The organism is Vibrio lamellibrachiae (assembly GCF_050337265.1).
Taxonomy (GTDB): Bacteria; Pseudomonadota; Gammaproteobacteria; order Enterobacterales; family Vibrionaceae; genus Vibrio; species Vibrio kyushuensis.
Genome location: NZ_JAKJSU010000012.1, coordinates 57672 through 115342, shown reverse-complemented (window position 1 = coordinate 115342; position 57671 = coordinate 57672). Strand labels below are relative to the sequence as shown.

Below are 57671 nucleotides of genomic sequence, written 5' to 3'. Positions count from 1 at the left end.
TATAAATAGTAGATTGGTTATGCCTGAATGCTATCTGAAATGCGAAATTATGAGTCAATTATAGGAATCAATTAACACTATCTGATGTAAGTGCAAACGAGAGTCTTATCTATGATGTGACAATATTGCGCAGTATCCGCCTAATATTACGCAATATTGCAAAAAGGTCCTCGGTTAAGCTTTGGTGACGTAACTTAATATCTCAACAATCTGTGACGGTGATTCTGCCCACGCCATTGCAGCCGCATCAACTTCTTTGAGTGGGTGTATCAATGCCTCATCATGCAGTGTGATGAATGGCTTATCTAACGCGGATAGTACGCCCGCATCAAACGCTGCATTCCACTGTTTATATTGATCACCGAAGCGAACAATTCCAATATCACATTGCTTAATCAGAGTCTTAACGCGCACTGAATTCACTTTTGATGATTGATGATCGCGCCAAAACTGTTGAGAATTGTCTCTTAGATGATCACCTGCAGCATCACTGGATTCGTGATCAGTATTGGCTGAGTAGAACTCAACGTTCAAACCAAGTTCTTTACTTCCATTGATGATTTGTTCGCGCCAATCAGTATGAATTTCGCCACTTAAATAAACGTTCCATTTCATTGCTTGTACCTCACATTTCTCTAATTATTGTCTGATTTCATCACCACATCAGCTCGGATCACCGACTGCTCTATAACCATATCACCTAATTGTTTTCGGCTATCTAAATAATGCGGTGTTTGTTTGTGTAGCTGTAATGCTTCTGTATTGCTGTATATTTCGTACAGATAAAAGGTATCTGGGGTTTCTTTATCTTGAATAATATCAAACTGATAGCAACCCTCTTCATTTCTAACTGATGCTTGCGCATTTTCCGTCATTATAGATTTATAGCGCTGTTCATTTTCAGGTTTAACTCGATTTTTAACTATGATGCAATACATATTCAAGCCTACTTCACGTTGTTAGTAATGACGATCCACTCTTTGCTACTGGATACCCACACACTCTATTGTTGTAAATCCTACATTAAATTGTATACAATTAAAACAGGGATGTAATACAAGGAATTTACAATGACAAATAGACCCGCTCCATTTTCTGGTATGAGGCATATCGCATTAGTCGTGCAGAAGTTTGAAGAGTGTGAACACTTTTACACCCATATTATGGGGATGGAAATACTTAGACGTGCAAATGATAATTTAGTGTACCTAAGCTCAGGCAGTGACAACCTATCTCTTGGGCGAGCCCAATCAAAGCGTGTAAGTTCAGGTATTAGCGTCGATCACTTTGGTTTTATCGTCGCAAGTAAACAAGACCTCCAACAATGGTTCGAATTTATGCAGGCAGAAGGCGTAACGCTATTAGATGAACCCCATGATCACAGTGATGGTGCTCGTAGTTTCCACTGCCTGGACCCCGAAGGTCATGTCGTTCAGCCTCTGTACCACCCGGCAATTTCATCAATCAGCTAATTGAAAGGGGATTATAGTCCCCTTTCAGATACGCCTAATACCCTTCGAATTTTCTATACAACTTCGCTCATACCACTTTCTACGCCTACACTTTAATTGTCATGGAGGATGTGACTTAGATCTTAATCCTTTACTTTGCCACTTAGATTTTAATTTGAGGTTTGAAGATGACTATCAACAAGTACTTTGTATTGGTTCCGCAAGATGCGAATAACGAAGCGCACAAGGAACAGAACAATCAGTCAGAAAAAGAAACTCAACGTCAGGCAATAGTGAAAGCAGCGCAGGAAGAAGGCGGATTATAATCACCGCCCTTTTATCTTTCATAATTTGGTAAGAGACCAAAATTTAAATCAGGCTTAGTTAAAAAAAGCACGCTGCTCAACTCTTGTTGTTTGACTGCGTGCTTTTTGCTGTTTTGAAGTCGAGGCTTTATTTAAGCCTTAACGTCCGTTGTTAGGGCGACAGTTATCGGGGTTGTATCAGCATTGCGCAACCTAAGCTCAGCGTGAAACTGCCTGTCCTCTTCGATGGCTGTTTTGTTAACCAAACCCACTAATCTCTGAACGGCTGTTCTCGCCATTTGGCTAATAGGGAAATGTACTGCCGAGACTTTTGGATATAAAGCCTCGCAGAGGTCGACACTGTCAAAGCTCATCAAGGAGACTTGTTCAGGAACGGCGATAGAATGTTCATGAAAATACTGAAGTGCGCCGACTGTCATCTCTTCACTACACGAGAACAGTGCCGTAAGATCAGAGTTTTGGCTAAAAATACGTTCAGCTGCGTGATAGCCACTTTGCCTCCCATAGTTTCCTTCTTCAATAAACGAATCCATGACAGGCAAGCCTGCTTTTTGCATAGTGTCGATATAGCCCTGCTTTCGTTGCACACTGTTATAACGAGAGTTTGGACCTGAAATACAACCAACCTTTTGGTGGCCTAAATCGATCAACCGCTGTACAGCCAGTGAGCTTGCAAAGTGATGATCGAAGGTAACACACCTGTCTTCTAGACCTTCTACCTCTCTGTCTAATAGTACAAATGGAGTGGGCTGCTTGGCGAGGTCTCGAAGTTCATCGTCTGATAAATAACGGCTATGTAGGACATATCCATCGCAACGAAGATCATGAAAACGGCGAATAGCCTCTCTTTCACCCTCCGCAGTATTATGCCCTTGAGCAGTAATTAGAAATTTATTGTGCATGTCCAATTCACCTTGAACTTGCTCCATCATCTCTCCAAAGAATCCACCTGTATAATAGGTAACCAGCAATCCCATCATGTTGCTCGATGATGTTGCTAAAGAGCGTGCAATGGCACTTGGGCGATAGTTTAGCTCTGCCATCGCTTGCTCAACTTTGATTTTTGTTTCTTCGCGAAACTTCCCTTCCCCATTAATAATCCGCGACACGGTCGAGCGGTTTACACCCGCAAGCTCTGCGACATCTTTAATTCTTGCCATAGTTGGGATTCATTCTCATAACATATAAATTAAACATAAAAGTGACCACCAGTACGCGAAAGGTAAATATAGGGGGTTCGCTACTGGCAGTCGTAATCATACACAGTCTATCTTGCGCATAACATCTAACACTGAGTAATCCGTGACCTCAATACCATGAAGGTCCAATCTTTGTTTTAACCTAGGATCGGTAAGAACATTCAGCTCCGCAACCCTTTGAGTACAATAGCTACTTAGTGACTCTAAATGGGCATCAACATAAGCCGGATGGCACATAACCTCAACGATATCGTAACCACTTTTTAGGCTAACTAAGTGAGTAACTAATAGCTCCAAATCTACGTTTTTATCGTAAAACTCATCAGTAAACAAATACCTGAGTGCCAAATCGCCGTTAGCATCTACACCCAATCCTCTAAGAGGGACCTGATACTGCTTAGCAACCTTCTCAACGACTGGGCCTATTTGTGGGTGTGTATGAGCGTGATGATGGCTATCAATATGACTCAGCTTAATGCCTAAGTTTAAAAAGTGTTCAACTTGAGCAACCACTTCTTCATACACGGCAAGAGGATCGTAATCTCGCTTTTCCCAAAACTCCGTTTGATTTGGAAACTGACCATTTCGTCCATGCACTTTGCCTGAATTGGTTTTGTTATTTTCCTCTGCAGGTTTAGCTTGCAAACAAGAGTGTAAAGTCAAAGGAGAACCCGTTGTGAATCTCAAGTGAAGCCCGACTTTTAAGTTAGGCAACCCCTTCGACAACATAACAGCATGCTCTTCCTTACAAGAGCCAACCATAAGCGTAGTAGAAAGCACTACCCCCTCTTTATGAGATTGAACGATTCCATTGTTCACACCTTGAGTTAAACCAAAATCATCTGCGTTAAATATGACTTTCATAGCACTCCTTAGCCCAATTCCGTTTTATTTCAGTCATCGGTAATCTACTGCATAACCGTATCATGCTTAAATTGAGGAAGGTAATCTGAGTTTTCACGCAAAATGTCGTTCAAAATCGCTTTTGCACGTGTAATATCAGGAACCAATGGATTCGTCGCAAGTGCCATAAGCGCGTGGTTCGTATCACCGTGCACTGCAGCTTCTATAGCCAATTGCTCATACGCTTTCACTTGATGCAATAAACCGCTAATTTTCGGTGACAAATCGCCCACAGCTAGAGGTTTCGCGCCCCAGCTTCCCACGACAGCACTGCACTCAATGACTGCATCATTCGGCAATGCTCTAATTGCACCATTATTTACAACGTTGACCACGTGAATACTGTTTCGATTGTTATATATTGCATCAACAAGATTCAGCGATGCATCAGAATAATACGCACCACCACGCTCCTCGAGCTGTTTTGGTTTTTCCGCTAAGTTCTCATCTTGATAGAGTTCAAATAGCGCCCGTTCGGTTTCCATCACTTGCTCAGCTCTTGTGCCTTGATCTTTAGCGCTCTCTTTTTCTTCTGCAAGCATCGCATCTGTTTGATAGAAGTAACGATGATAAGGGCATGGAATTGCGCCTAATGCAGCAAGAAATTCGGGGTCCCACGGCTCTTCAAAGATGTTATTCATACTGAAGTTTGCACCGTCACCCACTTTTTGCAGTACCTTCTCAGTGATATCTTCCCCTTGCAACCACGCTTTGTTTACCCAAACTAGATGATTTAAGCCAGAGAACTCCAGTTGAAGTTCATCAGGCTGGCAGTCCATCATTTCTGCAATCATCATTTGCATAGACACTGGAACATTACATAAGCCGATACTTTTTACTTTGCTGTATTTGGCTATGGCTTCAGTAACAAGGCCTGCAGGGTTAGTAAAATTAAGCATCCACGCGTTAGGCGCTAGTTCTTCAATATCTTTGCAAATATCCAAAATAACAGGAATAGTTCGCAATGCTTTGGCAAAACCACCCGGCCCCGTTGTCTCTTGACCAATCACATCGTATTTCAGCGGAATACGTTCATCACTCGCTCTAGCGTATAAGCCCCCTACTCGAAACTGGGTCATGACAAAATCTGCGCCTTTGATTGCTTCGCGGCGGTCAAATCCAGCCCTTACTTCAATTTCAGCATTGGCTTTCGCAATCATTCTTTTTGATAAGGCTTCAATAATTTTGAGCTTCTCTTTACCGGCTTCAATATCAACAAAATGAATCTCTTTAATAGGTAAATACTCGAGCCGCTTTAACACACCTTCAACCAACTCTGGAGTGTAACTGCTACCGCCACCAATAATGGCGAGCTTCAAAGATTTTTTTGCCATGGCTTTTACCCCTTATGTGAAATTTGCTTATGCAATGCAACCATTTCAGTCGCCATCTCTTGCGCCAAAATTGTGGTCATTAGATGGTCTTGAGCGTGTACCAACACTAGGGTCATGGATACCTTCCCTTCCCCCTGATCTTCTTCAATTAACTGAGTTTGGGTTAAGTGCGCTTTGTTTAAACACGCCTTAGCTTGACTCAATGTTTGCTCTGCTCCATCAAAGTCTTTTTCTCTAGATTGGCGTAGCGCTTGATAACACAGACTTCTTGCTTCACCTGCATTACAGATAATTTCCATTACTACTAATTCTTGATCCACGTCTCTCTCCTTAAAATTTATAGGGCTGCCCGCATCAACGCATTACTGCTATGAAAAAGAGAAACTCTTCCAATGATGATGGATAGGCAGCCAATGGCCGTTTTTACGCCGTGACGCCAGAGCCAACCGGAGCCGAAGACTCCTTACTTTCTGATGCCGTCTCTTTCTCATCTTCTAAAATCTGTTTCTCAAACATTTTGAAAAATGGCAGGTAAATAAATAGATCTAGAATCAGCAATCCAATGACCAATAGTACCGGTGAGAGTGTCCAACCTGACCCCCACGAAGCACCAATAATTGCAGGCGTTGTCCAAGGTGTTGTTGCTACGCCCATGCCGACAAATCCTAAATGGACAGCAAAGTACGCAATGGTTGCATTAATAATTGGAGCAAAGACAAAAGGTAGGAACAAGATAGGGTTCATCACTATTGGGCTACCGAAAATCACAGGTTCATTGATTTGGAATAACCCAGGTACCGCACTCATTCGTCCTATGCTTTTCAAGTGAGCTGAGCGGCTAAACGACATCAAGAGAACAAGCGCTAATGTTGCGCCAGAGCCACCGATAAATATATAGAAGTCCCAGAAAGGTTGCGTGAAGATGTTCTCGACCGGTTGGTCATTAACGAAGGCATCAATGTTTGCACTAATATTGGTTAGGAAGATTGGTGATAACAAACCAACCACGATAGCTGCACCGTGAATACCCGCAAACCATAGCAACTGACACACTAGCAGTGCACCAATAATGGCAGGAAGAGTATTTGAAGCGCTAATCAAGGGTTTAAACATTGCCATTACGGCGTCTGGAATGAGCATGTCAAACTGCAACTGCACAAAAAGACTTAGTGGATACAATGTGACAAAGATAGCCAATACCGGAAGTAAAACTTCAAATGAACGTGCTATCGCTGGTGGAACCTGCTCAGGCATGCGAATCGTAATATTGTGCTTTTTCATAAAGCGATACAGCTCTACAGAGAAAAATGCACACATTACTGCAGTGAAAATACCCGTCCCCCCCATATGAGACATAGCTAATGCCCCATCTTTTGCAGGGGCTGCAACCAATAAGAAACTCATTAATGACAACACAGCGCTTGTGATCCCATCCATCTTATAGGCTTTAGCTAAACTGTATGCCACACCAAGGGAAACAAATATCGTCATAATGCCCATAGACATATTGAACGGCATCATGATCACATCGAAGTTCTGTGTTGCGAAGTCTAGCCAAATTCGACCAAATGTATTTTGGGTGTCTTCTCCAAAAGGAGGGAAGGCAAATATTAATATAAAGCTCCCTACTATAATAAATGGCATTGCCACAATAAACCCATCACGCATTGCTCTTACGTGTGGCTGATTTCCTACCTTAGCGGCTAATGGCGCGATATGTTTTTCAACAAAACCTATTATCGCATCGTAAAGCTTCATAGCTTACATCCTTATATTTATTTAAGACGAACGAGTCCGCACTATATTTATTAATATAATGTTACTGTGCACGTGTTATTTATTTTTAATTTAGTTAATTAAACTCAGCGCCTGATTTAATACTTCATCACCTTTCATCATTCCATAATCCTGGGCGGATATAGCTGCAATATTTTTCCCATGTTCAGCCGCTGTTTTACTCAATTCATCTAGCTGAAATCTAACTTGTGGCCCAAGCAGACATACATCGTAATCTGCAATCACCTCTTCAAAAGCATTGACCGCCATCGCCTCTATTTCGCACTCTATTCCACGTTTCTCGGCAGCTTGCTCCATTTTCTTAACTAACATACTTGTAGACATCCCTGCACTACAACATAATAAAATCTTCTTCATTTTTTGCTCCCTATTGATCACTTATCAGCTTATACAAACTGTATCAAAATAAACCAACGCACAAAAGCGCAACCGGTTGCGTTAAGCGTGAACAATCTCCCATTTCTGGAATCGAATGATGTAAAACCTTACAACTAAAATCTATCTATTCATTTAAATGATCTAGCTCAATATAATTTTATGGTGGAGTTTGGAAATATAAATGAGGTATTAATTATCTATTACAGAGTGGACCTAGTTCTTTAGGATGAACTAGGTGTTATATTCTTCCTCAATATTCGCTATTTATTCAATAGTCCTAACGTTTTTAATTTTCGATATATTGTGTTTCGGCTAACACCCAGTAAACGAGATGTTTTACTGACGTTCCCTTGGGTCGATTGAAATGTTTCAACGAGAGTATGATCAAGTGTGGCCTTAAGATCTTTTGTCACAACCTCATCGTTTTTATATTTACTATCAACCTGTAGCCTCTGCTCCATTTGACCCATCAAATGAGTTGGCAAGTGCTCGATTGATAGAGTGTCTTCATCACTCGCGAGTAAAGTGGTCACTTTAAGTAGATTATCGAGTTCTCTGATATTGCCTGTCCAATGGTGTTTCAAAAGCATCTTCATAAGCGGCTCTGATATCGTTTGAGGGGCTTGCGTGTACTTTTTATGTATAGACATGATCAATGCCTTTTTGTCCTGCCTGTGGCGCAATGCTGGCAGTGCTAGGGTTAAACCATTAATCCGATAATAGAGATCATGGCGAAAATCACCTTGTTCGACCAATTGCTCCATATTCTTATGAGTAGCGGCTATAACCCGAATATCGACATGATGACTTTGTGTTGAACCGACAGGCACAACCACTTTCTCTTGAAGTACGTGCAGCAAACGACATTGAGCATCTAGGGGCATGTCAGCAATTTCATCTAAAAATAATATTCCTTTATCCGCTTGTCTGATTTTTCCTACAAAGCCTTTACTATTTGCACCAGTAAACGCACCTGAAACATGGCCAAACAGTTCGGATTCAATTAGATCTTTTGGTAAAGCACCACAATTTACCGTAACAAGCGGCCCTCGACTGCGAGAACTACGTTTATGTAAAGATTTAACAAACTCACTTTTCCCGACGCCTGTTTCACCTAAAATCAATAAGCTAATATCCTTATCGATCACTTTAGTTGCCTGTTGCCAAGCTTGCTCAATGTGAGTATCACCATGATGTAAATCGCAAGATGCAGAGACCGTTCGCGTGCGCCGTTTAGAACTATTCAAACGTTGTTTTTCAAACACTAAGCCAGGGATTGGATGAGGAGAATCAAGCAAACTATCAAGCGAGTGCCCGATGACCGATTGCTGTGCTAAAAGCTGTAAAGCGACTTGATTATTAGCCACTACCTGTCCATTTTCATCTGCAATGATGATGCCTTGCCAGCCACTATTAAGCAGTGATTTCTCACACGCGAGATCAATTTTGATCGACCCCTTCGGAATATGACTGAGTAAATAGTTTTCGACTAACTGAACCATGTTTTGAACCAGTACCTGAGTCGATACATCATGCTCTTGTTGTTCACTTGTAATGTCTAAAACGCCAATCATATTACCGGTGTGATCAAACAGTGGGCTTGCTGAACAGCTAATAAACTGATGCTGTTTAATAAAATGCTGATCTCCAATTACAGAAATCGGCTTTGATTCGACAATGGCTGTTCCAATTGCATTGGTCCCTTTTAGGCGCTCTTGCCAGCACGCTCCACTTCCTAGAGCGATTGCCGTTAGCTTTTCTTTAAACCTTTGCTGGCCCCAACTCGCAATAATTACCCCTTCAGTATCCGTCAGTATCAGTCGGCTATCAGTACGGGCAAACATTTGATTAAACAGTGGTAAGGCACGCTTCTCTACCACTTCGATAATAGTTTTTGTTTCTCGGCGGCGCTCTTTCAACAAAATAGATGATAAACGCGTATCTTCTGGTAAACGACGTTGTTTTAAACCCGCGTCGCTGCTTCGGCTCCAAGAGGAGCTAAGCCAGCTCGGCATTTCGTTAATTTGAAGTCGCATACCCATCTATCCTTTTTTGCCTTAAATTGAGCATTCAACTCAAATTTTCTGTTTACCCAAATAATCAATCACATCTAGGCACATCGTTTTCGCCATAAATACATGAGTATTTAAACGTTCATAAGCATCTAAAATTCTTAACGATCTTAAAAAACTGTTCAGTATTACAACAACCAAGGTGTTCCAATACTGAACAGTTGAACAAGACCACTGTTAAGTATTTTCTTTCCAGCCAGTAACCTTATTTACGATTACTTTTTTGCAATCATAGTTTTACATTTATTTAACATCAAATATTTCATCGTTGGCGTGTGATTTGCGTTTACCTAAGGGAACAGAAAACTCGTTACTCACGTGTTTTAAACACAAACCATGAACAACTTAGCGTTTAAAAGAAGGATCGAATTATGATTTACGCACAGCCTGGAAGCCAAGGATCAGTCGTCAACTTTAACTCTCACTACAACAACTATATTGGTGGTGAGTGGGTTGCCCCTGTTGAAGGGCAGTATTTTGACAATAGCTCTCCTGTCAATGGTGAAAACTTTTGTAAAGTCGCTCGCTCAGGTGAAAAAGACATCAATCTCGCTTTAGACGCGGCACACGCTGCTCGCGCTACTTGGGCTGCAACAAGTGTTACCGAACGTTCGAATATACTGCTTAAAATTGCGGATCGAATTGAAGAGAACTTGGAAGAACTCGCAGTTGCTGAAACATGGGAAAATGGGAAACCAGTACGAGAAACACTGGCGGCTGATTTACCACTTATCGTTGATCATTTTCGTTATTTTGCTGGGTGTATTCGCGCCCAAGAAGGCAGTGCTGCTGAGCTTGATGTCAACACAGCCAGCTATCACTTTCCTGAACCTATCGGCGTGGTTGGACAAATCATTCCGTGGAACTTCCCAATGCTAATGGCTGCTTGGAAGCTTGCACCCGCGCTTGCAGCAGGCTGTTGTGTGGTACTCAAACCTGCCGAGCAAACGCCTATTTCTATTTTGGTCCTTATGGAAAAAATTGGTGACTTAATTCCAGCTGGCGTCATTAACGTAGTTAACGGCTTTGGTAGTGAAGCAGGTCAGGCGCTTGCAACCAGTAATCGTATTGCCAAACTCGCGTTTACGGGCTCTACAGCAATCGGTCACCACATTCTTAAATGTGCCGCTGAAAGCTTAATTCCATCAACTGTTGAATTAGGTGGTAAATCTCCAAACATCTACTTCTCTGACATTTTTGATCATGAGGATAGCTACCTAGATAAGTGTATTGAAGGGATTCTATTGGGTTTCTTCAACCAAGGTGAGGTGTGTACTTGTCCTTCACGTGTTCTCATCCATGAGTCTGTCTATGACAAGTTCATTGCTAAGGTCGTTGATCGCGCTCAAACGATTAAGCAAGGTAACCCACTAGACACTGATACTCAAGTGGGGGCTCAAGCTTCAAAAGAGCAATTTGATAAGATTCTAAGCTACCTAGAGATCGGTAAACAGGAAGGGGCACAAGTTCTTGTAGGTGGTGAGGTGGCTAAGCAGCAAGACGACCTAGGCAATGGCTACTACATTCAGCCAACGTTACTTAAAGGCAACAACAAGATGCGAGTGTTCCAAGAAGAGATTTTTGGTCCTGTTATCGCCATTACGACGTTCAAAGATGAAGCTGAAGCACTGGAGATTGCTAATGACACTGAATATGGCCTTGGTGCGGGTGTATGGACTCGAGACGCCAACCTAGCGTACAGAGTGGGTCGTAACATCGAAGCTGGGCGTATCTGGGTGAACTGTTACCATGCCTACCCTGCTCACGCGGCATTTGGTGGCTATAAAAAATCTGGCATCGGACGTGAAACACATAAGATGATGCTGGACCACTACCAAAATACTAAGAACCTGCTTATTAGCTATGATACGAACCCATTAGGTTTCTTCTAGCCTTAAGATAACAAAAACGATCGAAGGTTTTTTTTCCCAAAAAACAAAAATCCCCACTATTTCTAGTGGGGATTTTTTTAATCTATTTTCACGATATTAGCGTGATTATGATTCGCTGCTTGGAGTGCGACGACCATGACCACGTTCGCCACGGTGATTGCCACGATTGTCGCCACCACGGTTGCGGTCAAAACGACGTTCGCCATCACGGTTGCCACCTTCACGGTTTCCATCACGAGCACCGTCACGGTTGCCACGGTAACCGCCACCATTGCTGTTACCGCCAGCGCTTGCGCCATCACGGCTACCACGTTGACCACGGTGACCTTCACCACCACGACCACGGTTGCCTTCACCGCCACGTCCACCTTCACGGTTTCCACGGTAACCATTGCCGCCGCCGTTTCCACGACGTTCGCCACCACGACCGCCACGAGACTCACGGAAGTCATCAAAGTCACACACTACTGCGCCAACTTCTTTTTGACGAATGCGTAGTTTGCTTAGCTTACCAGTCGTTTCAGAGTTCATTGCTTTTGGAAGCTGAACGTAAGTTTGGCCTTGAGCTAGTTTGATAGCACCAATAGAGCCTTTAACTAGACCTAGTTCGTTCGCTAGTGCGCCAACGATGTCTTTAACTTGAACGCCTTGGTCACGACCTACTTGAAGTTGGTATGTATCCCAATCTTGAGTGTTGAAGCTACGACCGCCTTCACGACCACCTTCACGAGGGTTGTCACGACGCTCTTTACGACGTTGCTTATCACGCTCAACAGCAGCGATCATTGGGTCAGCACCAACGTAGAATAATGGACGCTTACCTTGTTGACGCTTTAGAAGGATTGCCGCTAGCGTTGCTGCGTCAATTTCTAGAGTCTCTTGAAGTTTCTCTACAAGCTCAGCAAATTTCTCTACTGCTTTATGTTCTTTCTCTTCAGCTAGCTCAGCACCAAGCTTAACTAGACGAGCTTCAGCAACTTTATCACGCTCAGGCAGTTGAATTTCTGACATGGTTGATTTAGTTACACGTTCAATAGTGCGTAGCATGCGGATTTGGTTAGGGCGAACTAATAGAATCGCTTTACCTTTACGTCCAGCACGACCAGTACGACCGATACGGTGAATGTATGATTCAACATCGAATGGGATGTCGTAGTTAAATACGTGTGTAATACGCGGAACATCAAGACCACGAGCAACAACGTCAGTCGCTACTAGAATGTCGATAACACCTTGCTTGATGTTGTCTACAGTGCGCTCACGCTGTGATTGTGGGATGTCACCGTGTAGTGCAGCAGCTTTAAAGCCACGTGCTAGCAACCAATCAGCTAGACGCTCAGTATCTTGACGAGTACGAACGAATACGATTGATGCATCAGTTTCTTCAGTTTCAAGTAGACGAGACATTGCTTCGTCTTTCTCGATACCTTTCACAACCCAGTATTGTTGCTCTACTTTGTCAACCGTGTGGTTTTTACCAGCAACGTCAACGTGCTCTGGATTACGTAGGAAACGTTGTACAATGTTTCTTAGCATTGGAGGCATAGTTGCAGAGAACAGTACGCGTTGTGCTGTTTCTGGAGACTTTTCCATGATCCAAGTTACATCATCAACAAAACCCATGTTCAGCATTTCATCTGCTTCATCAAGAACAAAAGTTTGAACTTCGTCTAGGTGTAGACGGTCACGGTTGATAAGGTCTTGAACACGGCCTGGAGTACCAACAACAATGTGCGTACCATTTTTAAGAGCACGCATTTGATCAACGATAGATGCACCACCGTAGATTTCTAATACTTTAAGGCCCTTGATGTTTTTACCAAGGTTCTTCACTTCTGCTGCTACTTGAATCGCTAGCTCACGTGTTGGTGCAAGAATGATTGCTTGTGGCTTGCGTTGGTCAAGGTTTAACTTGCTTAGCAGAGGAAGAGAGAATGCAGCTGTTTTACCAGTACCTGTTTGCGCTTTACCTAGCAAATCTCTACCGTCTAAAAGGTGAGGAATTGCTGCAGCTTGAATAGGAGTTGGTGAGACAAAACCCATTCCGTCTAGCGCAGAAAGGGTAGCTTCGCTCAGTTTTAAATCAGTGAATTTTACTTGAACTTCTTGGTCTTTTACTTGATCTTGGTCTTGCATGTGGATCCCACTATATTAATTATTAAAAGGTCCCACGAGCTCTACCAATTCCAAATCCAATCCAGTTTTGAGCTGATTCCATTCAGATGCAGATAAGCTTTAAAATGCATCAAGCCGCTAGGGACGACAACTTAAGGGACGCGGATTATTCACTAAACTCACAAAAAAATCCAGAAAAAATTGAAATACATCACAATTTTCTCTCATTTTAGGTCGCCACGGTCACATAAGCGTCACTTTATTGCTTTAACGTCTTTTAATTAACCAATTTGGGTTCGCCCCACGAGTCATGAAAGCAACTCTTTCTTATAGCCATACTCTCATTCAATGATTATAGTGTGCCCAATCAAACTCCTAAGAAGTGAAAAAATGCTCCAAGATAACCCACTACTCGCTCAACTAAAGCAGCAGATTCAAGAGAACCTTCCAAAAAAAGAAGGCACAATCAAATCAACAGACAAAGGCTACGGCTTTTTAGAAGTTGATAACAAGACTCGCTTTTTTATCCCACCGCCGTATATGAAGAAATGTTTACACGGTGACAAAGTAGTTGCGATTATCCGCACAGAAAAAGAGAAAGAAGTTGCTGAACCTCAAGAGCTCGTTGAGCAAGGGTTAACTCGCTTCATTGGTCGAGTAAAGCTGTATAAAGGCAAACTGAATGTAACGCCTGATCACCCACAGTTGAAAAAGCAGTCGTTTAAAGCGAAAGTTAAGAAAGGTCTTAATCCAGAACATTTTGCGGAAGGCGACTGGGTTGTGGCTCATCTGATCCGTCACCCTCTTGCTGGAGAGAATGGCTTTTTTGTTGAAATTTCCAAAAAAATCACCGATGCCGACGACAAGATCGCTCCTTGGTGGGTAACGCTGGCTAAAAATGACTTACCTAATAGTGAGCCTGCTGGTATTGAGAATTGGGAACTTAAAGACGATGCCGATCTAGAACGTATCGACATGACTCACGTTCCTTTCGTCACTATTGATGGCGCGTCAACCAAAGATATGGATGATGCACTTTTTGCTAAAAAGAAAGAAAATGGCGATTTTGAACTCACCATTGCTATTGCTGATCCTACGGCTTACATCACACCTGATGACGAAATGGACAAAGTCGCGCGTGAGCGTGGTTTCACTATCTATATGCCTGGTCGTAACATTCCAATGCTACCACGCGATCTTGCCGATGAACTTTGTTCTCTGATTGAAAATGAGCAGCGCCCTGCTCTTTGCTGTACTGTTACTGTTAATAAAGATGGCGTTATTGGCGAAGATATTAAGTTTTATGCCGCTAATATTAAATCTCATGCTCGTTTGGTCTACGATCACGTATCTGATTGGCTTGAGACCGGTCATAGCGATGCTTGGCAACCAAGTGATGAAATTGCAACGATCGTTCGCGACCTGTTTGAGTTTTCACAAGCTCGTGCAAATTGGCGTGCAACAAATGCCGTTGTATTCCCGGACCGACCAGACTACCGCTTTGAACTTAGCGAAACTAACGATGTAGTGGCAATTCATGCAGATTTACGTCGTAGTGCAAACCGTCTTGTTGAAGAGTCGATGATTACTGCAAATATTTGTGCGGGTAAAACGCTGCAAGCAAGCTTTAACACTGGTGTATTTAATACCCATGCCGGTTTTAAACCTGAAAAAGTAGCCGATGTGGTTAAACTCGTTAACCCTGAAGGTGATCTTCCATATTCAATCGAAAGTGTTGAAACTTTGGAAGGCTTCGCGGCTCTGCGCCGTTGGTTAGCCGAGCAAGACACGAGTTACTTAGATAACCGGATTCGCAAATCTCAAGCTTACAGTGAGATGGGTAACCAGCCCCTACCACACTACGCAATGGGGCTCGACATATACGCAACGTGGACCTCTCCAATCCGTAAATATGGCGATATGATTAACCACCGTATGCTTAAAGCGCACGTACTTGGTAAAGAGCCTGTTCAAACACCAGATGAGACAGTTGGCGAAGAGATGGCACTTCACCGTAAGTATCATAAGATGGCTGAGCGCAATGTTGCTGACTGGCTATACGCTCGAACATTGATTGATGAGCCAAAGAAGGAAACCAAGTTCATTGGTGAGATCTTTGATATTAATCGAGCTGGTATGCGTATCCGTTTACTAGAAAATGGGGCGGCTGCGTTTATTCCTGGTTCGCTTATCGTTGATAATAAAGATCGCATTGAATGCAATTCTGAAAATGGCACATTATCTGTAGATAAAAACCTTGTGTACCGATTAGGTGACACGCTAGAGGTGGTTCTCGCGGAAGTTAACTTAGAAAATCGCAATATCGTTGCTAGGCCTACTCAAGACTTTCCTTTAGAGGTTGTTGAAACAGAAACTAAAGAAGAGTGCAAAGAAGAAAAGTAGTTCAACGAATCTTCTACATCCTCTACTTTAGAGCAACCATATAGACCAAAGGCGCTTTAATAGCGCCTTTTTTATTACTCAATTTTATGTGTTGGCGCTACTGCCAAATATAGGACTTAGGATCCTTCTCTACTTCACGTGTCAGTGCTGTTAAATCCGAACTTTTAAATAGATACGGATACGGAATCCACAATTCACCATCTTCATTCGGAATCGTTAGCTCCCACGTTTCGTTTCCTGAATTCCACAATATCCGAGCTACGCAACTGGAATAATCGCAGTGACTTGAATCTAACAAGTAGTGCTGCATAATAAATTGAACCCCATTACCCATGGGTTCATAGCCGGATTTACCTAACTCAACAGGTAGACTTCGATTTCGATTTTGACAAACAGCTTGGGCACGAGTCTCTATCTGTTTTTGTAATAGATTGATTAAGCTCATTCAACCTCCCTAACCTCTTTTTATTATTTTAGCTCATAGCCATCAACTTTCGCCAATACCATAGTAGACATAAGTTAAATTTCCATCTTGGCTGACTTTCACAAAACTGTCATCAATTCGACATAAGATACTTTAATTATCGAATTTGCTACGGAGTCCACTATGTTTCGAGTTGCGCTTGCCACTCTTTTATCGTTCACACTATTACCCAGTCATATTCTTGCCGATGAGGTACATATTTCAGGTTCAACATCCGTTGCTCGTGTAATGGATGTTCTTGCAGAAGAGTATAACGCTCAACACCCTGATAGCTTTATTGCGGTTCAAGGCGTTGGTTCAACCGCAGGACTTACTCTTCTTGAAAAAGGGGTTGTTGAAATAGGAATGAGTTCTCGTTATCTAACTGAACGTGAACAAGATGAACATCTCACTGTTACCCCCATTGCGTTCGATGGTCTAGCCGTGGTGGTTAACAATGCGAATGGCGTTTCAAACATTAGCCGTGACCAACTGTACGATATCTACAAAGGTAAAATTACCAACTGGAAAGAGATAGGTGGTGCAGATCAAAAGATAGCTGTTGTTACTCGTGAAGTATCATCAGGCAGCCGCTACAGCTTTGAGAGCTTGCTTGGGCTGACCAGAATAGTGAACAATCGCCTAGTGTCTGACATTAGCACTGATAACATTGTCGTGAACAGCAATAGCATGGTTAAAACGATTGTTAACCATAATAAGCAAGCGATCGGATTTATCTCAAAAGGCTCAGTCGACAAATCTATTCGTGCACTAACATTTGAAGGCGTAGAAGCCACTAGTAACAATATCTCTTCTGGGAAGTATTCATTATACCGCCCATTCTTGATGGTCTATCACCAAGAAACGCTAACTGACGATGCACAAGGTTTTCTTACTTACATCAACAGCCAGAGCGCTAAAAATCTAATTAGAGAATATGGTTACACACCTATCAAATAATTAGAACGTAGATATAAAAAAGCAAAAAGGAGAGCATTAGCTCTCCTTTTTTTAATTCTATTGGGTGTCAGATTAGAAGTGAACCTGTATCACTGAAGTAACCACACAACCCGGTCGGCGGATCCCTTCAATTTCCACTCTAACTTCTCGCTCAATCTCTAGACCCTTTTTAATTGGAGTCACTTTAGCAAGTCGACTTACTGCTCGTACATTATTTCCTGATTTAACCGGATAAGGGAAACGTACCTGATTTAAGCCTAGGTTTACCACTAGCTTAGCGGTTGGGAAAAGTGAGTTACTTTCATCAACGCTATCGGTTAATCGAGGTAGCAGTGCAAGAGTCAGAAAACCATGTGCGATAGTCGTCTTAAATGGAGACTCTTCTTGAGCACGCTGTGGATCAGTATGAATCCACTGCATATCTTCAGTAACTTGACCAAATTGATCAATTCTTTGCTGATCAACAAGAAGCCAGTTACCGGTATGGATGACTTCACCAATTTTTTGCTGAAGCTCTTCATAAACGTCTTTTGCTTCTGGCATTAAGACATCTTGTTTTAATACAGAAGCGTCTTCTGTTGAAGCATCTTCATTAACTGCTGGATGATGAAAGTCTTTAAACCTTGCAAAAAGCTGGCTGCTATTAGTCTTCGTCAACAGGTCTTCCCAGTACGTACGCACTGTAGGAGACATCCATTGCTTCAACTCTGCATGGTGCTTCGACATAGACTCACCACGATGCTTAAAAAGATTCGCGACTTTCATAAAAACCTCAAAGATTAATCAAGATACTCAACAACGTTGTATATTTTGAAGCACTTCACACTTACGTGCAAATACTTTTGGGCGTACATCTGTATGCCAACAACCACTAAATTATATAAAATCATAAACTTACAAATAAAACATTATTTTATTGAGCTCTTAAATACCTGTTTCATATCGCTCAAAATGACATAGATAAGTATGAGCTACATCACCATCAGAAAATAGGTATTGACGATAAGTTGACCAAACAAACTAATCTAGTGCAATTTATGCTTTACAACATTCATGCCAATACCTATTATAAGCGCCGTACGGAGAGATGGCTGAGTGGTCGAAAGCACCGGTCTTGAAAACCGGCAAGGGTTTGTAGCCCTTCTAGGGTTCAAATCCCTATCTCTCCGCCACATTCAGGAAAGCCCGCTAAGAAATTAGCGGGCTTTTTCGTTTCGGGATATATAGTGAATTCATCCCAACCCATACTTTCTACTGCATAACGTATGACAATAAAGCTAGATTCAATAACTACTATCAATCAAAAGACTTAGGTTATTGAACCTTTCGCTGGTTAATTACCCGCTACTTTCTTGATTAATTCCCCGATAAATATTAGTAAACAAATTGATTCAATGACTTACGAACTAAACAATGTCTAGTGCTTAAACCTTTCTAATTCTATTTGTCTCATATTCGCTACTTACACTGCTATCAACTTTCGTTCATAGCACATTTACGTTCTTCCTCGTAACTTGAATAAACGTTAACTGATCAAGTTCAAGGGACCGTTTAATGACACGTATTTATCGAATTGCTTCATCCATCATCTTACTTCCCGTCGCTTTTAATGTAGTCGCTGCGGAAGATGAAAATACTCAGGCTAAGAAACCCCAAACGGTCCAAGATGTACTTGAGCAGCCAAGCGTACTCACACCTGAGGGAGCGTTCCAAATGGAGACTTCGTTAAGTTACACACAGAACTCTTCCAATAAAGTTTCGGTCGTGGGCTATACAATTCTTCCTACGTTAATTGTAGGCCGAATTGAAGTCAGTGATTCGGACAGAACAACAATCACAGCAGGGTTAAGTGGGCGGTATGGTATTTCGAACCACACAGAGCTAGAAGTTCGTATGCCGTATGTTTACAGAAGCGACCAAATATCTACTCGGCCGATTCAAGATGGTGCGGCCGACGAAACCATTAATACCAATTTAGACGGAGGTGGGCTTGGTGACATAGAAGTGGCTCTGCGCCATCAGTTTAACGTCGATTCTACCCCCTATTGGGTCGGAGGTATCCGTGTAAAAACAGACACAGGGAAATCACCCTACGATGTCGAAATAGACTCCGACACTAACAGCTATAGTGAAGTACCTACTGGTTCCGGGTTTTGGAGTATCGAGCCAAGTATTTCAATGATCTACCCGTCAGATCCAGCCGTTCTATTCGCTAACTTTGGTTACACTTATAACTTTAAAGACGAAGTCTCTATTGGAGACAGTCAAGTTGAAGTTGATCTAGGGGACACTCTTTCACTCGCCGCTGGGCTTGGGTTTGCGGTCAATCAAGATCTGTCATTCTCACTAGGGATTAGCCATAAGACGATTTTGAAGAGTAAGATTAATGGGATTGAAGATGATTCAGCAAAACTACTACAACTAGATTCAATCAACTTTGGCGTAAACATTGCGCTATCACCCTCAACATCCTTCAACATCAACGCACAAGCAGGGCTCACAGAGGATACTCCTGACTTCCAACTAACAATGAGAGTCCCTTTCAGCTTCTAAATACTTAACACTTTTTACTTTAATCGATCACTGCTTTGATTATTGCCCGTTATTTATAACGACAGCAGCAATACTTAATAATCAAATAGACAAAAGCCCTGTTTACAATCTAACAGGGCTTTTAGTGTGTTCTACCTAACTCCAAGTGTCGTTTCCCTTGGTTTTCACGCTTCGTACGAGAGTCAGAGTTACGTAGTACTATTCTCTCACTCAATTTTGTATCAATGAACTCATTAATAAGGCATCTTTTAAACGAACATTGTTCTGTGCATTTTTAATCAAATGACTGACTTGAGCGTCCACATCAACAATGGTATTCATACCTATGACGCTGTTATTCAGTGAATTCTGTACAATGTTTGTCAATGCGCCTACGTCTGTTTGCGCTAAAAGTGAACTGCTACTCTGTATTGAACTGCTTTCTTGCGCAAGTGGACTAGAAATCGTATTAGCTACATAGCTTGGTGTTATATCACCAGATGAATTTCCCTCTCCAACTTGCGTGACATTAACAACTCCAATATTAGCCTTCAAAGAGTTGCTAGTGGGTAATGCTTTAATGTGTCCATTTTCAATAACTAGGTTGGCTATTTGGGTATTAAACATCTGTTGACCATTTACGGCTGTGGTTATGCTAAGCCCTATATTCACAACATAATTATCTTTGAGCTGAAAACCTCCTCGATAGCTTGATAATTGCTGGTATGTTAGTGGTGTAGCCTTGATCATCGGGTTACTCAACGGCTCTGCGCATGCTAGTGATGCGACAAATAGGCAACCCACGCCAAGCAATCTAAACCCTTTATCCATGACCTTACCCTTTATCTATGTTTCAGTATTCGCCAGCTTCAGGCAATGTAATTGAAAACGTGCTTAGTGAGTCCCTTACAATACCCTCTCCTACTGGTGATGAATGTCTGACAGCGTAACTGTCATCGTGAATAAATGTCGATTTTCCTATTTCTGCTTTATTCCTAATAAGTAATACAATGCCTTGATAATAATTAGAAAACTCCTCATGAGTCATTAACAATGTACCTCGTGAAGGATCACCAATAATCACCGATTTTTGGTTTATTCCTTTAAGAACAACGAAGTGCATATACCCATCGAAATTAACCAAGGTAATACCAGGGACACCAATATTTTTAAGTTTAGACAATTCCAGCTGGAATCCATCAGAGCTGAACCCTTGCGTAGCTAAATACTGTTTCATATCTAGCAATGAGAAGCCTTGCTCGTGAATAAGTTCCTTATCACCATTTTCATACATCAACTTGAATATATCTTCCTCTGATGAAGGAGTTTGATAATGAAATTCTAATAAAGAAGCTAAAGCCGCTGAGCCACAACTAAAATCGTATTGCTGTCGTAATACCTCACCAAAAGTAATTTCCTGATAACTTTTAACCGGTACATTAAAGTGCCCTCGACTTGGAAAGAAGTCTAAGGCAAAAGGGGGAGCTGAATATATCAGCGCCACCCCTATAATTAACTGACAGATTTTCATATTACTCCAACGATAGATTAACTATTGTTGCGTTTTGAATAAGTACATTATTGCCGCTATTTTGAATCACATTGGTTATTCCAGAACTATCTAATAACGCTCCGGATGCAATAATATTGCTACCCGTGGTACTGTAGTCAGCACTATTTCCTGAACTTATTCCATGAATATCTGAAGATGCCACAACACTGTCAATATCAACGTAATATTGTCCTCCACGCGAATCACTTAATTCAGTACTCGACAGTGTTGCATCGGTTAATAAAAGTTCGTCTGCTGTGGCGGGTAGCAATGTTATCGTGCAAATGACGAAAAGTGCTAAACGCATGATCGAAACTCCCTGTTTAATCAGTAAATACAGAAGCGTTAACAGCAACAGATTGTTGTACTAATGAGTTACCACCTGAGTTTTGCGCAACCGTTGTAATACCTGCCGCACTACCAAAGCCATTCATGGTATTCATATTATCCACACTTACCTGGCCATGATTACCACCAGCGCCATAAACCACCGTTGCACCAGCTACAGAACCCAATGTCGTAGCATTTGCGATAACGGTATCTGACTCAATAGTAATCTCATAACTCTCATTATTTGAGAGTCTGTTATTACTATTATTCCAAGTACTATCGTTGTCATTTTCGGTGTTAGTCAGAACGTTGCCACTGTCGTCAACATTACCGCTGTCATTTGTACTGTTATCTGTTGCTGTTAAGGTATTTCCACTATCCTCTACATCAAGATTACCACTGTCATTGGTACTGTTGTCTGTCGCCGTTAATGTATTGCCGCTATCCTCTACATCAAGGTTACCGCTATCATTTGTACTGTTATCTGTCGCCGTTAGAGTGTTACCGCTATCATCAAGATTACCGTTGCCACTGTCATTAACACTGTTATTTTGGTTACTGTTAAGATTGTTTCCGCTCAAAATATCATCGCTGCCATTTGAATCATTCGAGTCTGCAAATACCCCTCCTGATGCCAATAACACTGAAATAGCAATAGCCAACCCTGTTTTAGATAGATTCATAATGTTTGCTCCATTAATTTTTCATTCATACCATTTGAATTACATCATTCTGTCACCCATTTACTTGGGCAAAATGATTATAACCATTTAAATAATTACGAACGTTTCAATAATGAGAACAGTTATTCAACCCAACAAAGTTAACATATACACATCAATAATATTTAATTTTAATCCATACAAAACAACAAATTAAACAAAGATAAAACATCATTAACTAGTGTTTTATTAAAGTTAGTATAGATAAGTAATTATCCTAGTATTACTGGCAATTAGTCACTAAACATTAACTATATAGTTTAATCGCATATTTGATAATTAGGTAAACTATTGAGAAACACCACTAAACAAAGAGATAGCAACAACATCAATATTAAAGCACTGCTTATGGATCACAATTAATAATAACATTCATGTAGATATTCAATTTCACTCTAATGAATTGGCATTAGATTTTTTATTCGCAGGAAAATCACAAATAGGATTAGTAAAACCATCAACTAAAATACATAAGTTTTCACATCAAAATAAGGCATATTATTATGAGCACGATTCGTATTACACATCTAGCAGAGATCAACAGTCTAGAGTATCAACTGCTCGAAATGAAATTGACCCAAACCCCGAATACCTCACTTAGACATTGTAGCGCTGAGCAATTTTCTAATGCCGAGAACCTGAGTCAAACTGATTTGGCTATCATCGATTATCAATACATGAAAAAACTCATTGAGGGTGATACCTTACCCAATTTCGACTTATTGCAAATTCAGTTTCTTGTTCTTAACGTACCAGATCAGGTCAATGACACCCAATTTTTACATTTTAATATGCTCAGTGGATTGCTAACTCGCTCTTGCCGTATTGAACACCTAGCAAAAAGCATCGAATACATTTTATCTGGCGGTTTGTGGTTTCCTCGACACTTTTTAGAACTGTTGATTTTTAACAGTCGAAATCCAAATAGTAACACTCAAGTCAGCTTTGATTCGCTGACACTACGAGAGCGTCAGGTGCTTAATCTTTTAACTAGAGATATTTCTAATCTGAACATTGCCGAACAGCTTTTCCTATCAGAGTACACCGTTAAGACTCACGTATATAATTTGTTCAAGAAACTGAATGTTCATACAAGAAGTGAGGCTAAAAAGGTTGCTCGCCAAATACAATTAAATGGTCATGACTCAAAATCAAACAACGACCGTTGATAGCTGGTGGTGATGAAGGGAATTGACCATGCAGAAGATGAATAGATCGGTTAACTCAATATGAATGGAGATTTAAGCACTCATTAATACGTATTGTTCATAATAGTCGTTACGTTCACCAAGAGAATTCATTATGAGCAAGTTATTCATGGCGACGACACTGCTATTCATTACCTTATTTGGTCTGTATACAACGTCGATTTGGCCTGTGTCTATCAATAGTACTTTCCTAGAACATCAAGTGACTCAACTCACTGGCATGCTCACTCTTGGCTACTTATCCATTGTTATGCTGTTATCCATCAAGCCAAAATGGTTAATCAGCCGATTTTTTAAAGTCGGTGATATGTACAAAGCGCATAAGGAGCTCGGTATAGCGAGCTGCTTTTCTTTGGTTTTACACTGGTTATTGGCAAACGATGTCACCTTATCAAGCTGGCTATTTGACGGGTGGATGCAGGATTTTGGTGAGGATCTAGGTGAAGTTGTTTTATATCTACTCTTACCTTTTGTGGCACTAAGTCTTAGTCGGCTGTTTAAGCTACGATGGTTCAAGAAGGTGCATCATGTGGGGGGTATCATTTTCGTAGTCGCCGCGACTCACTCTATCTTGTTGCTTGAGAGTGGCTCAAATCAGTTCCTATTTTCGAGTAGCGTTTTGGTATTTAGCTTAATCGGTATTGTATGTGCGTATATAACCCTATCAAAACATACAAAGCCGCTAGTAAGGGCGTTACGCCAAAAAGGGGAAGAAATGATTAAACACTTAGCTAATGCTGATTGGAAGGTATTTCACTTACTCCGCTTGTTCCCAACAAAGATCAAGTAAGGTTAAGCCAAGTCAGCTATTTACTTCCAACCTGATTAACTCGCTCACGTTTACTGTTGGTTAATAGACCCAAAAACTCCTGATTGGATATCGATTTGGAAAAAAGCTCACCTTGTAGCCGATTGCAACCAAAGTGAATAACTTGCTCTTTCTGTTCAGATGTTTGAACCCCCTCAGCAAGAACGCTTTTATTTAGCTCTGTTGCTAAGGCTATAATCGATCTCACCATCGTTCGGCTTTGATTATCAAATGGTAATCCTTGAATTAAAGAAGAGTGGATTTTTATGGCTTCAAAAGGTAATTCTGTTAATTGATGGAGCGACATGTAGCCTTTGCCAAAAGCATCAATAGACAAGGAAACGTTCAGGTCTGATAACTTTTCAAACACTTTGTTGCCCAAGCTGCCTAATTCATACAGGCATTTTTCTGTTATTTCAAACCTTAAACACCTTGGAGGGAACTGCGTTTGTTCCAGTACTTTTTCAACAGTAGTAATGAAACTTTTGTCTTCAATTTGCTTAGCAGAAAGATTGATACAAAGAACAAATTCACTATCAACAATGCCCTCTTTATGCCATTGACTAACCACACGACAAGACTCTTCAAGTGTCCACTTTCCACAAGGTATCGTATAACCTATGTCATCAAGAAAAGGCAAAAATGACTCAGCATAGAGATCGCCAATCGCTGGAAGGTTCCATTTGGGAAATGTTTCAACCGCAACAACTTGGCCTTGATCGTTCACAATCGGTTGGAACTCCAATAGCAACTCTTCATCGAGATTTTGGCTAATTTTATCCTTCACCTGATGTCGGCACGCAAGTAGCTCTTCAAGCTGATTATCATAATAGTGAACACTATTACTTGGCTCACGCTTAGCTTTGTACATTGCGATATCAGCTTGTTTAAGTGCTTCCTCTGTTGAGATAGGCTGATCGGAAACAACAGTAATCCCAATACTTACCGATATGTATACCAAGCCTTCATCAAGCTGAAAGGGTTCTTGCATTAATCCAAACAGTTTCTGTGTTACCACCTCGGTACTTTCCATTGAGTTCATTGACTCCATTAAAATGGCAAACTCGTCCCCAGCTAATCTCGCAACGCAATCTTGTTTACGAACACTCGCTTTAAATCGACCAGTAATTTGCCGTAATAGTTCGTCTCCAGCGGAGTGACCTAACGTATCATTAACCTGTTTAAATTTGTCCATATCAATAAAGAATACGGCCATTGTGTTCATACTTCGCTTAGAACGCTCTAACGCCTCACTAACTCTAGACAAAAACGAACTGCGATTGAGTAAGCCTGTCAATGCGTCGTATTGAGCCAGATAACTTAGTCGGTCTTTGATTTTTTTTCGCTCTAATGCGTAACGAATGCTTTTGTGCAAAATGTAACTATCAAACTTGCCTTTGACGATATAATCTTGTGCACCACTTTTCAGTGCCTCTAATGCCGTCCCTTCATCATCCAATGAGCTCACTACAACAACAGCAATCGCAGGATCATGCTTGAGCACCGCATATACCGCCTCCAAACCACTAGCATCAGGAAGAGATAAATCGAGCAAAACCACATCAAACGGTTCTTCTGTTAATTTACTTAACGCACCAGATAACGTCTCAACTTGTTTAAGGTCAACATCCGACGCATTCTCTCGATAAAGATATTCATACAATAGCCGCGAATCGCCCGGGTTATCTTCTACCTGCAGTGTCCTAATGCGTTGATTAGCACTTGGCATATTGCTCTCCATTGTATGCCCCTGACGGTAACTGGACCGCTGAAAACCAAAAACAATCAATCGCTTTCACAAACTCAGTAAATTTTGAAAAATCGACCGGCTTAGTTATATAGCAATTGGCGTAATGGCTATAAGCACGGTTAATATCTTGAGGTAAGTCGGAAGATGAAAGAACAGCGACAGGAATGCTCCTTAAACGCTCATCAGATTTAATATAGTCGAGGAGTTCCCAGCCACTGACTTTAGGTAAATTGAGGTCCAGCAATATGAAATCAGGGTATGTGCCCTCTCCAAACTGTCCGTATTCATCCGTATGAGTAAGGTAATGAAGCGCTATCTCACCATCTTCAAGATGAATCACTTCTACATTATTTACCATGTTTTGGTTACTCATTGCTTCAAGTGTTAATCGAGCATCGCCAAGATTATCTTCAACTAGCAATATTTTGATATATTTCTGCATCTGAATTCTCCTTTTCTATTGCAAGCAATGATTTTTTTTCAATGGTGAAATGAAAGGTACTTCCTTGTCCAAAAATGGAATCAACCCATATTTTCCCACCTAACTTTTCTGCAATACTATGGCAGATAGACAGACCCATTCCATTCCCTTCATACTCAGTACGGCTATGTAATCGCTGAAACACTTTGAAGATTCTAGCTTGAAATTCTTCTTTAATGCCTATTCCGTTATCCGTCACTGATACATGCCAATGGTCTGAATTAGATAACACTTTTACAGTGATTATTGCGGGGCTGTCCTTTTGAAACTTCAATCCATTCGCGATTAAATTTTGGAGCAATAACATGAGTAGAGATTCATCAGTAACTACCTCTATCTCATTAATCTCTTCAGAAAAATGAATTTCACCTGAAGACTGCGCCAGTAAAAAGGTGAGATTCCTCTCAATACATTCAAGCGTTTGTCCTATATTGACAGCCGATAGATCCAGCTCTTTTCTGTTTACTCTAGAGTACTCAAGCAAATCCTTAATGAGCTTTTGCATTCGAACCGCACCCTCAACAGCAAAGCCAATAAATTCCTTGCCATCTTGGTCTAGCTTATCAGCATATCGCTGTTCGATTAATTGAGTATAGCTCGCAACCATTCTTAATGGTTCTTGTAGGTCATGCGAAGCAACATAAGCAAACTGAGCAAGATCTCGATTACTTCGTTCAAGTTCGACCATTTTGATCTGTAGTGTTTCTTCCGCGTCTTTTCTCTGAGCAACTTCAAGCTCAAGCTCCGCAGTTCGAGTTTCCACCATACTTTCTAATTCAACATTAAAATTATGAACACTTTTAGACATTGAGTTAAAAGAGCGGAAAAGAGATCCAATCTCATCATTAGCTTTAGAAGATATGCCTATATCGTAATTACCCTCTTCCATTCTTTTCGTTGCATTTTTAAGCTCGATTAACGGTTTGGTCACAATGATTCGAGAGATAAAGTAAGCTGAGCCAATTAAAATTAGATTCATTAAAATAAAAATAGAGAACAGTGTGGTTTGACTCTTTTGTGATGATTTTAATTCGGCTAGAAAAGCGTGATTTAAATTGTACATATTACCAATCAAATCAGTGTGTAATGAATTGATATGTTGTTCTTTTATTCGCCATTGATTAAACGTATTTTCTATCAATAACTCATTTCCACCCATGACACTTGAAATGAACCGGTCAGACAAGGCTACCAAATTTCCTCGATGACTAAGGTAGGTATCAATATCATAGTTAATCAGGTATGAGTGACTAAAGGTTTTTAGCTTATCTAAGGTTCCAAGGATATTGACTCTTTCTTTCTTTATTGACTTGATGATTTCAGCGTCTTTAGAAACATAAAACTCAAATAACAACGAACGTAAATTATTCTCCCTCTGACTTAAGGTAAAACTAAGCAACTCTATATTGCTAACAGCATTAGTTTTCTCTTCGATGGACTGTTTAATCACCGACAAGTCATATAGCAAATACGAAAACTGAAGAACCGCGAGAGCCCCCATTAGAACAAGGGGCGCGGTTAATTTAACACTGACACTGTGATTTTTATTTTTCATATCGGCACTGCGCTATAAAATAGTCACAGCTTTAGGATTCACTGACTTAATAAACTTGGTATCAATCAGAGCCCTAAAATTCGGTAATTCATTGGATAATTTTCTTTGTTTTATAATCCACTGAGCCTCCTGCTCTAGGACAGTAACCAATACGTTATTCAATTTCACAGCTCTTTGATAGTCACCCCACGTGCCTTCAATACTTTCTCTAGAGTGGAGGTTTAAAACTGAAATAACCAGCTCCTTCGCCTCTTCAGGTGATTCCAGCAAATATTGCTCGGCGCGTATTAGCGCTCTAACAACAGCGGCAACTTGAGTATTCTTCGCGGCAACAATTTCATCTCGCCCGACCAACACTGAAAATTCGGTATAGGCGTTAGAGTAGAAGCTGGTAGAGTTTTCAGAACCAATAGTCGTTTTAAGTTTGTATAAGTGAGGATTCCAAATCGCTGCCGCATCAGCATTATTGTTTGCGAGCGTATCTTGAAGATTTTCAGGCCTAACATCGATCATTTCGACCGAATCAATTGGGATGCCTTCACTGGCTAGATACATAGTTAAGAAAAAATCAGCGTTAGTATTCTGAGGAACGGCTATGGTTTTTCCGATTAAGTCACTGGGTTCTTCAATACCTGAAGACTTCAGCGCTAACATAGCCGTATTTTTATTTGAAAAATGTAGAGATGAGATAACTTTTAAACTCTCACCCGCAAGGGTTTGTAGTACCACTGGCGTTTCATAAGTAGTGGCTAAATCTGCATTACCTTCGACCGCATCTTGAAGTGCATCACGACCCGATGTGAACGAACGAAAAGTGACATTCAAACCTTCATCTTCAAAATAGCCTTTCTCTTTAGCAATATAGAGCAATGAGAAAACAGGTTGAGATGCTTCTGCAATGACAAAGTCTGTTAATTCTTCTTGTTCTACGTTATTCATCATAAAATAAACGACAAGTAGTAGAACAGCGATCGGTAAGCCTATCCATTTTTTTACTGACATTATTATCACCATTATTATAATTTGTGGTGTTACTAATAATTAATTCTACGCATTACTTTTACATGCATTAACGAAGTATGATACAGAACACTTATTATGCAAGGTCACTATAAATATACCGGAACAATGTCAGAAATCGTATTGAGCTTTATCCTTTTAGATAATAAATATATAATTCAGATACTTATTAAAGTATGACTATTACACTCATAGTTAACATATTTAATATCCACTCAATAAGTTATTAATATTATTATACTTTAACTAATTCTATCGACTTTTCCTTACAGGACTCTCTCTCAACGACGGATAAGAAATCCTCCCCCCATAACGAGTTATCTTTTGACGAACATATTCCTAGCCGTTCAGCTATTTTTTCAGCCGCCAATACACCATAGTATCTCGATGGTTGGCTAACAGTGGTTAATGGTGGATTAAAGGCACTGGATACTTCATGATCATCGAAACCGACCACTGATACTTGCTCTGGTACGTGAATCCCTGCTTTTCTTAACGCATTAATTGCGCCAAATGCCATTTGATCGTTTGCAGTAAAAATCGCACTAAACTCGATCCCTTGTGACAAAAGCGTTTCAACTGCTTTCTCACCACTGCTCACTTCGAAATTACCGCCAACAATGAGCTCTTGCACAGGGGCTAAGCCGGCTTTTTCTAGCGCTTCCATATACCCTAACATTCTCTGTTTGGCATCAGGATGGAACATTATCCCAGAAATATGGGCAATTTTTTTATGACCCAAACGCAATAAGTGATTGGTCGCTAAGTACCCCCCGACAAAATTATTCGTACAAATACTAGAGACTTGTTCATTTTCAACGTCATAACTGCCAACGGTGACTAAAGGAAGATCCAATGCTAAATCTTTCAGCTGCATGTTGGTTAAGCTTCCCCCGATAACAACTACGCCATCAACGCCTTGCTTTAAGAGAACTCTAAAGCGAGAAAGCTCCGTTTCATTGATCCACTTCCCTATTGTGACTATGGGGATAAGATTAAATTCCGCCAGTTTCTCTTCAAGTCCCGACAAAATTGCGTTGGAATGCGGACACAACGCATAAGGAACAATGACACCGATTAAATGGCTGCGATCACCCTGTGTGACGATGCTTTTCGTTCGTGGATGATAGTTAAACTGTGCCATCGATTCTTGTATCCGTTTTTGCTTATCACGACTGACATAACCTCTGCGATGAAGGTAGCGAGATAGAGTCGAAACAGATACGGATGCACTGATGGCGATATCATTCAATGTGGGCTTTTTCTGGCTCATGATCGACCTATCTGCATGTGATTCTAAAAATGAACATATCTCGAAAGTACACGCTCTTCCAGACTCTAGAATTGAGCGCTAGCATGGTAAGTTTTCTCACGTTCTTATTACAGGTGATAAAAATTTTTTGCGCACTTTTGAAAGGAATATCAAAAAAGCTCAGGCCAACGTGATACAAACGTTGGCCTGATTCATTAAGACGTTATCGACTTATAACTATTGTCACTTATAACGTTACTGACAGCTGCCAACCAAAGTCCACGATGCATCACTTCCTGGAGTCGAGCTTGTGTACCAGTTTGCTTGGTATTTATTCCCTTGGTACTGCATCTCTTCACCTTCCAGTAGATGGGTGTTTGGGCCACCTTCATAATCAGCATGTAACCAATTTGGGTATTCAGTCACACCATTACAGCCTTCAGAAGGAGGAGGAGTGATATCACCGCCATCTGATGGCGTCATTTCAAACCAATTCAAATTCCAACCGCCCGTTTTTACAGACAGTGCGATGGTTTGAGTTCCAGCTTGAGGGATAGATACCGAATGAGTGATGTCCTGCCAATTTTGCCATCCACCCGTGCCACTAACACTGATCTCACCAAAGACCACATCACCACCCGCTTGCTCGATTTGAATCACACCCGCTTGTGCATGGTCAGAAGCAACACGGTAAGTCACATCATAGTCACCAGCTTGAGGGGCATTTACTTCAAACGTTATCCAATCACCATCATCAGTCCAGCCGAGGTTCTGACCACCTCCGACATCTGTTGTATCCTCAAATTCAAGCCCACTAGAGTGACAAAAGCTAGATACATCCACACGGGCCGGTAGCGTATTGGTTTGACAAGGCCCCGTAAGGTCCGAATCGCCGCCGTTATCACCACCATTGTCACCACCACCGCTAGTCGGCCAATTTGAGATGATATCTTTCACAAATGAACCTGACTCTGTGTAACTACCCCAAGAAGCTCCCGGAGTAAACATTGAAGAACCTTCTGCTTTGTTATTTAATGCCCAGTTTGCGTGGCTAATATTGTTCTGTTTAAATAGCTCCATCCAAGCATTCGTTTCGCCGTAATTTACCGCACCATCACCATTGGCATTAACCGTTCCCCACTCCGTGGCCATTAAAGCAATACCGTTGTTTAATGCTACTTGAACCTTATCCCTCAACGATTGCCCATGAGTGCCAGCATAGAAGTGAATGGTATACGCGATATTCGGGCGGTTAATCGGGTCATATGAAGCTGAATCCACATCTTGTGACCAAGATGGTGTACCCACGACAATGACACCCGTCGGATCAATAGAGCGTATCTTATCAATGATAAACTCGGCATACGGTTTAATGTCGTTGCTCCAGCTTACTTGCAATGGCTCGTTGTAAATCTCATAGATTACGTTGTCATGATGACCATATTTTGTTGCTACATGAGTAAAAAATGCTTCTGCTTTTGACCAATCTTCGTGAGCGTGATGACTGTGAAAGTCCACTATCACATACATATCTTCGGCTATAGCAGCTTCAATAACAGTTTCAAGGCGTGAAATATTTCCGTTCCAATCGTCCTCTACTCCCCCTTGCGCACTAGAACCAATTGCCGCTCGTATTAACGTCGCGCCTAATTCCGTTTTTGCCTTTCGAACATCATTAGCAGTGTAAAAGTTTTCCCCGCCCCAACCTGTATTACTCCAAAAAAGGCTCGGCCCAGCAAAGCTTTTAGCTTCACCACCAGCTAATACTTGATTACCTGAAACAGTCAATGGCGCAACCGCCATTGCAAACTGTGTAGAGGCAGCTAGAAGCGTTAGTGAAAAGAGCGAGTTCTTAATGAATCGCTGTGATTTTGTTTTTTTAATCATGCTGTTATATCCCTATAATATTCATGTCATTGGAAACTAGAACAAAATTAACAGCATGAATTTGGCGTCAGCAATCGATTTAGTTATCAATATGCTGCATACCTGTTACCTTCGTGATGTACACTCCGGGTATCGTTCAACGTAAGACCAAATCGATGAACTTTTTATTGGTGTAAAGTTGAAGACGATCACATCGCCAATTCTTCACTATTTTGCAGAAAAATGTGGTGCCATAAGCAAGTTTCATGAGATTTAGATGTTGATCAAACGTATATAAGTTGGACAAATTACAAGAATGAGAACAATGATCGATTTTTATAGTGAATGAACACATAATCTAACGTTTACTATGCATCAGCTAGATAGGATAACGAGATGACAAAAGAATATATCCCGCCGAAGGTTTGGCAAGAAGATACGAACGGTGGCAACAAGTGGGCAAATATCAATAGTCCAACCTCTGGGGCTAGAGTGGAGAAAGCATTACCCGTGGGAGAGCACTCTCTTCAATTACACTCTCTTGGTACGCCCAACGGGCAGAAGGTCACAATAATGCTTGAAGAGTTGCTTGCATTGGGTGTTAAAGAAGCTGAATACGATGCCTATCTAATCAACATTGGAGAATCAGATCAATTCACTTCAGGATTCGTCGGTATTAACCCAAACTCTAAAATTCCCGCTTTAGTCGACAAGTCAGGTGAGCAGGACGTTAATGTCTTCGAGTCAGCATCGATTCTGGTCCACCTTGCCGAGAAGTTTGGACACTTCTTACCTAAAAGCGGTGCAGAACGATCTCAAACGTTTAACTGGCTATTTTGGGTTCAAGGATCAGCGCCGTTTTTAGGTGGTGGTTTTGGGCATTTTTACTCATACGCCGATGAAAAACAGGAATACCCTATCAACCGTTTTGCTATGGAAGCAAAACGTCAACTAGACGTTCTTGATAAGCAACTGGCTAACAATACCTATGTAGCGGGTGAAGAGTATTCCATTGCTGATATGGCTATATGGCCTTGGTATGGGAATTTGGTTCTTGGGAACCTCTATGACGCCGCTGAGTTCTTACAAGTTGAAACTTATACTCACGTATTACGTTGGGCAAAAATGCTTGAAAGCAGAGAGGGCGTTCAACGGGGACGAATTATAAACCGTTCATGGGGTGAAGAGTGGGAACAGGTAGTAGAGCGTCACAGCGCCGACGATGTTGATCAAGTACTAAAACTTAAGCCATAGGCTGTATCGCGACCGATTCAGTTGTCGGGGACACTCTCGTCCCCAATAACATTTAAGTCCAAATGACAAACCAAGTTAGATTTACCTTGGTTTGTCTGGTTTAACCTGCGACAATCTAGCCCGTTCTTTCAATACCAAACGGTTTACTATGAAACTTTTAGTTCGCAACCTAGCGCGCACAACAACAGAACATGAACTTCGTGTTTTATTTCAAGCTCACGGCGACGTAGGCGAATGTACTCTTGTATTAGATCAGGAAACGGGTCAATCAAAAGGGTTTGCATTTGTTGAAATGTCCAATGATGCTGAAGCTAAAGCCGCTATCTCTGGTCTTAATTTATCAGAAGTTGCCAAAAGTAAGATTCGCGTAAAAAGAGCCAATAACTAAGAGATACTTCTCTTAGCAATATTCTCTTTTTCGAAAAAAAGCCAGCCTAACTAGTGTGTCTGTTAGGGCTGGCTTTTTACTTTCTATCTTGTAGTGACGGTTTGTTAATTAACCAATATGTACTTAACTTATTGGCCTTAGATCCATTTCTTAGTTTAAGATCCGCTTCTTGGCTTTAGATCTAAGACATGCAATAGACGCTCAGGTGTCCCTTCCCAAATCATTGGACGACCTTTCGGGTTTTCTGCATTCCACCAACCAGTAAAGCGCTTGGTGTTGTATTGGTAGAAGTTAGGGCCAGATAAAACAGGCACTGTGATCTGATTCTCAGCAATATGCGCTTGGATCTGATGAGCAATGCTTCTCTGTTCCGTGCTGTCTGCCGTTTCATAAAAGCCATCTAGCAGTGAGTCTAACTCATCGCTTTGCCAGTGGTGCATAGCAAACCTTGGCATTCCCTCAGAAGCTTGTAGTCGTGAATGATAGCCACTGTCCCAATAACGGTGTGGGGTAGCCCCGTGGAAGTAATTGGTATAAGCCACATCATACTCAGCATTGGCCATCGCTTGGTTGTACACCGAAAAGTCAGGCGTTCTAGCTCTTACTTTAATTCCTATCTCATTAAGCTGCTCAACTGCTAGCATCACGGTATTGTTAAAGTCAGTCCAACCTTGAGGGGACTGAATCGCCAGTTCAAATGGTACACCTGACTGACTTTCAACAAAGCCATCGCCATTGGTATCTTTATAACCAGATTCCTTAAGCAACTTGCGCGCAACGTCTGGTGAATACGTCATATAAGGTTGGTACTGCTTATGTGTCTCTTCATTGGACCACGCTTCAAAGGCGTAGCCTAAGCCCGATGCAAAGTCATTTACCACTCCATTACCGTAATTAGCCACATCAATTAGTACCTGCCTATTGAGTGCCATTGAGAATGCTCTACGGAAATTAACATCATTCATCACTTCATGCTTAACCGTGTCTTTCGACTTGTAATTAAACATAAACGCTTGCGTACCTGCAGGTGGGTACCAGTAACCGTGCTCGCTAGATGCTTTTAAATAAGTTTGGTCGATATCTGGTACAAACGACCCTGCCCAGTCAATTCTTGAATTCATCAACTCACCAAGAACCTGATCATTGTGATTCATCTGAGGTACTCTCAAGCAATCTACATCTAAGTTTTTGCTATCCCAGTAATGTGGATTCTGACATTGAACAAACAGCGTAGCCGTAAATTGGGGGAGTTCAGTAAAAGGCCCTGTTCCAATAGGATTTGGATTTAAGAATGTCAATGGATCACTCTCACTCATCCACTGATGTTTCGGAACAACAGGCACTTGCACAAGTTCATACGGCGCATTTGTGTTGACTTCATTTAAATGAAAGCGAATTTGATGGTCATTTATCTTTTCGATGGACTTAATATTGCTGCTTACACCTCGGTCATCGAATGCTGGATATTTTCCAATCAGCTCAAAGGTATAGAGAACATCATCAGCACTAAATACTTCACCGTCAGACCACAGAACGTCTTCTCTTAAATCAAACCTGACACTCAATAAGTCTTCACTTAATTCATAATTGGTTGCCAATCGAAATTCTGGCACATTCCCTTTTAGTTCATTAAAGATAACGAGCGGTTCAAAGATAAAATCTCTTGCTGTATGCATGCGCGAAACCGAAAATGGATTAAAATTTCGAATCAGTGACGCATTGTGATTTGGAATAATTGTTAACTGAGATTTGTCTGATAAGTCCGCCGCATTAGTCATCGGAGAAAGTGCTAATACGGTGGAAAACGTACCGAGTAACCAAGTTTTATTCATAAGTCATATCCTTGTGTTTATTTACAGGCAACGTAGCGACAAACACATCTATATACAAGTAACTAAAAAACCTAATATCCACAAAATATCTGCAACTGATAACGCTGTAAGTTACATTGGTACAACATACTGTTTTTATTACTAATAACTCCTTGATATATTGAGGTGTCACTCGAAAAAACACACTACTTTCTAGTAACTTTACTACACCGCCGTATATGTGTAACAAACTGTGATATTTTCCATTTTGCGAGCGGGGATAAACTGCGATTCTATTTCGCATTTTAGACATTTATTACCGCTAATATCCCTTATTGAACTACACATCATTATTTACTGACTGACCAGAAATTATCAAAAATAAAAAACGTTGTTTCATAGCTAGAGCATCAAAATAATTGATCGATAAAAATTAGATGCTCAGTGAATAATATGAGTAATTTCGCCAATTATAATTAATAATGTGTTAAATTATGTCTTCACTTTATGTGATTCATCATTATGAGAACAAACGGTTGTGTTTTTTTGACAACCTAATAAAAAGAGAAAGGAACCTCTATGAATATGAAACTGGCAACGCTGTTGTTATTAGCTACTTCTGCTGCTTCGACTACTGCAAATGCTGACGAGTGTGGTTCGGTCACGATCGCCGATATGAACTGGTCTTCAGCAAGCCTAATCGCAAACATTGATAAATTCATTCTTGAGCACGGTTACGATTGTGATGCCGATTTAATCCCTGGCGACACAATGCCTACCGGCACTTCCATGATCGAAAAAGGCCAACCAGATATCGCTCCGGAGTTCTGGAGTAATTCAATGAAAGATGCGCTTGATAAAGGTGTTGAAGAAGGTCGTCTACGCTACGCAGGCAAATCACTTGTTAACGGTGGTGAAGAAGGTTTCTGGGTACCTAACTATTTAGTTGAGCAGTACCCTGAAATGGCAACAATTGAAGGTGTTATCAAACACGCAAAACTGTTTAAGCACCCTGAAAGCAAAGATGTTTCTGCATTCTACAGCTGCCCAGCTGGCTGGAACTGTCAAATCAGTGCTAACAATCTTTTCAACGCAATGAACCTTGAAGATGCTGGCTTTGAAATTGTTGACCCAGGCTCAAGTGCTGGTCTTTCTGGTTCTATCGCAAAGGCTTATGAGCGTGAGCAAGCATGGTTTGGTTACTACTGGGCACCAACTGCGGTACTTGGTAAATACAACATGACTAAAGTTGACTTTGGCAGTGGTGTAGACTTGGAAGAGTTCGTTAACTGTACAACTCATGAAGAGTGTGAGTCACCAAAGGCAACAATGTACCCACCATCACCTGTACATACTATGACAACAGAAGCATTTGCAGTTCGTGCTCCTGAAGCTTATGCCTACTTAGGCTCTCGTGGCTTCACAAACGCGAAAATGAATGAACTTCTAGCATGGATGGAAGACAACCAAGCTGATGGCGAAGAAGGTTCATTCCATTTCCTAAGCGAATATCCTGAAATTTGGCACGAATGGGTTTCAGCTGACATCGCGAAGAAAGTTGAACAAGCACTATAATTAGTCAGTGCGAAGAAAAGTTTAAGATGATTACGTTAACAAGTACTGCAACGTTAAAAGTGTACTACTTGTAGTAACGACGTAGGACACGTCGTATTAAGTTGAAAACCAAGGCAAGTGTTTAGGTTCTGTTGACCTTGCTTGCCTTGGAATTAAAAGGACAAAAAAATGGCTGACAGTAATTGGCTGAACAGTTTCCCAGAAATGGATCGCTCTGATCTTCGACTCATCCGTAAAACCCTTGATGGCGCCTACCGAGACTTCTCTCGTGAATACGGTGACATGATCGAATCTTTCTTCGATCCTCTACTCTCTTTTTTAGTCTGGTTTGAAAAGCTACTTTTATCTACACCTTGGCTTATCGTACTTGTACTCACAACCGGACTCGTTTACGCCGCAAGCCGCTCATGGAAGCTGGCTCTCGGTGGATTACTTTCATTCATAATGATCGGCTATTTCGGCATGTGGGATGACACTATGCGAACGCTTAGTATCATTACTGTCTGTACCCTACTCGCCATATTCTTGGGTATCCCTATAGGAATCTCGATGGCCCGCTCGAACAGAGTGCAGTCCATTGTCACGCCAATGCTTGATGTGATGCAAACCATGCCCGCTTTCGTATACCTCATTCCTGTGGTTATGCTTCTAGGTATTGGTAAAATCCCAGGCCTTATCGCCGTTGTCATCTATGCAATTCCACCAGTAATTCGATTGACCAACCTAGGTATTCGATTAGTGGATAAAGAAGTCCTTGAAGCCGCGACAGCATTTGGTGCCAACAGTAAGCAGCGTTTATTCGGTGTTCAACTTCCGCTAGCAATGCCAACCATTATGGCGGGTATTAACCAGACGATAATGATGGCTCTATCTATGGTTGTTATTGCTTCAATGATTGGTGTTAAAGGTTTGGGCCAGCCCGTTCTTAAATCAATCACTAACCAGTATTTCACACTAGGTCTTCTCAATGGTTTCGCCATTGTTGCTCTTGCTATCCTATTTGACCGAGCATCTCAAGCGTACGCAAAACGTACTCAAGCACACCTTGGAGATCTGAAACATGACTAAACCACTTATTGAAATCCGTGGCTTATACAAAGTTTTCGGGCCTAAGCCGCATAGTGTGATTGATCGCGTTAAAGCAGGTGTTAGTAAAGATCAAATACTAGAAGAAACAGGCCATACGGTTGGTTTAAAAGATATCAATCTAAGCATCAACAAAGGTGAAATCTTTGTGATTATGGGCCTTTCCGGCTCAGGTAAATCAACACTTATCCGCCACTTTAACCGATTGATTGACCCTACACTTGGTCAGATTGATGTTGAAGGCACTGATGTCATGACCTTAGCTCAGAAAGATCTTGAAGAGTTCCGTCGTCACAAGATGTCGATGGTTTTCCAACGCTTTGGCCTTATGCCTCACCGTAAAGTTCTCGATAACGTTGCCTATGGTCTTGAGATTCAAGGGATACCAAAAGAGCAACGCATAGCGAAAGCCAATGAGTGGATCGAAACCGTAGGGTTAAAAGGCTATGGCGATCAATACCCTTCTCAACTTTCTGGTGGTCAGCAGCAACGTGTTGGTCTCGCTCGCGCTCTGAGTACTGATGCAGAAATTCTCTTAATGGATGAAGCTTTCTCAGCACTTGATCCTTTGATCCGTAGTGAAATGCAAGATCAGTTAATCGATCTACAGCAAAAGCTACATAAAACCATCATATTCATCACGCATGATCTTGATGAAGCACTTCGATTGGGCGATCGTATCGCTATCCTAAAAGATGGTGAACTAGTTCAACAAGGTACGCCTGACGATATTCTATTGAATCCTGCTGATGAATATGTGGAAGCGTTTGTTAAAGACGTAAACCGTGCGCGAGCGTTAACGGTTGAAACGGTAATGCAGCCACCAGCGTATCGTATTACTGCAGAAACGATTGAAGAAGCGCTGACTCTAATGAAGAAGAGTAAACATGACTATGCTTACCATGTTACCGAGGATGGTTATCAAGGCGTGCTTACTCAAGAAGGTTTACAAGACGCGTCTGATGACGATTCAGTGAGCGAGTTCTGTGAAGACATCTATGAAGAAGTCCCTTCGGTTTCTCCTGATGATGCGATTGAAGCCGTTCTTCCCGACACTATGGCGTACGATTATTCACTGCCAGTGGTTGATGAAGACGGTAACCTTAAAGGTGAACTTGAACGAAGTGCGGTCGCTGAGATCTTTGTCGACAATACAGCCGATCTCGATGAGAAGGCTGAGGAAGTCGAAAAAAAAACTGAAAGCAAAATAAAGGAAGCGGTGTAACCCACCTTGTTTAAATGCTGAAGCTACTAACTGATAACACGCTATCTCATAAGGTAGCGTGTTATTTTAGGCTTGTACTGTTTCAAAAACTCAATGTCATTGAGGTACGCAAAGTGATGGCCATCCGATATGTTTTTTTGAAAATGAACGTTACCGTTATTCGCTTGCTCTGTCATATAATTCACTAGCGATTTAATCCGCTCTATCATCACATCCACTACTTTTTCCCTGCCACTCATTTCTAGTCCGTAACTGTCGCAAAACAGCTTGGCCCGTATAAGCTGATCATCAAATGTCCCAAGGCTATCAACTGAATCGGTTTTGAATGGTGCCCAGCAGTATATCGAAAAAGCCACGTCCCAAACTCTTGGGGCTGGATGCGCAGTATCAAAATCAAATACGCCCGTAACTTCATCGCAGCTTAAAGCCACGTTATACGGAGTAAAGTCACCGTGACAAATCACCTCTACAGGTGACTTTATAGGTAACATCCAAGGCAAGTCATCGATATTATTCTGGTCAACAAAACTGAGTGAAGCGTCATGTAGTTTCTTTAATAGCTGAGCCGCCGTCTGTAGCGCGACAGTCGAAGCTATAGGTCCCATTAAAGGGTAATTATAGGTATCCCCTTCAACGTAACTCAGAACTTCACTTTCACTCGTCACTTTTATTACCGTCGGGCACTCTGTTAGCCCTTGGGAGTGAAAGTGTTCAAGCAGACGATGGATAGTTGTAGTCCAAGGGTTAAAATGTCTAATAACGGTTTCCCTATCACGAAACACGCTATTTTCTCGGCCACCTTTTAACAGTTCCATAGAGACTCCATCTCAAATCAAGTTTAGGACTTATTTATGAGCAATGAATAACGGTTCGTCAGAAAAATAACGTGTGTTCACTAACTCGTAAAGGTTGTTACGAATCCAAGTGTGAGTCGGATCCTTATGCATTTTGGGGTGCCAATATAGGTAGATATTCACCTTAAACGATAGATCACAATCGATTGGATAAATATCGTTACCAACCGAATAAAGCTCAGGAAGAAAGGCGATCAAATCTTGGTGCTTAACTGCATCGACGATACCACTGAAACTATGAGCTTGAAAGGCGACCTTACGTTCCATTCCAATTTGACTAAATTGTTCTGTCGCGAGAATCTCACCCTGCCCATTCCCCGATAAACTAGCAAAAAAGCATTGAGCAATCTCTTCAGCAGTGTGATGTTTTTTCTCCAATACTGGATTTTCGATGCTATCAAAAAGACGGTATTTTATTTCGCCGAGCTTTCGGCTATACAGATAATCGGGGGCATCAGGTAAGTTCCCAATAGCAAGATCAATATTCCCCTCTTCAATGTCGATATAGATATGTTCACTTCGAGGTTTAACTGATAATAAAACCCTAGGATCTTGCGCCTGTGCCCAATTAAGCAGTGCTTTTGTTGCAATACCATAAACATCATTCACTGAGAGCGTAAACTTAATGTTCTTTTCTTCGGGCTTAACTTCAGTCAAATCATGCAAAAAATCAATCGATTCAACAATCTTTTCTAAAGCGGGTAGCATCTGTTCGGCAATGGGGGTTAACAACATTTTGTTGCCTTGCCTGACCAATATATCGTTATCAAACACTGTACGTATCTTAGACAAATACTGACTCATAGCAGATTGGCTAATATCGAGTTTTTCAGCTGCACGCGTCACATGCTTCTCTTGAAGTAACGCATAAAGTGGTATTAGCAAACTCATGTCATTACGCATACAGTTTTGCAGCCTTTTCTCATTCATAGTTAGCCCCTTGATTGACATTTTTAATAGTAACATTTAGTAATGGTTATTCAATCCAGTGATTTTCTTCAAAAATATATTTGCCTTTATCAATGTTTTTAATTTGATTTAGCTCAAGACGCAAACGTTTGCACCACGTAAATAATGGGTTATTAGAATTGCTAATAACCGGTCATTAGCTAGCCACCATTCCTAAATACACGCCATACATTAAGATCTCCGAAACTTTATTGATCCAATAAATATTACTTCAGGAGTACACATACTATGAATCAACACACTGACACGAACACTAAGGGACTTGCCAAATGGCTAGTGTTGTTTGTGCTCTGTGCCGCTCAAGTAGGGACAAGCGGTGATAACTCAATCATCGGAATTGCAGCAGCAGAATTAGTTAATACCTTTGGCGCATCAATGAGTGATGTCCAAATGGCAAACGCGACTTATTCACTGATGACTGGCGCATTTATGATCGCTGGTGGTTTAATGGGTATGGTTTTTGGTTGGGTGAGATGTTTTCGCCTTGGTCTAATACTACTTATAACCGCTGAAATTGTGGGTGCTTTTGCTCCAACTATTGAAGTCTTTATTTGGGGAGCTCGAGTCTTAGCCGGTATTGGTGCTAGCCTGAGTATTCCAGCCGTTCTTGGTATTATCGCTGGAACCTACAAAGGCAAAGATCAAGCCATTGCTTTTGGTGGTGTCGCAGCCGCGTCAGGGATTGCTTCCGCAGTCATGCCGGTTCTTGCTGCTCTTCTTATCGATAATTTTGGCCTAAGCGCTGCAATGCTCGCAATCGCGGTCTATTTTGTTGGTGTACTTGCTGCTTCATTCAAACTAAAAGAACTGGCTAAGCCTGAGCGCACTCCACGTATTGATGGAATCGGTATCCTGCTTTGTGCTATTGGTTTGGTCCTATTTATTGTTGGTGCGCTTAAGGTGCCTGAACTGGGTGTTTGGCAACCAATTACTGATGCCAACATCCTAGGTATCAGCCCTGCTCCGCTTATGATTATCCTTGGTATTGTTGTACTTTGTGGCTTCTATGTATGGGAAGGCAAAGTAGAAGATACCTACGGTAACTGCCTACTTCCTCGTGCAATTATTACCAATAAACAGGTCATCGCAGGCCTCATGATTGGCGGTGCATTCTGGATTGGTTTTGCTTCTCCTGCTGTTATCATCATTCCACACATGCAAATTGCTGGTAGTGCTAGTGCCCTTTCAGCTTCAGTCATTGGCATTGCTCTAGCTGTGGGAACCGTTATTACCTCAATTATCGTTCCTGCAAAGTTCAGCTCGTTAAAAGTACGAACTGCGAGTTACTTGGGCTTAGGATTAGCTTCTGTTGCCGCTTTACTGTTTGCTCTTTCATTTAGCACTACAGGTATCAACATGGCCATTGCTGCGCTCGCGGCAACTGTACTTGGTGTCGGCTGTGGCTTAATGGCAACACAATGTTCAATCATTGTTACTGATGCACTAGACGAAGCAAACGCACAGCAATCAGGTGGTATCCAAGCTGCAGCTCGAAACGTAGGCTACGCTATCGGTATCGCTTTCATGGGTGTTGTAATGCTGTTGACCATGTCAAGCAGCTTCAAATCAAGTGTAGAGAATTCAGCAACGATCAGTGCAACAACCAAACAAGAAATTGCTCAGTTACCTAGTATTGGTTTCTTAGGTGATACCGCATTCTTGGCATCGATGTCAGAAACATCGGTATTAAAGCAAGATATTGAAGAGCTCACTAAGGTAAACCAAGAGACTCGTTTAACCGCTAGCCAATCGGGTATGTACTCGGTCGCGTTTAGCTTTATTTTACTAGCATGGTTTATTCGCTATCTTCCTCATCGCTCTCTCATGGTTGCTAAATCAGAACCTCGTAAAGAAGATGAATTAGAGCAAGCAAAAGCGTAAAACAACACCACAATTATACCTCATAAAATCAACCCACTAAGTCTTCTTGGTGGGTTTTTTACGCCTCTAATTAAGGCCATTATTATCAGTAATAGTGGCCATTAGCTAGGCGCTATTTCGGTTGTTTTCATTGGTTAATAAAATATGTCCATACTAACCAAGTAATAGAGAGAACATCATGAAGCTATATACCGCTAAGAAAGTATTCACAGCCGATAAAGATTTCACTGTTTCTAATGCATTCGTTGTAGACGCAGATCAAATTGTTAAAGTCGGTGAGTTCGAGCACTTAAAAGAAGAATTCCCTACAGCCGAAGTGATTGCTGACTATCAAGACCAATGCATCTACCCTGGGTTCATCGAACCCCACATGCACTTTATTACTTCAGCCGTTATGTTTAGCGCAGTAACACCACTTGGCTACAACGACTGGCCAATGGGCGAGACATTGTACAAAGGCGTTCGTACCTCGCATGAATACCGTGATGCTTTAGTAGAGCTCATCGAAAACCAAAAAGAGTCTGAATTGATCATAGCGTGGGGCCACTATCAACCTCTACATGGATCGCTTGATAAAGAGTACTTGGACTCAATTTGCCCGGATACTCCTTTAGTTATTTGGGGCGCCTCTTGTCACAAAATGAACTTAAACAGCGCTGCTATCAAAGCGTTTAACGTTCAAGATATCCCTGCTGACACATTCGGTATGTACGTTGATGAAAATGGCCAAGCGACCGGCGTCGTTGCAGAGCAAGCCATGATGATTCTGGCTACTCAACACCTTCTTCCAAAAAAGGTAACACCTCAAGGTATCTTCAAGTCATTAAGCGACATTCTAATGATGGGTCGAACCAAAGGGGTTACAACAGCAATGGATCTGGGTCTTGGTTTAACGGGCGTTGACCGTGAGTTAGCGATGCTACAAGCGGCCGATGGTATCCCAGGAATGCCTCGCTGTCGTAAAGGTTACATGTGGCATTGGCAAAGTATCTACATGCACAGCGACAAATGTTTAGACAAGTCATTTGATTTTATCAATAGCCACTACGTCGACAACAATGGCATTTCTCTTACATTCCCGCTTAAATCGGTGAAGTTTTTCGCAGACGGTGCAATGTCTGACTACGAAGTGATCAGCAAGCACACATTTACCGATGGAAGTAGCAACAATGGTTGGATGCATACGTTTGCTGACCGTTCAATGGACACCATTCGTGAAGATATGCAGCTTTATTGGGACCACGATTACAACATCTGTATCCACACCCAAGGCGACTTAGCACACGATACAATCTTAGATACTATGTACGAGCTGCATGAGAATAAGCCAGGCCGCGACGGACAGATGTTCATTCAACACTTTGGTCTGACTGATGATAACTTCTTCAAACGTGTTATCGACGGCCCTGTAAAACCGTCAGCGAGTATCACGCCATACTACAGCTACCAATTTAACTCTTCTTGGAAAAAAGAGAACGTATTGACTGAACCGTTCTACGAGATGCTGCAGCGTGGACGCTCTGCAATCGATGCTGGAATGATGATCAGTGCAAATACAGACGTTCCACTAATGCCAACAAACCCAATGTTAGCGTCTTACATTCTGATGACTCGCGCAGATATCGACGGTGAACTTGTTCTTGAACAAGAAGCGGTTTCTCGAGAAGAGGGATTACGCTCAATCACATCAGTTGCTGCTCAGCAGCACTTACTAGGTGACAACATTGGTTCACTTGAAGTAGGCAAGCTAGCTGACTTTACAGTTCTAGATTTTGATTGGCTAGAAGGCGACCTTGAAGAGTTAAAAGTGCTAGACGCTACAGCTGTATTTATCGGTGGTGAGCCAGCGTAATAATTTATATTAAAGCACGGATAGAGTTTCACTTATATGGATATAGGACTGTATATAGCCTTGTCAGCAAGGCTATATAAAACGTAGATATACAAATAATATCAAACCTAAATAGATTCAAATTATAAATAATCGTAAAGAAAAAGCAGTGGTTGCCTTTATTAATGATTATTTACCGTTGATTCTATCTTCTATATTAAAGAGAAAACCATGAACAAAGTAATCATCCCTTTAGCATTAACAATGATGGCCCCTTATGCACTTGCTGAAGAAGCGACTGACGCACCAGATCCAGGCGATCACACAAAAGTAAGCACGATGGTTGGCGCAACTTACGGTGTCGCAAGCCTTAGTGAAGAAAATGACAACTTCTTCCGCCTTAACGCTCAGATCTCAGGTGCAAAAAACAATGGCAACCTTTTTCTTGGGCAATTGCAATTCGATGGTCGTGAAGATCAACAATTTGATGATAGCTTTGATCTCACCCAAGTCCGTGCTCGCTACTTTGAAGTGAAGCGAACAGGCTATGAAAGTGTCTCAGTTGCCGGTGTGTCACTTGACTATATTGAGTCTAGCTTTGTTGATACAAACCCAACAGACCGACTTCTAGCCGTTGGTGGGATAGTTCGTGTCGCGACTCCTTTTGCCAACTGGCTAGCATTTCCAATTCTTGCTGGTGTCTATGCACAAAATGATAAAGCATTTTCTGACGCTGGTGTTGTAGATAAAAACGCTTGGGGTGTTCAGGTTAATATGATGAACTCAGTTTACTTACACGAAAACGGGACACACCTACAATTTAACCCCCAATATTCTATGGTTGATATGGGCGGGATGCTAGGCACTGTCAATTCATTGCAGCTGGATACTGCATTACAGTTTCCTATGACAGATAACCGTAAGCACTGGGGGAAGATCACTTACATTGAACGATTCAGCGATGCTACTCAATCATTTGGGCATGTAGATACTGGTCGTGAGTTACTATTTAGCTACAACTACTACTTATAATAAACATTCTTAAAAGAACACACAATATACAGTCACCCTTCCCCAGGGACTATTAAGTCGTGACTAAGAGCTAATGAAATACTTTCAGCATGGAAGAGAGTATTTCAACAAATGAAGCTTACTTATGAGTGAAACAAATAACGTACAATTTGAACGAACATCTAATAATTTAATTAACGAAAACATTGAAACTAAAATCAATAAAAAACCAGAATCATTTATTAGTAAGTGGACTGTGTTAATTATATTAATATTAGCTCAAACGATTGTTGTTTTTGATAACGGCACACTAATGATAGCGGCAGACTCCCTTACGGATACTTTGTCAATGTCTCTGTCAGAGTTACAGCAAGCCAATACTATCTACCCTATGGTCGGTGCAATTTTCATGATAGCGGGGGGAATGCTAGGAATGATCATTGGTTGGCGCTTACAACTTCAGCTTGGAATCGCATTATTAGTATTCAGTTCTATCGCAGCCGCTCTTGCACCTAATGCGAGCGTGTTCATATTCGGAGCAAGAGTGCTTGCTGGCTTAGGCGGCGGAATGATGGTCCCCGCGATTTTTGGTTATTGTACCGCGCACTACAAGGGTAAAGATCAAGCTCTCGCTTTTGGATTTCTCGCTGGCAGCGTCGGGCTAACAGGTATGCTAGCTCCTCTCTTTCTTGGCTACATCATTGATTCATTTAGCTATAGAGCCTCTTACTATTTAGTTGCAATATACTGTCTACTCGTCCTTATTTTCTCATTTACTCTAACGAATAAAAAAACCAACAACACCAACCTAAAGTTCGATTTTGGTGGCATGCTTCTTATCGGCACAGGTCTGCTTCTAATCATTGTTAGTGCTTTATATATCTCCAAGTGGGGGCTTATCTCACCTCTAACTCAATTCTCCATCGGCGGTTACGCACCAACAATCCCTATCTTTCTTTTAGGCGCTTTATTTGTCGTTCTCTTTATCAAATGGGAAGAGCGCATGGAACAGCACGAGCGAGATGTTATCTTTCCTAGAGCGTTGCGTCATAACAAACAAGTTTTGATAGGTATGTTTTACTGTGCAATGACTTACCTGCTCTATCCAACTATGATTTTTATTACGATTACCTACTTGCAACTTACAGGCATTTTTACCGCCACCGAATCGGGTCTCATTATTGGGCTAAATGCGTTTGGCATGGTTACAACGTCGATACTGACTCCAAGTAAGCTGTCACACTTTTCATCTAGAAAGCTTATTCTTCTGGCGAGTAGCTTCTGTGCGGTAGGCGTCACACTCATGTGGCTTGCTTACAACAACCAAGAGACAAGCTTCCTTATCTACGTTGCTCAATTTGTGTTTGGTTTAGGCTGCGGTATTTATGCTTCCCATGCACCCTACATTATTACGTCTTCTGTCAGTCAAAAGAACGCTGAGCAGTCGTCAGGGCTACAAACAACCTCACGTAACTTTGGGAAAGCATTAGGCGTCGCCATACTCGGTACTATTCTGGCGGTCAGTTATTCAAATTCATTCAAATCATACGCAGAGCAATCTCACGAGCTTTCATCAGATACTCATTCGTTGATTCGCAGTCAAATGGTTATTCCATTCTCAAGCGACATTGAACTAGCCAATATGATGACTTCTGCTCAAATCAGTAAAAACGAGCAAACTGTTATTTTGGATTTAGTCGAAGTAAGTCGATTGGAAGGACTGCGGTGTGCGTTTGGTGGGTTTTTCTTGTTACTTCTAATCAGTGTCACAGTGAGTCGAGGGCTTCGTAAGAATATACCTGACTCAAATAAGAGTTAACTAAGCTCAGTGAGCACCTAGGAAAAAACTCTCCGCTAAGTGTTTTCTGACTTGATTAAATTGATTGAATAGGTGCGTTTAATTTTCGTTAAACCATTCTATTCAATCGTTAATTCTAAACCGCAACGATTCGACAATATCGCTACTCAATGACTAAGCTACCATCATCTTTAAATTGCCAGAAATCAGCGTAAGCAACTTCCCACAAATACCCATCAGGATCAGAAAAGTAACCGCTATAGCCACCCCAGAAGACATCCTGAGCGGGTTTCTCTAATTTTGCCCCCGCTTCAACCGCTGTTTGTAGAATTTCGTCAACTTCTTCTTTGCGTCGAGTATTGTGCGCCAGTGTGATCCCAGAAAAACTCTCCGCGCTGCGAGCAGCAAATTTGTCTGATACATCTTTTGCTAGCTCTTGTAGTGGATACAGCGCTAAGCAAACGCCTTGACTCTTAAAAAAGACAATACCCTCTTCTGGTGATTTAGAGCTTTCAAATCCCAAAGCAGTATAGAACTGATATGAACGCGCCAAATCTTGCACGCCTAATGTGATAATGCTAACTCTTGGTTCCATCTAATCATCCTTAATATAAACACTGACAGGCGCTTAATCGAAGCGAAGCCCTTAATCGTAAGCCCTATTTATAACACTTATTTATAGAACACAGCACCGCTATTCACATCCAAATAAATCTTGTCGGCCTGCTTCATACCACCACAGTAGACAAAATAAACGTCTCTATCACTGTAGCGAATAGAGCGAACCCAACCGCCTAGCTCTTCAAAATCAACCGGGCTGCAAGTCTCTGCCTTCAACAGCTCATCGGTTGTTTTCAAAAACTTCACTTCATGAACTTTAAAATCGTCAGATTTATCGATATAAGTCATTAATGTATCATGACGCTCTTCTTTCGTGATCACTGGTGGATCTTCAACTAGCGCTTCCATAGGGATCCATTCCGCGATCTCTTCTCCCCCCTCTTCATAGACGTAGTAAACCGAAATCCGCCCCCAACCGTCACGCTCTTCCAAAATAGTGACATCGTCACCTCTATATAAAACACTCTCGATATAAGCGGCGTGATCTGGTCGCTCCCTAACACCTAGCTTCGGTGTGTTTACGTAGAAGTCCGTCACTTTTGGCGGTATTACGATTGGTTTATCAACTGTCGGCTCGGGAGCTTCTTCCTCTTCCTCTGTCATTGGAGGCGCAGAATTAGCCTCTTGCATCGGTAGCCAGTAGAACAGGTAAAAACCTGCACCTGCACCGCCGAGCCCAGCCACTAATAAGAGGATCATTATTATCTTTTTCATCAATCAAACTGACCTAATTAGAGAGTTCACTATTTTTTCAATCGCTCATAAACTTTATATCACTAATTTGCTTCCTATAATCAATATAGGTTCAACAATTATTAAGCGTGTATGCGTCATCATTTGGTATTCATCATTATAGCGGCGGTTTTGCTAATCTCTTTACCCACAAAGGTAAAAAGCCAGCATTGCGTTGAAGCACGATGGAACCAAGCTCTAAAAGAACAAACAGAAATTGAACATTGGTACAACCAAAGAGCACGCCGATTTAACCTCCTTTATGAGGAATACCAACAACAAATATTACTCAACAAAGAGTTTAGTTTAAATGAGCTTGTACAATTTTGGCGACCGGACACAACTGACTTTCACCAAAAGATGACACAACAAATAGCCTTGTCACTTCGGTATGCAACGCTAGTCGAATATGAGAGAGAGGCATTAAATGTCGGGATACCTAGCGTAAAAACGATACAAGAAAATTGGAAAAACTTTATCAATCACTGTCAAGATATGGATCTCAATGTAAATGCGCTTTCTAGCTATCAATACTATGTTTCTAATGATGAATTACTCCGAGAAATCGAGCTATTAAGCGCCAAGCTTAGTTATATGCAAAAGCAGTATGCCGACGAAGCACAAGCACTGTCAAAGGCTCGTGATGTAGCGAATGAGAAGTATCAACCTGAAGAGATGAACTAGAAATTCCGACACCCCATGCACTACTCGAATGCATTCATGTGACAGAGCTTTGAACCTAAGCTCTGTCTTGCTAATTGACTAACTTAGATTCAGATCATCGCATTTCGCTGCACAAATGAAATCATTTTTATGTAAACCACGTATAGAATGACTCCACCAAGTTACGGTCACTTTTCCCCACTCAAGTAAAATTGCAGGGTGATGACCTTCCACCTCAGCCAATTCTGAAATTCTATTTGAAAATGCCCAAGCCAGTTTATAGTTCTTAAAAGAGTAGGACTTAACGAGCTGTGGAATCGTATCGTGTTGCTTTAATTTCCAATCGACTAATTGACGAAGTAGTTCTTGTTGTTCTGCTTCTGTTAATGCGATTGATTCAAGGCCACAAGCTTCACATTGCATGTTATTTAACATTTGAGACTTCCTTTGGTTCAAATAACGGAGGAAATAGGTCGAGGTTCATAGCGGAGTGAACTTCGCTAGTCAGGTCATGTTGACTTAAATGATAGAGTTGTTTTAGGTCTTTTAAAACATAGTAAATTGGCTGCATGATGTCTATTCGATAAGGAGTTCTCAACACTTTACTAATATCAAAATCAACTCTTTTGGGCTTATTATCATCCAATGCATACTTCGTTTCCCCAGGGGATGACAAAATTCCACCACCGTAAATCTTAGTTTCCCCTTGCTCAATGACCAACCCAAATTCTACCGTAAACCAATAAAGCCTTGCTAAATAGACTCGCTGTTTATGATTCGCATGTTTGCCCAATTGACCGTATGCATGAGTAAAGTGTGCAAAGTCTGAATTAGTTAGCATGGCACAATGACCAAAGACTTCGTGGAAAAAGTCGGGTTCTTGCAGGTAATCAAACTCCTCTCTTGTTCTTAAAAAAGTCGCTACTGGAAATTGCTTGTTGGCCAGTAATTCAAAAAATCGGTCAAAACTAATAAGTGCAGCGACTGGCGCTAATTGCCATCCTGTTTGCTGTATCAAGACTTGGTTAATGTCGCTAAGTTGGGGAACATGATCAACTGGAAGGTTTAATAGAGATAATCCCTCTATATACGCATTGCATGCACGGCTTTCGACCAAAGGAAGCTGTCTCGAATAGAGTTCACTCCAGATTTCATCTTCGGTTTTGTCCCATTCAACATATCCATTGTTGTTTACTGGCTTAGACTGATATTTAGTCATCAAACATCCCTTGATTGCCCTATTACTTTAAGCCTATTTGCGATTCTAAGGCCATGCCAATAAACCGAGACAAATCCAACAGAATGCAATGTAACAATTTATTTACATCGTCAAGTTTTGTTTTATTATTCAGTCTCATGCTAACACCAACATTTGACACATTGCCGATCGCCATCAACACTTAACTTAGTCAATATTGGACGCAAAATAACGAGAATCGAATGTCAAACAACGCCCCTATCTGGACACCAAGCCAGCAGCGGATTGAAGAGTCAAATCTTCACCAGTTTATCCAGCACATTAACATGCAGGGTGAAGCCATTGAAGACTATGCGTCGCTACACGATTGGTCAGTTAATGACACCAAACAGTTTTGGCTAGAGATATGGCAATTTTGCGATGTCATCGGTTACAAAGGGGAATGTATTTTTGGCGAAGGTATCGCTAAATGGGGCGACTTCTACCCTGCTAGAGACACTATTTGGTTCCCACAAGCGCAGCTCAACTATGCTGAAAACCTACTCTCATTTGCATTTCAACAACCAAACGAAGTCGCCATTTGGTTCGCTAATGAACAAGAGTCGGTGAAGCAGTTATCGTGGCAGGAATTGTGTGATCAAGTATCCATTGTGCAGCAGTGGCTAAAACAGAATGGGGTTGAAAAAGGAGATGTGGTCGCCGGGTACTTACCCTATATTCCAGAAGCTGTCATCGCAATGCTCGCGACAACAAGCCTAGGTGCTATATGGACATCAACGTCGCCCGATTTTGGCAGTGATAGCGTGATTGAACGCTTTGGTCAGGTAAAGCCAAAAGTACTGTTTTGCTGCGATGGCTACCAGTTCAATGGAAAAACCTACTCCCTGCATGATAAGAACAATGACATTGTAAAGGCATTAAGTAGTATTGAGAGTGTTTGTGGCATCGACTACGCACGTACACAAGATAATCACTATGAATACCACCATCACTATTCTGATTGGGATTCGGTCATAGCGAACTACCTGCCAAGAGGCCTGCGTTATCAGCGCGTCGCTTTTAATGACCCGCTCTTTATTCTTTACTCTTCAGGAACAACGGGCAAACCAAAATGCATCGTTCATTCTGTTGGTGGTACGGTACTTAACCACCAAAAAGAGCATCAATTGCACTGTGATATTCAGCCTCTTGACCGAGTATTTTATTATACGACCTGTGGGTGGATGATGTGGAATTGGCATGTCTCTACTCTTGCCAGTGGCGCAACGCTAGTCATATACGATGGTAGCCCGATGTTCCCTGCCGCTGACTCGTTATGGAAACTTGCTGAAGAGGCAAAAGTGTCACTATTTGGAACATCAGCTAAATACCTACAAGCGTTAGAAAAAAGTACATTGGTCCCTCACGAGAAGTTTGATCTTGATGCATTAAAAACACTCTGCTCAACAGGCTCGGTTTTGTACCCAACCCAATTTGATTTCGTATACCGAAGCATTAAGGCAGATCTTCATTTGGCCTCTATTTCTGGCGGAACTGATATTTGTGGCTGCTTTGTACTTGGGAGCCCTATCACCCCTGTCTATCGTGGTGAGTGCCAAGTTAAAGGCTTAGGGCTCGATGTTGCAGTATTTAACTCGCAAGGCGAATCAATAACCCAGCAACGAGGTGAGCTTGTGTGTTGTAACAGCTTTCCGAACCAACCTGCTGGTTTTTGGCAGGACGGAGGCCAAAAATATCATGCAGCCTACTGGGATCGTTATCCCAATACATGGCACCACGGTGACGACGTGAGTCTTAGCGGCAGTCAAGGCATGACATTCTATGGTCGAAGCGATGCAACCTTGAATCCGGGTGGTGTACGCATTGGCACAGGCGAGATCTATCAGCAGGTAAATCAGCTCGATTACATACAAGATTCATTAGCAGTAGGACAATCGATAGAGGATGACGAGCGCATTTTGTTGTTTGTCCAAATGACGAACAACCAAACGCTTAATGATGCGTTATGCAATGATATTAAGCAGCTATTGAAATTAAAGTGCTCGCCTCGACATGTTCCTTGGGCGATATTTGCCATTTCAGACATACCGAGAACAAAATCTGGAAAACTAGTAGAATTGGCCGTCAAACAGGTAGTCAATGGGCAAGAGGTGTTGAATAGAGAAGCGATCGCTAACCCAGAACGACTTGATGACATCGCACAGCTAATTCGCTCCTAGCTTTAAGCCAGTTCATCGCATAATTGCTTTGCAACGTCACCACTGTCTCTAGAGGGATATGGAAAAGTCTGGTTAACTTTTCTTACCAACACCCATCAATACTGAACGCTTACCATGTTTAGTATCCATTTCAAACGCGATGGAAACACTGACAGAATCAAAACCAACGCTGGTTAACACTTGCTCTACTTTGGTTTGACTTAGACCAAAGTCAGCATTTTCCTCAGCGAGCCAATCCCAATGGACGAAAATACCATCGTTGTCCAAAATAGAGTAAATGACATTGGCTGTTTCTGCAAAGCTAGGTAAAAAACCACAAACTGATGAAGCAACAACAACATCAAACTGGTTTCTAAAAGCAGGATGTTGTGCAACAAGCCCACGAGTTAGCTCATCAACAACAGGCTCTACGTTTGGTAGCTCTTTCATATCGAGCTGCTCAATCATCGCTTCAGACGAATCCAGTGCAACGATATCTTTCGCTGTAGACACCATTTTTTGGCTCAGAAGGCCGGTTCCACATCCAAAATCAAGAACATGCTTGCCTTTCAAGCTAGTCTGCTGTGTTAGCTGTTCAAATACGTGAGATGCAAACTCAGACGTTGCTTGTTCCGTTTCCCAAGTTTTCGCGTATTCGTCCCATTCGTTCGCCATCATGATCTCCCTGTAAAATCTTTCATTTGGCAATAGGCTCAAGAGTAAACCAAAATGAAGCGCGAAGGTATCTCTTCGACAGACAAATTAACAATATTTGTATATGATTCATGGACTCGATCCAGATTGTACAACAAATGAACTTATCTCAAATTGAAGCTTTTTGCCGAGTTGCTGATACAGGCTCTGTCTCTGAAGCCGCGCGACAACTTGAATGTAACCGAACGAAATTAAGCATGGCCATCAAGGCCCTTGAGAAAGAGCTCGCTACTGAGCTTTTTGTTCGTAGTGGCAACAATGTTGAATTATCAGAAGCAGGTAAGGCTATATATAAAGACTGTGAGAACTTAATCGTGACCGCTTCTCGCATCAAGCAAACGTGTTTGCATGCCTCTGGGGAGTTTAATGCTGAGGTCTGGATCGCTCGAGACGACTCTCTTCCTGACGATATTTGGCAAGATCTCGCCCACACCATGAACAAACGTTTTCCAGCGACCTCTTTTAATATTGTCCTAGCGTCGAGTGGTGACTTATCCAATCTTGTTGAAACTCAGCAAGTTGACTTCGCTTTTGGCGTTGATTATGAGCGCACCGATGACCCACGAATTACCTATCAGCCTTTGGGTAAAATACGAATGATGTCGGTCTGTAAAAGTGATCATTCACTCAGTAAGCTTGGCCGAGTCTCTGACGAAGTATTACGAAATTCAATGCAAGCGATCATGGTTTACCTTAATGAGAAAGATAATCCAGAACTACAACCGTTCTCTCTTCGTCATATCGGCTTCTCTAGCTTTGACTATATGCTCGCCACAATTCTAACGGAAAATGCTTGGGGCGTGCTTCCTGAGCCCCTCATTCGACACCACCTAAGGCAGCAAAAGCTCTCTGTCATCAAGCATACGTATGGTTTAACCCAAGAAGATTATTGTATGTTTACTGCAGCAGGCATGTCTGAACACCCAGGGATGGTGTGGCTTGCGGATAAGCTCAGCGATTACCTATTTGATTTTTGATTACATTTAATAGATGCATCATTTGGTGACAAATCAGCCAGCGTCAATTTTACTGACAGATAAATATAACACTAACCCATTGAAATATAACAATTAAGAACCATCCCTCACCTTTCACGAAAGTTAACAAATTATTAACCGTTGCTATATTTCCCTCTCAGGCCAAGAATGAAGAGGTGTTTATGACGAGTAATATTTATGTGCGCCAGAACAAACCAGAATGAAAAACAAGTGCTTAGCTTCTCAGCCCTATTAGCATTGGCATTTGCTTTAGGTGGACTAACGCTTGGTTGGTTTGTCGGTTCCTTGGTCATCATGTTCGATGGTGTCTATTCTCTCGTCAGTCTACTGTTAACTTTATTGTCACTCGCCGCTTCTCGTTACATTCAATCACCGTCAAAAGCTACTTTTCCTCTAGGAAAAGCGATACTTGAACCCGTGGTAATTTCTATAAAAGCCATCACAATTCTAATTATTGTTGGTTACTCTGTCTATTCAGCCGGCTTAGCGATGCTTAGTGGTGGCCGAGAGGTCGATACATCAATTGCAACAGCATTTGGGGTTATTAATGTTCTGGGTTGTGGATACGCTTGGTGGTACATCGCCAATAAAAGTAAACGCTTCTCTTCCGGGCTAATAAAAGCAGAATCAAAGCAGTGGCAAATGGATACTCTACTCAGCGTCGCCGTGACTTTAGGCTTTGTTACTGCATGGTTAATCACGCTTACTGAGTTATCTCACTATGCTGTTTATGCTGACCCTATGATGATGCTGCTGATGTCGTTCTATTTCATTAAAGTGCCATTTGATATGCTAAAAGACGCAATGAAAGAGCTGTTAACCATGGCGCCAAACCAAGACATTTGCTCAACCGTTGATGACGATGTGTGCGCGGTCGATAAAGAGATGAAACAGGATTTAGATATAGAACTAGCTGCCGTTACAAAAGTGGGCAACGAACTGCGAGTTAGTGTTGATGTTCATTCACATAGCGATCAAATCAACACTAACGAGCTTGAAAAAACGCGTCATGCACTAACCAAGCGTTTATCAAAATTACCACTAGACCTTCAGTTAACAATGAACCTTGCCAGCTAATAGTGATATTCGATATTCACCCCGTCGAATTACATTCGCTAATGTTCTCGTGTATACCACCAGCATATTAACGAGCCAGCTGTCACCATTGCTACACCTTGCCAAAAAGTAGACGTAAGGCTCACATTCAAAATATAAGAAGCGATTAGGGTCGACATTACGGGGGTGAAATAAGACAAAGATGCTAAAAGCACCATGTTGCCTTTTAATATCGCAAAGTTCCATAGTGCGTACCCACCACCAATTACCATACCCGCAAGCAGTAAATTAAATGACGCTGGAACGGTAAATTCCATACCCTGCTCATCACTAACAAAGTATTGAATCCATAGCGTCACGGCCGTTAGTATAAAAAATATTACAATGGCATTTTGGCCGTTCGCCAATCGCTTAGTGACATTGCAATAAATAGCCCAAATAAAAGCACCGATAAATGCCATGCTATACGTTGCTGGATTGGTTGCCACATTACTCATGAGTTGTGCAACGGTGAAATCCCCATCACCGATCACGGCCCAAACCACACCAAAAAGAGCAATAAAAATTCCGGGATACACCAAACCATGAGTTTTTTTCTTACTCACGACGACGGCCAACAACACTGTTAAGGCGGGCCAAAGGTAGTTAATCACCGCCATTTCTAACGCTTGATGTCGGTCATTTGCCATTCCCAAAGCCAAAGCAAGGCAGATTTCGTAGCTGACAAATAGAACCGATCCTATCAAAACATAACGAGGTGAAAACCGCCCCAACTTAGGCACACCCATAACGAGAACGAGAAATAGCGAAGCAACGGTGTAAAGAAGCGCAGCACCGCCTATAGGTCCAAAATCTTCTGCAACAGTACGAGCAAGCCCAATGAGGCAGCTCCATAGGAAAATCGCAGCTATTCCACACATTGTATATCTATGATTATTCAACAAGTTTTAGTCTTCTAGCACATTTAGTTGACTGCAGAATAACACAACCATTTGATTAACCTAGATTAAAAATAACATCATCGTTTGAGTGTTCTATACTAATTAATGTCGCAGGTTTTCTAGTTTTTCCGGGTCAACATAATGATAATTAAAGGTAAGATTTCAGAGCGTTACGATAATCAAAACTATGGGTATATAACCCCAGATTTGAGTTCGTTGCGTATCAAGTTTTACTTTGATGATATTAAAGGCGACCCCTCTCTATTACTCGTTCATGATCGTGTCGTATTCAAGTTATCAAAAGATAAAGCAGGCCAAAGTATAGCGACGAAAATTGAACGGCTTAGGCACTTACACCCACTTCTCATCGTTGCTGTCTGGTTCTTCGCAAGCTTAACGGGTTGTGTGTGGTACTTTGGCTACCCTATTGATGTCTTAAACTATTACACCTTTATTAATCTTCTGGTCATTTTCATCGTTTGGCTTGATAAGCGTGCA

At 41.6% G+C, this 57671-nt stretch carries 53 protein-coding genes and 1 tRNA gene (1 of these 54 only partly in view); 23 read left to right on the top strand and 31 right to left on the bottom strand.

The window, feature by feature from the left end; all coding sequences use genetic code 11:
* Nucleotides 1-174: 174 nt before the first annotated feature.
* Complete coding sequence (locus tag L4C54_RS19600) at nt 175-615, bottom strand: YtoQ family protein (protein ID WP_428809465.1); 441 nt, start codon at nt 613-615, stop codon at nt 175-177.
* Nucleotides 616-635: 20 nt separating this feature from the next.
* A complete protein-coding gene (locus tag L4C54_RS19595; protein ID WP_428800610.1) occupies nt 636-938 on the bottom strand; it encodes a putative quinol monooxygenase in 303 nt (100 codons plus the stop codon).
* A 132-nt stretch (nt 939-1070) separates the two neighbouring features.
* On the opposite strand from L4C54_RS19595, the gene L4C54_RS19590 reads away from it, so the two are divergent.
* Nucleotides 1071-1472, top strand: coding sequence for a VOC family protein (locus L4C54_RS19590; RefSeq protein WP_428809464.1), 402 nt, complete (start codon nt 1071-1073; stop codon nt 1470-1472).
* A gap of 167 nt (nt 1473-1639) precedes the next feature.
* On the top strand, nt 1640-1777 hold the full coding sequence (locus L4C54_RS19585) for a hypothetical protein (protein ID WP_428800612.1): 138 nt from the start codon (nt 1640-1642) through the stop codon (nt 1775-1777).
* A 131-nt stretch (nt 1778-1908) separates the two neighbouring features.
* Here L4C54_RS19585 and L4C54_RS19580 read toward each other — a convergent pair whose 3' ends face one another.
* The 7 genes from L4C54_RS19580 to L4C54_RS19550 all read right to left on the bottom strand — a co-directional run bounded on the left by L4C54_RS19580 (nt 1909) and on the right by L4C54_RS19550 (nt 9424).
* A complete protein-coding gene (locus L4C54_RS19580) occupies nt 1909-2937 on the bottom strand; it encodes a LacI family DNA-binding transcriptional regulator (protein WP_428809463.1) in 1029 nt (342 codons plus the stop codon).
* A gap of 96 nt (nt 2938-3033) precedes the next feature.
* Nucleotides 3034-3840 carry a chitin disaccharide deacetylase gene (gene chbG / locus L4C54_RS19575; protein WP_428809462.1) on the bottom strand — a complete coding sequence of 269 codons (807 nt, stop codon included), beginning with the start codon at nt 3838-3840 and terminating at the stop codon, nt 3034-3036.
* Between the two features lie 44 nt (nt 3841-3884).
* A complete protein-coding gene (locus tag L4C54_RS19570) occupies nt 3885-5213 on the bottom strand; it encodes a 6-phospho-beta-glucosidase (protein ID WP_428809461.1) in 1329 nt (442 codons plus the stop codon).
* Nucleotides 5214-5218: 5 nt separating this feature from the next.
* Entirely contained in the window at nt 5219-5533 is a 315-nt protein-coding gene (locus tag L4C54_RS19565; RefSeq protein ID WP_428809460.1) for a PTS lactose/cellobiose transporter subunit IIA, read from the bottom strand.
* 103 nt (nt 5534-5636) lie between these two features.
* The gene (locus L4C54_RS19560; protein ID WP_428800617.1) at nt 5637-6971 is read right to left on the bottom strand and encodes a PTS sugar transporter subunit IIC; all 1335 of its coding nucleotides are present in this window, start codon (nt 6969-6971) and stop codon (nt 5637-5639) included.
* Between the two features lie 90 nt (nt 6972-7061).
* Nucleotides 7062-7367: a PTS sugar transporter subunit IIB gene (locus tag L4C54_RS19555; protein ID WP_428809459.1), complete on the bottom strand. Its 306-nt coding sequence runs from the start codon at nt 7365-7367 to the stop codon at nt 7062-7064.
* A 281-nt stretch (nt 7368-7648) separates the two neighbouring features.
* Nucleotides 7649-9424 carry a sigma-54-dependent Fis family transcriptional regulator gene (locus L4C54_RS19550; protein ID WP_428809458.1) on the bottom strand — a complete coding sequence of 592 codons (1776 nt, stop codon included), beginning with the start codon at nt 9422-9424 and terminating at the stop codon, nt 7649-7651.
* 407 nt (nt 9425-9831) lie between these two features.
* Between L4C54_RS19550 and exaC the strand changes: the two genes are divergently transcribed.
* Complete coding sequence (gene exaC / locus L4C54_RS19545) at nt 9832-11352, top strand: acetaldehyde dehydrogenase ExaC (RefSeq protein WP_428809457.1); 1521 nt, start codon at nt 9832-9834, stop codon at nt 11350-11352.
* Between the two features lie 105 nt (nt 11353-11457).
* On the opposite strand, the gene L4C54_RS19540 is transcribed toward exaC, so the two are convergent.
* Nucleotides 11458-13488: a DEAD/DEAH box helicase gene (locus tag L4C54_RS19540; protein WP_428809456.1), complete on the bottom strand. Its 2031-nt coding sequence runs from the start codon at nt 13486-13488 to the stop codon at nt 11458-11460.
* A gap of 369 nt (nt 13489-13857) precedes the next feature.
* On the opposite strand from L4C54_RS19540, the gene rnb reads away from it, so the two are divergent.
* On the top strand, nt 13858-15870 hold the full coding sequence (gene rnb, locus L4C54_RS19535; RefSeq protein WP_428809455.1) for an exoribonuclease II: 2013 nt from the start codon (nt 13858-13860) through the stop codon (nt 15868-15870).
* Nucleotides 15871-15967: 97 nt separating this feature from the next.
* Here rnb and L4C54_RS19530 read toward each other — a convergent pair whose 3' ends face one another.
* Nucleotides 15968-16315, bottom strand: coding sequence for a DUF3024 domain-containing protein (locus L4C54_RS19530; RefSeq protein WP_428809454.1), 348 nt, complete (start codon nt 16313-16315; stop codon nt 15968-15970).
* Between the two features lie 162 nt (nt 16316-16477).
* Here L4C54_RS19530 and L4C54_RS19525 point away from each other — a divergent pair, with 162 nt between their 5' ends.
* Nucleotides 16478-17293, top strand: a complete 816-nt coding sequence (locus tag L4C54_RS19525) for a phosphate ABC transporter substrate-binding protein (RefSeq protein ID WP_428800624.1) — start codon at nt 16478-16480, stop codon at nt 17291-17293.
* Between the two features lie 72 nt (nt 17294-17365).
* Here L4C54_RS19525 and L4C54_RS19520 read toward each other — a convergent pair whose 3' ends face one another.
* Nucleotides 17366-18058, bottom strand: coding sequence for a MaoC family dehydratase (locus L4C54_RS19520; RefSeq protein ID WP_428800625.1), 693 nt, complete (start codon nt 18056-18058; stop codon nt 17366-17368).
* 316 nt (nt 18059-18374) lie between these two features.
* On the opposite strand from L4C54_RS19520, the gene L4C54_RS19515 reads away from it, so the two are divergent.
* Nucleotides 18375-18465: transfer RNA gene (locus tag L4C54_RS19515), tRNA-Ser, on the top strand.
* Between the two features lie 382 nt (nt 18466-18847).
* Nucleotides 18848-19846 carry a transporter gene (locus tag L4C54_RS19510; protein WP_428809453.1) on the top strand — a complete coding sequence of 333 codons (999 nt, stop codon included), beginning with the start codon at nt 18848-18850 and terminating at the stop codon, nt 19844-19846.
* A 210-nt stretch (nt 19847-20056) separates the two neighbouring features.
* Here L4C54_RS19510 and L4C54_RS19505 read toward each other — a convergent pair whose 3' ends face one another.
* From L4C54_RS19505 to L4C54_RS19490, 4 genes are read right to left on the bottom strand one after another with little or no spacing between them, the layout of a single operon-like run.
* Nucleotides 20057-20656 carry a hypothetical protein gene (locus tag L4C54_RS19505; RefSeq protein WP_428809452.1) on the bottom strand — a complete coding sequence of 200 codons (600 nt, stop codon included), beginning with the start codon at nt 20654-20656 and terminating at the stop codon, nt 20057-20059.
* Between the two features lie 22 nt (nt 20657-20678).
* Nucleotides 20679-21356 carry a C39 family peptidase gene (locus L4C54_RS19500; RefSeq protein ID WP_428809451.1) on the bottom strand — a complete coding sequence of 226 codons (678 nt, stop codon included), beginning with the start codon at nt 21354-21356 and terminating at the stop codon, nt 20679-20681.
* Between the two features lies 1 nt (nt 21357).
* On the bottom strand, nt 21358-21684 hold the full coding sequence (locus L4C54_RS19495) for a carbon storage regulator (protein WP_428800629.1): 327 nt from the start codon (nt 21682-21684) through the stop codon (nt 21358-21360).
* Nucleotides 21685-21700: 16 nt separating this feature from the next.
* Nucleotides 21701-22390 carry a hypothetical protein gene (locus L4C54_RS19490; protein WP_428800630.1) on the bottom strand — a complete coding sequence of 230 codons (690 nt, stop codon included), beginning with the start codon at nt 22388-22390 and terminating at the stop codon, nt 21701-21703.
* A gap of 542 nt (nt 22391-22932) precedes the next feature.
* Here L4C54_RS19490 and L4C54_RS19485 point away from each other — a divergent pair.
* The gene (locus L4C54_RS19485; RefSeq protein ID WP_428809450.1) at nt 22933-23598 is read left to right on the top strand and encodes a helix-turn-helix transcriptional regulator; all 666 of its coding nucleotides are present in this window, start codon (nt 22933-22935) and stop codon (nt 23596-23598) included.
* Between the two features lie 133 nt (nt 23599-23731).
* A complete protein-coding gene (locus L4C54_RS19480) occupies nt 23732-24427 on the top strand; it encodes a ferric reductase-like transmembrane domain-containing protein (protein ID WP_428809449.1) in 696 nt (231 codons plus the stop codon).
* A gap of 16 nt (nt 24428-24443) precedes the next feature.
* Here the strand turns inward: L4C54_RS19480 and L4C54_RS19475 are convergent, their stop codons facing one another.
* From L4C54_RS19475 to L4C54_RS19450, 6 genes are all read right to left on the bottom strand, one after another.
* Entirely contained in the window at nt 24444-26174 is a 1731-nt protein-coding gene (locus L4C54_RS19475) for a putative bifunctional diguanylate cyclase/phosphodiesterase (protein WP_428809448.1), read from the bottom strand.
* A complete protein-coding gene (locus tag L4C54_RS19470) occupies nt 26161-26637 on the bottom strand; it encodes a response regulator (RefSeq protein WP_428809447.1) in 477 nt (158 codons plus the stop codon). The genes L4C54_RS19475 and L4C54_RS19470 overlap by 14 nt, the downstream gene beginning before the upstream one ends.
* A complete protein-coding gene (locus tag L4C54_RS19465) occupies nt 26606-28231 on the bottom strand; it encodes a sensor histidine kinase (RefSeq protein WP_428809446.1) in 1626 nt (541 codons plus the stop codon). The genes L4C54_RS19470 and L4C54_RS19465 overlap by 32 nt, the downstream gene beginning before the upstream one ends.
* Nucleotides 28232-28243: 12 nt before the next feature.
* On the bottom strand, nt 28244-29233 hold the full coding sequence (locus tag L4C54_RS19460) for an ABC transporter substrate-binding protein (protein ID WP_428800636.1): 990 nt from the start codon (nt 29231-29233) through the stop codon (nt 28244-28246).
* Nucleotides 29234-29486: 253 nt separating this feature from the next.
* Nucleotides 29487-30524 (bottom strand): LacI family DNA-binding transcriptional regulator, encoded by a 1038-nt coding sequence (locus L4C54_RS19455; protein WP_428809445.1) that lies wholly within the window; start codon nt 30522-30524, stop codon nt 29487-29489.
* A gap of 234 nt (nt 30525-30758) precedes the next feature.
* Entirely contained in the window at nt 30759-32390 is a 1632-nt protein-coding gene (locus L4C54_RS19450) for a cellulase family glycosylhydrolase (protein WP_428809444.1), read from the bottom strand.
* A 375-nt stretch (nt 32391-32765) separates the two neighbouring features.
* On the opposite strand from L4C54_RS19450, the gene yghU reads away from it, so the two are divergent.
* Nucleotides 32766-33623 carry a glutathione-dependent disulfide-bond oxidoreductase gene (gene yghU, locus L4C54_RS19445; RefSeq protein WP_428809443.1) on the top strand — a complete coding sequence of 286 codons (858 nt, stop codon included), beginning with the start codon at nt 32766-32768 and terminating at the stop codon, nt 33621-33623.
* A gap of 148 nt (nt 33624-33771) precedes the next feature.
* A complete protein-coding gene (locus L4C54_RS19440; RefSeq protein WP_428800640.1) occupies nt 33772-34011 on the top strand; it encodes an RNA recognition motif domain-containing protein in 240 nt (79 codons plus the stop codon).
* 155 nt (nt 34012-34166) lie between these two features.
* Here the strand turns inward: L4C54_RS19440 and L4C54_RS19435 are convergent, their stop codons facing one another.
* Nucleotides 34167-35843, bottom strand: a complete 1677-nt coding sequence (locus L4C54_RS19435; RefSeq protein ID WP_428809442.1) for an ABC transporter substrate-binding protein — start codon at nt 35841-35843, stop codon at nt 34167-34169.
* Between the two features lie 564 nt (nt 35844-36407).
* Between L4C54_RS19435 and L4C54_RS19430 the strand changes: the two genes are divergently transcribed.
* From L4C54_RS19430 to L4C54_RS19420, 3 genes are all read left to right on the top strand, one after another.
* Complete coding sequence (locus tag L4C54_RS19430) at nt 36408-37397, top strand: ABC transporter substrate-binding protein (RefSeq protein ID WP_428809525.1); 990 nt, start codon at nt 36408-36410, stop codon at nt 37395-37397.
* Between the two features lie 168 nt (nt 37398-37565).
* Nucleotides 37566-38465: an ABC transporter permease gene (locus L4C54_RS19425; RefSeq protein WP_428800642.1), complete on the top strand. Its 900-nt coding sequence runs from the start codon at nt 37566-37568 to the stop codon at nt 38463-38465.
* Nucleotides 38458-39708, top strand: coding sequence for a quaternary amine ABC transporter ATP-binding protein (locus L4C54_RS19420; protein ID WP_428809441.1), 1251 nt, complete (start codon nt 38458-38460; stop codon nt 39706-39708). Before L4C54_RS19425 ends, L4C54_RS19420 begins: the two co-directional genes overlap by 8 nt.
* A 41-nt stretch (nt 39709-39749) precedes the next feature.
* Here the strand turns inward: L4C54_RS19420 and L4C54_RS19415 are convergent, their stop codons facing one another.
* Both L4C54_RS19415 and L4C54_RS19410 read right to left on the bottom strand, forming a co-directional pair.
* Entirely contained in the window at nt 39750-40523 is a 774-nt protein-coding gene (locus L4C54_RS19415) for an aminoglycoside phosphotransferase family protein (RefSeq protein ID WP_428809440.1), read from the bottom strand.
* A gap of 30 nt (nt 40524-40553) precedes the next feature.
* Nucleotides 40554-41492, bottom strand: a complete 939-nt coding sequence (locus tag L4C54_RS19410) for a LysR family transcriptional regulator (protein WP_428809439.1) — start codon at nt 41490-41492, stop codon at nt 40554-40556.
* Nucleotides 41493-41759: 267 nt separating this feature from the next.
* Here L4C54_RS19410 and L4C54_RS19405 point away from each other — a divergent pair, with 267 nt between their 5' ends.
* From L4C54_RS19405 to L4C54_RS19390, 4 genes are all read left to right on the top strand, one after another.
* Nucleotides 41760-43412 (top strand): MFS transporter, encoded by a 1653-nt coding sequence (locus L4C54_RS19405; RefSeq protein ID WP_428809438.1) that lies wholly within the window; start codon nt 41760-41762, stop codon nt 43410-43412.
* A gap of 178 nt (nt 43413-43590) precedes the next feature.
* Nucleotides 43591-45264 carry an amidohydrolase gene (locus L4C54_RS19400; protein WP_428809437.1) on the top strand — a complete coding sequence of 558 codons (1674 nt, stop codon included), beginning with the start codon at nt 43591-43593 and terminating at the stop codon, nt 45262-45264.
* Nucleotides 45265-45474: 210 nt separating this feature from the next.
* Nucleotides 45475-46275 carry a hypothetical protein gene (locus tag L4C54_RS19395; protein WP_428809436.1) on the top strand — a complete coding sequence of 267 codons (801 nt, stop codon included), beginning with the start codon at nt 45475-45477 and terminating at the stop codon, nt 46273-46275.
* Nucleotides 46276-46399: 124 nt separating this feature from the next.
* Nucleotides 46400-48073 carry an MFS transporter gene (locus L4C54_RS19390; protein ID WP_428809435.1) on the top strand — a complete coding sequence of 558 codons (1674 nt, stop codon included), beginning with the start codon at nt 46400-46402 and terminating at the stop codon, nt 48071-48073.
* A gap of 142 nt (nt 48074-48215) precedes the next feature.
* Here the strand turns inward: L4C54_RS19390 and L4C54_RS19385 are convergent, their stop codons facing one another.
* Together L4C54_RS19385 and L4C54_RS19380 are read right to left on the bottom strand one after the other, a co-directional pair.
* Complete coding sequence (locus L4C54_RS19385) at nt 48216-48647, bottom strand: VOC family protein (protein ID WP_428809434.1); 432 nt, start codon at nt 48645-48647, stop codon at nt 48216-48218.
* A 77-nt stretch (nt 48648-48724) separates the two neighbouring features.
* Complete coding sequence (locus L4C54_RS19380; protein WP_428809433.1) at nt 48725-49387, bottom strand: SH3 domain-containing protein; 663 nt, start codon at nt 49385-49387, stop codon at nt 48725-48727.
* Between the two features lie 111 nt (nt 49388-49498).
* On the opposite strand from L4C54_RS19380, the gene L4C54_RS19375 reads away from it, so the two are divergent.
* Nucleotides 49499-50089: a hypothetical protein gene (locus L4C54_RS19375; protein ID WP_428809432.1), complete on the top strand. Its 591-nt coding sequence runs from the start codon at nt 49499-49501 to the stop codon at nt 50087-50089.
* Nucleotides 50090-50167: 78 nt separating this feature from the next.
* On the opposite strand, the gene L4C54_RS19370 is transcribed toward L4C54_RS19375, so the two are convergent.
* Both L4C54_RS19370 and phhA read right to left on the bottom strand, forming a co-directional pair.
* The gene (locus L4C54_RS19370; protein WP_428809431.1) at nt 50168-50503 is read right to left on the bottom strand and encodes a 4a-hydroxytetrahydrobiopterin dehydratase; all 336 of its coding nucleotides are present in this window, start codon (nt 50501-50503) and stop codon (nt 50168-50170) included.
* Nucleotides 50493-51287: a phenylalanine 4-monooxygenase gene (gene phhA / locus L4C54_RS19365; protein WP_428809430.1), complete on the bottom strand. Its 795-nt coding sequence runs from the start codon at nt 51285-51287 to the stop codon at nt 50493-50495. Before phhA ends, L4C54_RS19370 begins: the two co-directional genes overlap by 11 nt.
* A 221-nt stretch (nt 51288-51508) precedes the next feature.
* On the opposite strand from phhA, the gene L4C54_RS19360 reads away from it, so the two are divergent.
* Nucleotides 51509-53485: an acetoacetate--CoA ligase gene (locus tag L4C54_RS19360; protein WP_428809429.1), complete on the top strand. Its 1977-nt coding sequence runs from the start codon at nt 51509-51511 to the stop codon at nt 53483-53485.
* A gap of 72 nt (nt 53486-53557) precedes the next feature.
* Here the strand turns inward: L4C54_RS19360 and L4C54_RS19355 are convergent, their stop codons facing one another.
* Nucleotides 53558-54139: a class I SAM-dependent DNA methyltransferase gene (locus tag L4C54_RS19355; RefSeq protein ID WP_428809524.1), complete on the bottom strand. Its 582-nt coding sequence runs from the start codon at nt 54137-54139 to the stop codon at nt 53558-53560.
* Between the two features lie 137 nt (nt 54140-54276).
* Here L4C54_RS19355 and L4C54_RS19350 point away from each other — a divergent pair, with 137 nt between their 5' ends.
* Together L4C54_RS19350 and L4C54_RS19345 are read left to right on the top strand one after the other, a co-directional pair.
* Entirely contained in the window at nt 54277-55155 is an 879-nt protein-coding gene (locus L4C54_RS19350; protein WP_428809428.1) for a LysR family transcriptional regulator, read from the top strand.
* Nucleotides 55156-55353: 198 nt separating this feature from the next.
* Entirely contained in the window at nt 55354-56253 is a 900-nt protein-coding gene (locus tag L4C54_RS19345; RefSeq protein ID WP_428809427.1) for a cation diffusion facilitator family transporter, read from the top strand.
* Between the two features lie 38 nt (nt 56254-56291).
* On the opposite strand, the gene yddG is transcribed toward L4C54_RS19345, so the two are convergent.
* On the bottom strand, nt 56292-57176 hold the full coding sequence (gene yddG / locus L4C54_RS19340; RefSeq protein ID WP_428800658.1) for an aromatic amino acid DMT transporter YddG: 885 nt from the start codon (nt 57174-57176) through the stop codon (nt 56292-56294).
* A gap of 138 nt (nt 57177-57314) precedes the next feature.
* Here yddG and L4C54_RS19335 point away from each other — a divergent pair, with 138 nt between their 5' ends.
* Nucleotides 57315-57671, top strand: the 5' portion of a protein-coding gene (locus tag L4C54_RS19335) for a DUF1294 domain-containing protein (RefSeq protein ID WP_428809426.1). It continues 270 nt past the right edge of the window; only the first 357 of its 627 coding nucleotides appear in the window; its start codon is at nt 57315-57317; its stop codon lies beyond the right edge, outside the window.

Bases quoted from the DNA above. Each gene is read 5' to 3' on its own strand.
- L4C54_RS19400 (WP_428809437.1), top strand. From the start codon at position 43,591: ATGAAGCTATATACCGCTAAGAAAGTATTCACAGCCGATAAAGATTTC.
- yghU (WP_428809443.1), top strand. From the start codon at position 32,766: ATGACAAAAGAATATATCCCGCCGAAGGTTTGGCAAGAAGATACGAAC.
- L4C54_RS19475 (WP_428809448.1), bottom strand. From the start codon at position 26,174: ATGCCAAGTGCTAATCAACGCATTAGGACACTGCAGGTAGAAGATAAC.
- L4C54_RS19345 (WP_428809427.1), top strand. From the start codon at position 55,354: ATGTGCGCCAGAACAAACCAGAATGAAAAACAAGTGCTTAGCTTCTCA.
- rnb (WP_428809455.1), top strand. From the start codon at position 13,858: ATGCTCCAAGATAACCCACTACTCGCTCAACTAAAGCAGCAGATTCAA.
- L4C54_RS19555 (WP_428809459.1), bottom strand. From the start codon at position 7,367: ATGAAGAAGATTTTATTATGTTGTAGTGCAGGGATGTCTACAAGTATG.
- L4C54_RS19510 (WP_428809453.1), top strand. From the start codon at position 18,848: ATGACACGTATTTATCGAATTGCTTCATCCATCATCTTACTTCCCGTC.
- L4C54_RS19525 (WP_428800624.1), top strand. From the start codon at position 16,478: ATGTTTCGAGTTGCGCTTGCCACTCTTTTATCGTTCACACTATTACCC.
- L4C54_RS19415 (WP_428809440.1), bottom strand. From the start codon at position 40,523: ATGGAACTGTTAAAAGGTGGCCGAGAAAATAGCGTGTTTCGTGATAGG.
- L4C54_RS19585 (WP_428800612.1), top strand. From the start codon at position 1,640: ATGACTATCAACAAGTACTTTGTATTGGTTCCGCAAGATGCGAATAAC.
- phhA (WP_428809430.1), bottom strand. From the start codon at position 51,287: ATGACTAAATATCAGTCTAAGCCAGTAAACAACAATGGATATGTTGAA.
- L4C54_RS19470 (WP_428809447.1), bottom strand. From the start codon at position 26,637: ATGCAGAAATATATCAAAATATTGCTAGTTGAAGATAATCTTGGCGAT.
- L4C54_RS19390 (WP_428809435.1), top strand. From the start codon at position 46,400: ATGAGTGAAACAAATAACGTACAATTTGAACGAACATCTAATAATTTA.
- L4C54_RS19550 (WP_428809458.1), bottom strand. From the start codon at position 9,424: ATGCGACTTCAAATTAACGAAATGCCGAGCTGGCTTAGCTCCTCTTGG.
- L4C54_RS19405 (WP_428809438.1), top strand. From the start codon at position 41,760: ATGAATCAACACACTGACACGAACACTAAGGGACTTGCCAAATGGCTA.
- L4C54_RS19530 (WP_428809454.1), bottom strand. From the start codon at position 16,315: ATGAGCTTAATCAATCTATTACAAAAACAGATAGAGACTCGTGCCCAA.
- L4C54_RS19580 (WP_428809463.1), bottom strand. From the start codon at position 2,937: ATGGCAAGAATTAAAGATGTCGCAGAGCTTGCGGGTGTAAACCGCTCG.
- L4C54_RS19385 (WP_428809434.1), bottom strand. From the start codon at position 48,647: ATGGAACCAAGAGTTAGCATTATCACATTAGGCGTGCAAGATTTGGCG.
- L4C54_RS19435 (WP_428809442.1), bottom strand. From the start codon at position 35,843: ATGAATAAAACTTGGTTACTCGGTACGTTTTCCACCGTATTAGCACTT.
- L4C54_RS19600 (WP_428809465.1), bottom strand. From the start codon at position 615: ATGAAATGGAACGTTTATTTAAGTGGCGAAATTCATACTGATTGGCGC.
- L4C54_RS19455 (WP_428809445.1), bottom strand. From the start codon at position 30,524: ATGAGCCAGAAAAAGCCCACATTGAATGATATCGCCATCAGTGCATCC.
- L4C54_RS19520 (WP_428800625.1), bottom strand. From the start codon at position 18,058: ATGAAAGTCGCGAATCTTTTTAAGCATCGTGGTGAGTCTATGTCGAAG.
- L4C54_RS19440 (WP_428800640.1), top strand. From the start codon at position 33,772: ATGAAACTTTTAGTTCGCAACCTAGCGCGCACAACAACAGAACATGAA.
- L4C54_RS19350 (WP_428809428.1), top strand. From the start codon at position 54,277: ATGAACTTATCTCAAATTGAAGCTTTTTGCCGAGTTGCTGATACAGGC.
- L4C54_RS19480 (WP_428809449.1), top strand. From the start codon at position 23,732: ATGAGCAAGTTATTCATGGCGACGACACTGCTATTCATTACCTTATTT.
- L4C54_RS19425 (WP_428800642.1), top strand. From the start codon at position 37,566: ATGGCTGACAGTAATTGGCTGAACAGTTTCCCAGAAATGGATCGCTCT.
- L4C54_RS19375 (WP_428809432.1), top strand. From the start codon at position 49,499: ATGCGTCATCATTTGGTATTCATCATTATAGCGGCGGTTTTGCTAATC.
- L4C54_RS19380 (WP_428809433.1), bottom strand. From the start codon at position 49,387: ATGAAAAAGATAATAATGATCCTCTTATTAGTGGCTGGGCTCGGCGGT.
- exaC (WP_428809457.1), top strand. From the start codon at position 9,832: ATGATTTACGCACAGCCTGGAAGCCAAGGATCAGTCGTCAACTTTAAC.
- L4C54_RS19430 (WP_428809525.1), top strand. From the start codon at position 36,408: ATGAAACTGGCAACGCTGTTGTTATTAGCTACTTCTGCTGCTTCGACT.
- L4C54_RS19450 (WP_428809444.1), bottom strand. From the start codon at position 32,390: ATGATTAAAAAAACAAAATCACAGCGATTCATTAAGAACTCGCTCTTT.
- L4C54_RS19500 (WP_428809451.1), bottom strand. From the start codon at position 21,356: ATGAAAATCTGTCAGTTAATTATAGGGGTGGCGCTGATATATTCAGCT.
- L4C54_RS19560 (WP_428800617.1), bottom strand. From the start codon at position 6,971: ATGAAGCTTTACGATGCGATAATAGGTTTTGTTGAAAAACATATCGCG.
- L4C54_RS19460 (WP_428800636.1), bottom strand. From the start codon at position 29,233: ATGTCAGTAAAAAAATGGATAGGCTTACCGATCGCTGTTCTACTACTT.
- L4C54_RS19505 (WP_428809452.1), bottom strand. From the start codon at position 20,656: ATGGATAAAGGGTTTAGATTGCTTGGCGTGGGTTGCCTATTTGTCGCA.
- L4C54_RS19370 (WP_428809431.1), bottom strand. From the start codon at position 50,503: ATGTTAAATAACATGCAATGTGAAGCTTGTGGCCTTGAATCAATCGCA.
- L4C54_RS19410 (WP_428809439.1), bottom strand. From the start codon at position 41,492: ATGAATGAGAAAAGGCTGCAAAACTGTATGCGTAATGACATGAGTTTG.
- L4C54_RS19395 (WP_428809436.1), top strand. From the start codon at position 45,475: ATGAACAAAGTAATCATCCCTTTAGCATTAACAATGATGGCCCCTTAT.
- L4C54_RS19355 (WP_428809524.1), bottom strand. From the start codon at position 54,139: ATGGCGAACGAATGGGACGAATACGCGAAAACTTGGGAAACGGAACAA.
- L4C54_RS19360 (WP_428809429.1), top strand. From the start codon at position 51,509: ATGTCAAACAACGCCCCTATCTGGACACCAAGCCAGCAGCGGATTGAA.
- L4C54_RS19490 (WP_428800630.1), bottom strand. From the start codon at position 22,390: ATGAATCTATCTAAAACAGGGTTGGCTATTGCTATTTCAGTGTTATTG.
- chbG (WP_428809462.1), bottom strand. From the start codon at position 3,840: ATGAAAGTCATATTTAACGCAGATGATTTTGGTTTAACTCAAGGTGTG.
- L4C54_RS19420 (WP_428809441.1), top strand. From the start codon at position 38,458: ATGACTAAACCACTTATTGAAATCCGTGGCTTATACAAAGTTTTCGGG.
- L4C54_RS19485 (WP_428809450.1), top strand. From the start codon at position 22,933: ATGAGCACGATTCGTATTACACATCTAGCAGAGATCAACAGTCTAGAG.
- L4C54_RS19595 (WP_428800610.1), bottom strand. From the start codon at position 938: ATGTATTGCATCATAGTTAAAAATCGAGTTAAACCTGAAAATGAACAG.
- L4C54_RS19570 (WP_428809461.1), bottom strand. From the start codon at position 5,213: ATGGCAAAAAAATCTTTGAAGCTCGCCATTATTGGTGGCGGTAGCAGT.
- L4C54_RS19590 (WP_428809464.1), top strand. From the start codon at position 1,071: ATGACAAATAGACCCGCTCCATTTTCTGGTATGAGGCATATCGCATTA.
- L4C54_RS19465 (WP_428809446.1), bottom strand. From the start codon at position 28,231: ATGAAAAATAAAAATCACAGTGTCAGTGTTAAATTAACCGCGCCCCTT.
- L4C54_RS19495 (WP_428800629.1), bottom strand. From the start codon at position 21,684: ATGCGTTTAGCACTTTTCGTCATTTGCACGATAACATTGCTACCCGCC.
- L4C54_RS19540 (WP_428809456.1), bottom strand. From the start codon at position 13,488: ATGCAAGACCAAGATCAAGTAAAAGACCAAGAAGTTCAAGTAAAATTC.